Here is a 54,541-nt window from a genome sequence, read left to right on the forward strand (position 1 = left end):
GTAGTACCAGACAAGGCCGTTCTGAAGTTCTCGTGTAACCGGACGCGTGCCGTAGACATCCTCGTAGTAGCAGTGGAGGAAGCCACGAAAGAGGTCTGCTGGCTCGTGAACTCGTGTTCGCCCCCGGCAAGCGGGGGCGAACACGTCGTACTCCAGCAGAAAATCGAACTCAAGATACTCGAACAACGGTACTGTCTCGGTAGCCGCCGCATTCAAGAAGTCGTCTACCGAAGCTACGTCTTGCAGGGCGTTGGTACTGCTGGACACAGTTTCCAAACCCTGCGGCCTCCCTTGGGAGGCTTTCTATGACACGCTCTGTAGTATACTGTGAGAACAGTCACGTAGCAGGGACGGAGAAGCATCCAACGCAGACACATCGATAGACGTGTGTCGAACACAGGCTTGTACGGTGGAGATAGGTGGTTCCGAGTGACGGACGGACTCACCGAGTTTCGGTGGCAAGTCAACCCGCAACTTGCCGACTCAACACGGGTTCGTCCTTACCGTCTTCGGCTTCTTGGCAGACGGTCGTGGTGGGTAGGTCGGACGTGAGTTGATGGATCTGACGTAGGTGTACACTGTCGGTCTAGTTTCTCCTTTAAGTATGACATACACATTACAGAAGATAGTGAAGAGGTTGACAATATGACTACTAGAGATACACGAATCGCGGTTTCGACTGACGAACTTAACGAACTGAAATCGGTGAAAGAAGAACTGTACGGAGAGAACGCGGCAGACGACGTTTCCCATGCTGCCGCGATTCTCGATCTGATTGAAAACTACCGAGACTAATCTATGAGCGACACGAACAACACAGGCGAGTTTGAGGAACCCCGTGGAATCGATTACGATTACGTCGCTACGCATGAAATCGAACGCACTTCGAGTGCAAAGCGTGACTGGCTTGAACGGCAGTCACAGGTGACTGACGGAGGACAGGCACGTGAAGACCAAGGTGCGTTCATCCACCACGAATATCAGCAAGGCTCACACTCGTATGCTGATACGGAGATAGACCAGAACGAGCAGGTGCATACTCACGCAGGCCAGCAGTCTGCCGTCGCTGGCTCAACTTTCTACGCGGATGACGCCTCTCCCGACCGTCAAAGCGACTACGAACGCCTCTGGCAGTACAATGCTGGCACGGATTCGCATGTCGCCAATGGGAATGTGCGTCAGGGCGACTCGCTGAAGGTTGATTCTAATAAGAAATTCGTACACGAGCGAGTCGAAACCTTGTGTACCCAAGCAGGTGCGACGAGTCAGCAGACGCATGCCGTTTGTAGCCGTCTCAGAGGTGTAGACAAGAGAAAGTTCAATTATCTCTTGTCGGCAGGAGTTTTCGACCCCGAAGAGCACGAGCGTATCAAGGCCGACGACGATCTAAAATCCCCCACGACCGAAATTGTGGCGGTCGGTGTACTCGGGTGTATTTTGGCCTACTATTGTGACAACCCGCTTGAACACCCGACTCTCCACGATGCAGCAGAGATAGTCGGTATAACGGACGTGCATACGCTCTGTTACGAGATTTGCGAGAAGATGGAGTTCGATTGGTGTGACCCGTCTGATTTCGAGGGGACAGACGTGTAATGGCACGTCGCTGCACCAAGCCGATTAAGATATCTGAGCAGACGAAACGCGAGTTGAAGCAGGTTCGTGATAGAGACGATTCACCTGACGGACGAACCTATTCAGAGGCAATCGCATGGCTCTGTGGTAGATACGTACAGGCACCTCTGAGACGGCAGTATAACGAGATTGGGCCTACGGAAACCACCGTGGCCGTCACACCTGCCTGTTATACCGTTCTCACGGATATGAAGAAAGCAGGCGAGTCGTTCGAGGAGCTGTTTCGGAGACTACTGACGACGGTATAACGAGTCTCGTTATACTGGTTTTCTCGTTATACTACTGCATCGGTATAGGGAATCTGTGAGCACAGGTACGTTGTTGATGTGCCTGTCGTTATACTGCTGATAGCCGTGGCTACGTCGTGGAAATCCGTCGGGAGTGAGGAAACCAATCTCCCCGACGGGCGAACTGTGAAACGTGTCGACCGACAATGCGGACAGATACGAACGGAGCAACACAGACGAACTTGGTGGACGGGGGTCCCACCCGTCCATACCCTCGTACACAAATTGGCCCCCAAATCAATCGACAGACAACACCTGCGTTAGACCCGCCGAGACATGTACCGCCTGCACCCCCATCCACTCGACCAGAGACGGGACTCGGAGCGTTGCCGAACCCGTGTTGAGTCGGCAAGTCGCGGGTTGACTTGCCAGCGAAACTCGGTGAGGCAACCTGAATCCCCACTCACTTCTCCACCGTACAAGCGTCTGTTCGAGACACCTGTATCGATGTGTCTGCGTTAGACGCTTCTACTCTCTCCTAGGTGACTATCTCCACTACATACTACACAGAATGGCCCCCCGTTACCGATCTATCTCGAATGGACCCAATTCGTGTACAATATATTGCATGAAAGTGAGTAAAATTCCTATTTCGGACGGAGAACTGTGCCATTTTCCAAAGCAGTTCTACGATGCAGAGATTTCTGAGGATAGCACGAATCAAATGATTCTGACGGTGCTCGCACCCGAAGATACGAAATTCAAACTCCGACGGATTGAGCTTGAGCACGTCAGTAATATCGGGCAATTCGATACTGACGGATACGCCTACGTCGGAACGCATACCCACACGGATAGTGGGACGTGGACGGTGATGCTTCGATGAAGTGCATCAACAGGCACGTCTCTGCGGGAGACACCGTAGAAGTAGGTGAGATCGAGGGGGCTAATCTCGAACAACAGAACGGGAACCTAGTCTTTCAAGCCGTTTACTCGGGGGACCCCTCGGAGCACGTTGTACTGAAGACCCGTTTCGACCATGGTGACGATATTCAAACAAGGGGGGAAGTTCTCACCGTCGTAAGCGGAAGTGGCTATGGAAATCCAGTCTGTTACATGCTCGTTCCGATGGACGAATACGGCGGGGGTGATGGCGATGAATCTTAGCAACAGAGCTGTAGCAGAGTATGACGGAGAAGCCGACGACGACCGTGACGAGAAAGTCGAACTGGCCCTTACCCACGACGTGAAACTCGGTTGGCGAGAGGGGGAACCGCTTGTGTACGACGGCGAGGGGATACCACTCGATGAAGCTGTGAACGATGCTTACGAGGGGTATTACCGAAACGAGGATATCCTCGTGCCTGAAGCTGGTTCGTTCCTTTCCCGACTCGCGGAACACCCTCTCGTCACGTCGGTCGAGGATGTCGCTACGGAGCTTGGCATGGACCAAGGGATGAAAACAAGTTCAAAGCGGGAGAAGATTCGCAAAGCCCTCGAAATCCACGGGATTGAGATTACCGACTCTGACGACGATGTAGACCGTGACGAGACTGACGATGTGATTACCTTACCCAACGGCGAGTCGTGGGACGTAGATAACCTACGGAAACCCGTGTACGAGGATAGCCGCTTGCTGACGCAGCTTGGTCCGATGAATGGGTTTTCTGTCGAAGAAGTGGCTATCTACATAAGCAATGAGATTGGTGAACGGGTAGACGAGAGCGACGTACAGCAGGGTATGGTGAACGGTGGTATCCTCGAAGGCACCCGTGATATCGAAAATGAGAGTAGCAGTAACCAGCCTGTCGCACATCACAGTCGGGTGCATAAAGCATGACTGACGACGGTTCCCCTGAACCACACGACCCGTGGGACGATTCTGACGACGACGAAGACGACGAGACTCCCAACCCCAATGACCCTTGGGAGTAGTCGTCTTCCATTTTTGATCGAGTTGCCCCCCGTTCCTCTGCCATAATTCTGTTCTCTATTTTCCCATAGAAATCGGGGTTCGACCGTCGTCTATTATGACGATTTTGACGGGGTGTACTGAGAAATTAGTACGCAGGCAGAGGGCAGTTTGTTCCACCACTATATGCGAGTAACACACCAGTCCATATCTACTAATTTTGACGGTGAGGCTACTGTACTCCCCGATAGTGCCGTTTGACCCTCTGGCAGATCGTTCTGTAGGGCCAGATATACAGACTTCTCTTATTATCAACCTGCGTGGTACCAGATTTGGCCCCAAAATCACTTATTACAGATAGTAAAGTCTGGAATTTGGAAATCTTCTCCGACAGTCTGATAGTTATTCGTCTCTCAACGTAGCTGACTGGTTCACGCAGTCCCCTCCCCGACCGACCCACATCGTACCTGTGACTGTCGAACAGACGGACCTACTTGATTACTACCAGACATAATTATTGCATATTCTACGTACGCCTGCGTCTAATTGAAAATTCTGGCCGTTTCAGATGCTTTCAGAGCCGATAGAGAGTTATAGGCCAACAGACAGGAACCCATTCTAAGCCTGCTCAGGCACTTCACAATCGACGTGAGTAGGATGCAATCGATACCACTCACAATCTGCTCAAGACCGTCAGAAACGAATCTGTGGCTTCTCAGAGATTTTCGGGCGGGGATGACACCTATTCTGAGCTAGATATTCCTACTAGCACCAGAAAACAGATCTACATCTTCATACCAAAGTGTGATTTTCTAAGTAGTATCGAACTATAGGTTTCTACTCTCGTAAGATATGACAGGTTCTTTTACAGAACGTAAGTTCAGAAGGATTTGGATTTTGACTACTAAGGTAGGGCGTTTTGCTCAGAGGGGAGGGGGTGTGATACCCGAGGTAATAAAAATACTGTTTCGATGCACAAAGGGTAAGTACGTGCACTTTGCACTTACGATTGGGATAGGACGGGTGTCCCGACCGTAGAAAGTCGGGTCCCGTACCTTACTGCAACATCACGAGGAGCGACACGCTTAGGAACAAGACTTCAAGCACCAGCTTTACCATCTTGATCCGACTCGTGATGGACTCGTCTCGGTCGTTTCCAGAGGCGTTGCTCATGGATGGTTCTCCCCGTGCAGTCCCTCGGAGAACCGTTTGGGATAGGACGGGTGTCCCGACGGACTGCAATAGGGTTGACGAATGCCTGCACTAAAAAAACACCCTTTCACTCGACCCCCATCAGGCCAAGGGTCAACTCTTCAGAGGTACAATTAAATTGTCTCAGGCAATTGTCAAAGGTATGCAGCAAGAAGATCTTTCAATCGAAGATGCACCGAATGGGATTATCAAAGCAGTTCTGAGGGAGATGGATGGGACTCGGGACCGTGATGACCAGCCAATCATTTCTTTTGGTGGTCATCACGTCGAGGTATCTTGGAACTGTCCCGAGGGTCGTGATTGCAAGGATTATGACCCGAGAAATGAGGATCTCGATAGAGTCGAGAGGGCAGGGTCAGACGAGAAGATGTGCTACATTGAGGCAGACAAGGATGAGGTTAGAAAAGAGGCAGAGGAGCGGAACAGAATAGAATTCGAGAGGGACGAATAGGCCCGTTCTCTGGTTGGTACCGACCTTTGCGGATGAAACCACCCCATCCACCGAAAAACCTAGGTTCCCCCGCGTAGATGGTTCTCACAGATGCCCATACGGGAGTGACGTGCGTTACGTCACCGAACGGTCGTGGAACCACACCCGTAGAAAATCCATATAAAGAATCGGTGAATCGGACTCACGTCTGCCGATTCCAGAACATGCGGTGAAAGAACGGACCCGACGGGATTTGAACCCGCGACATCTTGGTCCGGAACCAAGCACTCTGTCCACTGAGCTACGGGCCCTCAGGTACGCATTGCCCACCCGATGCTATAACGGTTGTGAACCGCTCACTCCTCGCCGCCGGTCGGTGACGGCGACTCCCCGGGGCCCTTCTCGATGTAGGCGTCCTTCCACGTCCCCCGGGTGAACCAGAGGGCGGCGGCGACGCCGCCGACGATGTTGCCGAGCGCCATGCCGATCCAGAAGCCGTCGGGGCCGAGCCCGTAGCCGGTGAACTCGGTGAACGGGACGGTGCCGACGAGCGGGATGGGGTCGAAGGCGAGGATGCCGACGGTGGCGACGCGGCCGATCCAGAGCGCAAGCAGGGAGAACACGAGCGCGGTCTTCGTGTTGCCCGCGCCGCGGTAGGCGCCGAGGACGACCTGGAGGACACCGATGAAGGCGAACTCGAAGGCGCGGACCCGGATGTAGTCGGAGCTGAAGTCGATGGTGGCCCGGGCGTTGTCGATGTCCTCACTGACGAACGCCTCGACGAGCGGGTCGGGGAAGGCGTAGACGAGCACGGCGACGACGAGGAGGATGCCGGCGGCCGCTCCGGCGGCGAGGAGGACGGCGCGCTCGGCGCGCGCCGGTTTGTCGGCGCCGAGGTTCTGTCCGACCATGGTGTTGGTGGCGCGGCCGAGGCCCATGGCGGGGAGGAAGATGAGCGATGCGATGCGGTTGCCGAGGCCGTAGGCGGCGACGACCGGCGGCGCGAACAGGACGATCATCGCGGTCAGCGTGACCATGGCGAACGCGCTGGCGGACTGTTCGAGCGCCGTGGGGACTCCGAGGCGGACGATGTCGCGGATGACCCCGAAGTCCGGCTTGAGGTGCGAGACGTCGACGTCGGGGCCGGCGTCGGTGAAGAAGAGGATGTAGACGCCGAGGATGGAGCCGAGCCCGCGGGAGGCGACGGTGGCGATGGCCGCGCCCTGGATGCCGAGTTCGGGGACGGGGCCGACGCCGAAGATGAGGATGGGGTCGATGACGACGTTGACGGCGACGCTGACGAGCATCACCCGCATCGGGGTCTTGGTGTCGCCGTAGCCGCGCATGAGCGCCGAGAAGACGAAGAAGCCGAACATGAAGACGATGCCGAGGAAGAACACCTCCATGTAGTCGGCGGCGAGCGGGATGACGGCCTCCTTGGTCTCCTGCTGACTGGGCAGTGCGGCGAGCATGTCCTCGGTGAGGACGTAGCCGACGATGCCGAGTCCGATGGCGAGCACGGAGACGAACGAGAGGGTCTGGCCGGCGACGCGGCCGGCCGAGGTGTCGCTGTCGGCCCCGGTGTACTGCGCGACGAGGATGCTCCCTGCGGCGGTGAACCCGCCCGCGAGCGAGATGAGCAGGAAGATGAGGGGGAACGCGAGGCTGATGGCGGCCAGCGCGTCGGTGTCGAACTGGCCGAGCCAGAACGTGTCCGCGATGTTGTACGTGACCTGGAGGAGCTGGAGGGCGACGATGGGCCAGGCGAGCCGGAACATCGGTCGCACCAGTCCGCCCTCCGTGATGCTGTCGGACGGCTGAGTGCTCACTGTACTTCGAAACGAAACACTCGGTTTTGAATCTGTTGAAACGCCGTCGAGGGCGGTCAGGGCCCGGTTTCAGGGCGACACGGTGGTCGCCGCACGGACGAACCGGTAGGCCGTCCGCACGTCCGGTGCCTCGTGGCCGACAGTGCGGCTGTCCGCGCCGCGCTCGACGCCGGGCCAGAGCGTCGCCTGGTCCGCGAGTATCGCGTTCACGAAGTCGACGGCGACCCGTATCGGTGGCTCGACGGGCACCGGCGCGTCGGGGTCGGCGGTTGGTCGGTCGCGGCCGCACGCGCTGCCGCCTCGATGTCGTCTCGAACCGCCTCGGGCGGACGGCAGACCACCGCGCCGGCCCCGCGAGCGGTCTTGGTGGTGACGTAGCTCGCGGCGGGGAGGCGGTCGGCGTCCTCGGATGGGTCGGTGTAGCCACTCACACCCTCGATGTCTGCGCTGAGAAACACCTCGAACTCGCTCATGCCGGCACGTCACGCGCCGGCGACAAAGATGCGGGGGTCTACGGCGTCTCGTTGGTCTCGAGCGTGAACTCGCCGCGCGGGTAGGCGACGCAGGTCAGCACGTAGCCGTCCTCGAGCTCGGGGTCGTCGAGCATCTCCTGGTTGTCGTGCTCGACGTAGTCCCTGGAGTCACCGCCGTCGGCGACGTGTCCCGCACAGGAGACACACTGGCCCTGTCGGCAGGCGTAGGGCAGGTCCCAGCCCTCTTCCTCGCCGGCCTCGAGCAGCGTCTCGTTGTTGGCGACGGAGATGGTCTCGCCCTCCTTCGTGTACTCGATGTCGAAGTGCTCGATTTCGTCCTCCGGGATGTCGGCGGGGCTCGTCGACTCCTCTTCTTCGGCGCCCTCCTCGAGCTCCGCGCCTGCGTCGCCGGCGCCGACCGCACCGACCGCGCCGCCGCCACCGATGGAGCGGTTCATCGGCTCGGGGAACTCGGTCTCCGGGACGGTGCTCGCCCGATGTTCGAGGACGTCCTGCGAGATGTCCTCGTTGGGCTTCCAGGACGTGCCGCGCACGAGATGGAGCGTGACGGCGATGACCGTCAGGGAGAGCCCGACAGCGATTCCCAGTTCGTTAGCCATATGCGAGACGGTTAGGAGTACGGGTTTAATTCAGTTGTGATTGCTCGCGCCCTCTGCGACGGTATCGGGGGCTCTCACTCCCGGTCGGGGCGAGCGACGTCGTACTGATGACAGTACAGTTCGAGCAGTTCCTCCAGCAGGAGGGCGTCGCGCGAACTCGTCGGGTAGTGGTGGTCGATGAAGTCCTCGGCGTCGTTCGGGTTGCCGCGGACGACGAACCGCCGGACGGTCGCGACCGACTCGAAGAAGGGGAGTCCGGACTCGCGGTCCTCGGCGGATTCGATGACCTGGTCCTGCGGGAACACGTCCGCCTTGATATCGTCGAAGTCGACGGTCGAGGGCTCGTAGCTGTCCGAGAGCTGCTCGAGGATGTACTCCGAGGCGAAGCGGTAGAACTCGGACTTGCTCTCGAAGACGCCCTCCTCGACGAGGGACTCGATCTCCTCGACGGTCGACTCCGAGAACCGGACCGTGCTCTTTACCATACCCACGCATGTTAGCGAAGGGGTAATAAATCGACCGACCGTCCAGCTCCGTTTTCACCCCGCTCCGGCGCTGCTGTGCCCGTTTCGTGGCCGACCGTCTGACGTACGTCGGACGTTCGGCGCGGCAACCGCGTCCACCGAGAGTATCTGGGAGAGATCCCGATAGAGAAGGACAGGTACAGAGGAGCTGTACCGCGATTGCGACGGCCACGACCCGCGGTCGTCACCGACCCCTTTGCGTGAATCGCTGGCATACTGCACGGCGGGCGCTCGTTCCTCGAGAATCCTGGCAGCCGAGGGCTACCAACCCTGCCCCCCGGCTACTCACTCCTTCCGTGCGACCCCGTGCCGCCCGACCATCTTTTCCATCGTCGGGTGCCGTCGCTTCGCTCCGGCACCGCTCCTCGAAAAACATGGGTGAAAACGGCCGCGGCTCACTCCGTTCGCCGCGGTGAAACGCCGGCCGCAGGCCGGCGTACGTCTACGGCACCGCGACGGCACAGCCCCGGGCCCGTCTCACTGCTCCCGCGCGACCTCGTGCCGGCCGAAGCCGTAGCGGAGCCGGTTCGCGAGCCGGCGGGAGAACCGCCCCGATTCGGGGGCCCGGGAGCCGAACCGCTCGGCGAGCGACTGGTAGATGAGCGGGACGGGTACCTCCTGTTCGAGGGCCTCCTGTACGGTCCAGGTGCCCGTCGAGCCGCCCGCGACGTGGTCCGCAACGTCACCCAGCTCGTCCGCCTCGGTCCCTTCCTCGCGGAAGGCCTCCTCGCAGAGTTCGAGCAGCCACGAGCGGATGACTGCACCGTTGTTCCAGGTGCGCGCGACCGATTCGAGGTCGAGGTCGTACCGGCCGTTCGCGAGCAGTTCGAACCCCTCGCCGTAGGTCTGCATGAGGGCGTACTCGACGCCGTTGTGGACCATCTTCACGTAGTGGCCGGAGCCGGCGGGCCCCATGCGGTCGTGGCCCTCGGGGCCGGTCGCGACGGCGTCGAAGACCGGCGAGAGCTCGTCGTAGGCCCACTGCGGGCCGCCGACCATCAGCGAGAAGCCCAGCTCCGCGCCGGCGGGACCGCCCGAGGTGCCACAGTCGAGATACGCCGCGTCGGTCTCCTCGGCGCGGCGCACCGAGTCCTCGAAGTGGGAGTTACCGCCGTCGACGACGATGTCGTCGCCGTCGAGTCGGGGTTCCAGGTCCGCGAGCGCGGCGTCGACCGGCTCGCCCGCCGGGACCATCAGCCAGATGCGCTTCTCGTCGCCGAGCTCGGCCGCGAGTTCGGCGACGGAGTCGACCGGCGTCGCGCCCGCGTCGGCCGCCGCCGCGACGGCGTCGTCGTCGAGGTCGAACGCGACCACGTCGTGTCCGGCGTCGAGTGTTCGGTCGACCACGATGCGACCCATCCGCCCGAGGCCGAGTACGCCCAGTTGCATGGCTGGGGCTGCTCGGGGAGACACCGTAGGGGTTGTGATTGCCGACCGCGGTCGGGAGTCACTCGTACACGCCGACGGCAAAGCGGGAGAGGATGTAGCCGAGCACCGCGAGCGAGGCCGCGAAGATGGCGAGGTCGACCGGTGATTCCCCCGCGAAGACGGCGAGGGGTTCGGTCGGCCGCCGAACGAGACCGACGATAGCGTCACGGACGCCGTACGTGGCAATCCAGAGGGCCCCGGGCAGACCCCACCGATGACGGTGCAACACCCCCCAGGCGATGGCGAGGAACAGCGGCACCCAGCCGAAGATGAAGATGGCGTTGAGCGTGTCGACGCCGCCCCCGCCGACGCGGAGCAGCGCCTGGTACAGCGGTGAGGCGGAGACGGTGACGAGGTAGCCGGCGACCAGTTTGTTGCCGAGCGGTGCGGCGACCGCGTCGTCGCTCAATGGGAGGGTCACGCTGTCGGTCGGTACAGCGAACCCGAACAAAATTCTTCCGACAGGAACCGGGTGAGAGATACGTGCCGGCGGCTCGACCGGGGGAGCGCATCGGGAGTGAATCTGTGACGCGGGCAGAACGAACCGCGAGCGTGGTGCTACGGATGGACGACGACCCGCGCCGGGGACGGTACCGAACGGCGTGTGGGACGCGAACGGATCCGTCGCGACATCACACTGCCTCCTCGACTGAGACGGCCACGGAGGACTGGATCCACGCCGTGGAGCGGCCTTCGTCGAACAGCAGGATTTCGCCGTCGCCGACATCGATGGCGACGTACGGCCCGAAGTCGACGGCGTCGACTCCGACCGTGTCGTGTCCCCGGTCTCGGTTCGGTGCAGCTGCCATGGTGTTCCTCGGCCGCTACGTTGGTCCCCGAGCACGATAAATGTTAGCACGTCACAAGTTTTCGCGAGGTGACCGCACGACCGCGACACACTGAAGACACGTTCCCGGTCGTTGGCAAAACGGTATGCCCGATGCGTCGCAACGGGTGTGCATGACAGTCAACGCGATCTTCGATGCGATGCCGTACGCGAAGCATCTCGGCATCGAGTTGGAGGAGGCCGAGGACGGCTTCGCCCGGGGTCGCCTCGAACTCGCCGAGGAGCACTCCTCGGTCCCCGGGAAGGTGATCGCCCACGGCGGCGTCGTCCACTCCTTCGCCGACCACGTCGCGGGTGCGGCGGTCATCTCGCTGAACTTCACCCCGACGCCGACCATCGACATCCGCATCGACCACCTCGCCCCGGCGACGGAGGACCTCGTCGCGGAGGCCGAGGTCGTCAAGGACGGCGCGGACATCGCCACCGTCGACTGCGACGTGACCGACGTGACCGGCACCCGCGTCGCCACCGCCCGCGGCGTGTTCAAGACCGCCGGGGGCGACGGCGGCTCGGCCTGGGTCGACGACGCGACGGCGTTCGACGTCGACTGAGCCCGAACGAGCCGGCGGTCCCACCCGCTTTCGTCGGGGTTTTTCTCGCTGGAGATACGAGTACCGGTATGCTCGGCTCCCCGAAGCTCCGGAAAGCGATCGCCGCCGCAACCGCCGCACAGGGCCTTCTCAGCCTCCTCTTCCCGAAGCGCATGGCCAAGCTCGGCTCGCGCCTCCTGCTCGGTATGAGCTACGAGAACACCGGCGAACTCGAGCCCCGCGACTGGTACGTCGACTCGACCCGCGCCTCCGGCCTCGGGATGCTCGTCGGCGGCCTGTTCGGCTACATCCTCGCCGACCGCGCCGGTGACAGCGCCGCCGCGGCAGCCGTCGAGGAGAGCGAGGACGCCGCCGAGGATGCAGCGAGCGACGAGGAAGACGACGACGACGACGGCCCCGTGATGGTCGACATCGACGAGTAAGTGCGCCCCGGCGCAGTCGGTGCCGGACTCGGCACACTGCTTTTGCCGGCTCGGACCGTACGCTAGCGTATTATGTCGACACTCAGCGAGAGCCGCGGGATGGGCCCGAACGCACCGATGAGCGCCATCGGCTACATCATCGCCGGGCTGCTGGCGCTCGTCCTGCTGCCCCTCGCGCCCATCATCCTGGTCGCGTGGCTCGCCCTCAAGATCGCCGAGGCGGCCGGCGGCGAGACCGAGGAGGACGACAGACGCCCCGGTGCAGCGTAGCTACGTCACGCCGCCGCTCTCGGGTTCGTACTCCTCGTAGAGCGACTGCGCCGCGATCTCGACGAGGTCGTCGACCACGGACCACACCTCCTCGAAGGTGACGTAGTACGGCGAGGGCGCGACCCGGACCACGTTCGGGGGTCGGTAGTCCACGACGATGCCGCGGTCGCGCAGCGCCTCGCTGATGCGATAGCCCTCGGCATGTTCGAGCGCGACGTGGCCGCCTCGCCGGTCGGGGTCCCGCGGCGTTCCCACGGCGAACCCGTGCTCGGCGAGGCGCGCGTCGGTCAGGGAGACGAGGTACTCCGTCAGCGCGACCGACTTCTCCCGCAACGCGTCGATGCCGGCATCCTCGACCACGTCCAGCGCGCCGTCGAGCGGTGCCGCGGCGAGCAGCGGCGGCGTGCCGATCTGCCACGCCCCGGCGTCCGGTGCCTGGTCGTAGGTGGTGCGCATCTCGAACATCGTCGACTTGTCGTTGCCCCACCAGCCCGCCAGCGCGGGTGGTGCGTCGAAGTGCTCTTCGTTCATGTACAGCCCCGCGACCGCGCCGGGACCGCCGTTGAGGTACTTGTACGAGCACCAGACCGCGAAGTCGACACCGTTCGCGTCGAACTCGTGTGGCACCGCGCCGACGCTGTGGGCCGCATCGACGCCGAACAGCGCGCCGTGCTCGCGGGCCAGCTCGGCGATGGCTTCCACGTCGAGCAGCTGTCCCGACCGGTACAGCACCGTCGGGAGGAAGACGACGTCCACGTCGTTGGTCTCCAGTGCCCGCTCGACGTCCGCCACGGTCACGGTGCGGCCGTCGCTGCTCTCGGCGACGACGAGGTGGTCGTCGGGGTCGAGCCCGCGCTGGCGGAGCTGAGCCCGGATGGCGTAGTGGTCCGTCGGGAAGTCCAGGTCGTCCACGAGGATGGTCTCCGCGCCGTAGGCGTCGAGCATCGTCCCGATCACCGTGTGGATGTTGACCGTCGTCGAGTTGCCGACGACGACCTCGGACTCCCGTGCACCGACGAGCGACGCGAGCCGGTCGCCCAGTCGCTCGGGGTAGTGGAACCAGTCCGGGTCAGCCTCGCCCCAGCCCCGGATGGCCAGGTCGCGCCACTCGTCGACGACGTGCGCTAGCGCCGCCTCCGCGTCCTTCGACATGAGCCCCAGCGAGTTCCCGTCCATGTAGCGGTCGCCCTCCGGGATGTAGAATCGGTTCCGTAACGCCGCGAGCGGGTCCCGGTCGTCGAGTTCAATGGCGAAGGCACGGTCCGTCGGTGGGTCCTCTGGGAGTTCGGGCGTCGGCATGCTGGCCAGTCGTTCGCGTGGCACCGTCAACAATCTTGGGACGGGACCGTTCCGAGCGCAGTGGGCGTGTCAGAAAAATATAATGACCTCCTGTAGAGTTGGACGGTGGATTCAGTCACAGAACTAACTCACCTCCGGTTTTTGAGTACGTACCAACAGAAATCTGGGGCAGAGTTGGGAGCTAGTCGGGAAAACGTGGTAGTTCGTCCCAGTCGAACGCGGCGGTGGTGTTCCGATGACCACAGACAGACGCGCCGTGCTTCGGTCGCTCGCCGCTGGAACCGCACTGCTCGCCGGCGGGGCCGGCACCGCCGCTGCAGGCCCACCGCGCGACGGAGACACGATCGTCGACGTGGCTGTCTCGGCCGACGGGTTCGACACGCTGGTCGCAGCCGTCGCCGAGGCCGGGCTCGTCGGGGCACTCGACGGCAACCGCCAGCTGACCGTGTTCGCACCGACCGACGAGGCGTTCGCTGCCGTCGGCATCACGCCCGACAACGTCGGCGACGTCGACGACGAGTTCCTGCTGAGAACGCTGGCCTAGCACGTCGTCCCCGGCCGTCGCCGGGCGCGTTCCGTCGTCGACACCGCGGGCGTCCCCACGCTGAACGATGCCCGGGTCGCCGTCGACGGCACCAGCCTCAACGGCGACCAGGCCGACATCGTCGCGACTGGCATCGAGGCGTCGAACGCGTTCGTCCACGTCATCGACGGCGTTCTCCTGCCGTAGTCCCCCACGGCACTCCACCGCCGAGCGACGTGTCAGTAGCCCGCCGAGGCGACCGCGAACGTCCCGACCACGAGCGCGACGGCCACGGCGGACGCCTGCAGAAACGCCACGTCCGCGGGCACCCGCAGCAGCAGCCCCGTCCCGGCGGTAACTCCGAAGGCGACGACGGCGGTGGCGAGCGCGCGGATGAGCCGGTTCGGGTCGCCTGCCATACCTCCCGCTCCTCGCGGCGGTGGCTAAAGGCCTTCGGCAGGGGCGGCAACAGACGGGCGCGGTCCCACGTCGAACCCGCAGGGTTTTACTCCGTCTCCCGACCAGTACACGCCATGACAGAGGCGACGGGTATCGTCGGGGAGTTCCTGGGGCTGAAGGCGGAGACCGACGCCGACGTGCTCGCGATGCAGTGCGGCGACTTCTACGAGTTCTTCGCGGACGACGCCGAGCTCGTCGCCGACGAGCTGGACCTGAAGGTGAGCCAGAAGTCGAGCCACGGCTCGTCGTACCCGATGGCCGGCGTACCGGTCGACGACCTCACGCCGTACCTGAAGGCGCTCGTCGAGCGCGGCTACACGGTCGCCGTCGCGGAGCAACACGAGGACGGCGGCGACATCCACCGCGAGATAGAGCGCGTGGTGACGCCCGGCACGCTGCTCGACGTCGCCAGGGTCGACGCGCAGTATCTCGCCGCGGTCGTGCGAGCGGGCGACGGCGGCACGGGCGGCGACGCGGACGACACGACCTACGGCCTCGCGTTCGCCGACGTGACGACGGGCCGGTTCCACGTGACGACGGTCGAGGGCACCGCCGCCGCGCTCACGGAGCTGTACCGGTTCAGTCCCGTCGAGGTGCTTCCCGGCCCCGGAATCCGGGACGACGGCGCGCTCTGTGACCGCATCGAGGAGCGGACCGGCGCGCGGCTCTCGCTGCCCGACGCGTCGTCGTTCGCGCCGGGACAGGCGGGCCACGTCGCCCGCGACCACTTCGGCGACGACACGTTCGAGACCCTCGGCGTAGGCGACCTCGGCGTCCGCGCCGCGGGTGCAGTCCTCGCCTACGTCGACGAGACCGGCACGGGCGTGCTCGCGTCGATGACCCGGGTCCAGCCCTACCACGGCGGCGAGCACGTCGAGCTCGACGCGACGACCCAGCGCAACCTCGAACTGACCGAGACGATGCACGGCGACCGCGCGGGCAGCCTGTTCGCGACGGTCGACCACACCGTCACCAGCCCGGGCGGTCGCCTGCTGAAGGAGTGGCTCCAGCGGCCCCGACGCGACCGCGACACGCTCGACGAACGCCAGGCGAGCGTCGCCGCCTTCACCGCCGGCGCGCTCGGTCGCGAGGAGGTCCGGGACACCCTCGACGCGGCGTACGACCTCGAACGGCTCGCGTCCCGGGCGGTGGGTGGGAGCGCCGACGCGACGGACCTGCTCCGGGTGCGGGACACGCTGGGCGTGCTCCCCGAACTCGTCGAGGCCATCGAGGCGTCGCCCCAGCTGGCGGACTCGCCGCTGTCTGGCATCCTCTCGCGGCCGGACCGGGAGGCGGCCGCCGCACTCCGGGACGAACTCGCCGACGCGCTCGTCGAGGACCCCCCGAAGACGACGACCCAGGGCGGGCTGTTCAAACCGGGCTACGACGACGAGCTCGACGAGCTCCGGGAGCGCCACGAGGCCGCCCAGGCGTACTTCGACGAGCTGGCCGACCGGGTGAAACGCGAGCACGGACTCAGCCACGTCACCGTCGACCGGAACAAGACCGACGGCTACTACGTGCAGGTCGGCAAGTCCGCCGCCGACGGCGTGCCCGAACACTTCGAGCACGTGAAGACGCTCAAGAACTCGAAGCGCTTCCGGACCGACGAGCTCGCCGAGAAGGAGCGCGAGCTGTTCCGGCTGGAGGAGCAGCGGGGCGAGCTCGAAGCGCGGCTGTTCGACGAGTTGCGCGACCGCGTCGCCGCACGGGCCGAACTGCTGCAGGACGTGGGGCGGACCGTCGCCGAGGTGGACGTGCTCGCGAGCCTCGCGACCCACGCCGTCTCGAACGACTGGAACCGCCCCGAACTGACCGACGAGCGCGCCCTCGACGTGACGGCGGGCCGCCACCCCGTCGTCGAGCAGACCGTCGAGTTCGTCCCGAACGACTGCCACCTGGACGACGAGCGCACGTTCACCGTCGTCACCGGTCCCAACATGTCGGGGAAGTCGACGTACATGCGCCAGACCGCGCTCATCGTGCTCCTCGCCCAGGTCGGCAGCTTCGTGCCCGCCCGCGAGGCCACCGTCGGACTGGTCGACGGCATCTACACCCGGGTCGGTGCGCTGGACGAGCTCGCCCAGGGCCGCTCGACGTTCATGGTGGAGATGCAGGAGCTCTCGAACATCCTCCACTCCGCCACCGAGGACTCCCTGGTCATCCTGGACGAGGTCGGCCGCGGCACCGCCACCTACGACGGCATCTCCATCGCCTGGGCCGCCGTCGAGTACCTGCACAACGAGATCCGCGCGAAGACCCTGTTCGCGACGCACTACCACGAGCTGACCGGGCTCGCCGAGCACCTCGAACGCGTCCAGAACGTCCACGTCGCGGCCGACGAGCGCGACGGCGACGTGACGTTCCTCCGCACCGTTCGGGAGGGACCGACGGACCGCTCCTACGGCATCCACGTCGCCGACCTCGCCGGGGTTCCCGAGCCGGTCGTCGACCGCGCCCGCGACGTGCTCGACCGGCTCCGCCAGGAGAAGGCCATCGAGGCCCGGGGGAGCAGCGGCGGCGACGGCGGCGGGGGCCAGCAGGTCGTCTTCGACCTCGACAGCGGCACCATGGCGACGGCTGACGGGGGGCGAGAGACGGAGCACGAACCGGCCATCGACCCCGAGACAGAGGCCATCCTCGACGAACTGGACGAGGTCGACGTGGACCGGACCTCGCCCGTCGAGCTGATGCAGCGCGTGCAGGAGTGGCAGGAGCGGCTGGACCGGGAGTGAACGGCGACCATATTTTCCGACCAACCGGATGGCGCGCGGCTGGCGAGACGCGCGACCGAGAGGGAGCGTGTCTCGCCGCACTCGTGCGAGGGATGAGCGACGCGAGAGCTTCGCTCTCGCGAGTCTGAGCGCGTAGCGCTCAGGCACCGCAGGGAGCACTAGAGGCTGGGGGGCATGCGGTGCGGTGCGGTCGCTGTCGGGTGTCCCCGTGAGCGAGCCTGCGAGCGAACGGGGGCTCGTCGGACCGTCGGTCCGACGGTGGGACTGAAAGGGGCGACGTGCTCGGCGTCTCCACGAGCGAAGCGAGTGGAGGCTCGGCAGACGGAGTCTGCCGGCGAACCCCGCCAAAGGAAGGACCGTGGTTCGAGAGAGCGAAGCTCTCTCGTCATCACGAAAGAGCGCGGAGCGCTCTTTCGAACGACAGCGTAGCGAGGACCGCAGCGAGGCCCGGGAGCCGAGCACGTCGGGGCTTTCTGGCTGTTCGCGGTCCCGGATGTGCTCACCGACGAAGGGGCTTTCTGGCTGTTCGAGTCCGGGCGTGTTCGTGTCACGGTTTCGGCGTTCGACTCCCACAGGCGGCCGAGACCGACGTTCCAGAGCCAGCCAGAGACCGATGACGCAAAGGGCCGCAGATTTATGCCCTCGGCCGGGAAACCCACGCCCATGTTCGACACCGTCGTCATCGCCACCGACGGCTCCGAGAGCGTCAAACGAGCGGTCGCGGTCGCTCTCGACCTGGCAGAGCGCTTCGACGCGACGGTCCACGCGCTGTACGTGATCGACGCGAGCGAGGTGGAGTCCTCCCCCGAGTCGGTCCGGGACCAGTTCCGCGATGCCCTCGAAGAGAGCGCCGAGGAGGCGCTGGCGGAGGTCACCGCGGACACCGACCTGCCGGTCGAGACCGCCATCCGCGAAGGCCGGCCGGCCGCGGAGATCTGCGCGTTCGCCCGCGAGGTCGACGCCGACGTGGTCGCCACCGGGACGCGGGGCCGTCACGGCGAGAACCGCTTCCTCATCGGCAGCGTCGCCGAGCGCGTCGTCCGCACCTGCGAGGCACCCGTGCTGACGGTGCGGCAGCTGCAGGAAGCGTAGCGGAGACCGATGCGTCGCGTGCCGTGGTCCCGACTGCTGGTCGCGTGTCTGTTGGTGACGGCGGGCTGTTTCACGCCGGACCGCGAGCGCCCGCGGGAGCCGTCGGACTACCGGGTCGCGGCCAACTCGGATGTCGACGTGCCAGCGAACGCGACGGTCGTCCCGCCCGACGTGACGAACAGCTACGGGAACGGGACCGCCGAGAACGTGGCCATCGTTCGGTTCAACGAGACGGCGCTGGCCGAGAACGAGACCGTCCGGCGGACTATCGAGGGCACGAGTCGGCACGACACCAACACGACGTGGATTCCGGCGGCGAGCTACAGGACGCTCTGGGACGTGTTCGAGCGACTGCCACATCGCACGTGGAACAGCAGCGCCATGACCGAGCCGAAGATAGTCGTCTACGTCCGGTACGGCGGCGAGGTGGTTAGGCTGGAGCTCGAGCCGATGGTGGCTGGGTAAGCACGACCGGCTCTCACACCCGGTACAGGAACGCCCGGAGCTCCGCCCACGCGGCGTCGTGCTCGTCCCAGAAGACGTGATGGCCGGCGTCGGGGATATGGACGAGTCGGCCGTCGGGGAGCGAATCTGCAATCTCGAGATCGTCCGCGCGCTCCTCGGGGTCGGCATCCCGCTTCAGGACCAGCGTCGGGGCCGCGATGTCGGGGAACGCGTCGGGTGTCGGCTCGAAGCCAGCGGCCGCGAAGCCCGCGATGTTCGGGTCGCACTCCCTGTTCGCCACGGCGACCCGTCGTGCCCGCTCGTCGGCCAGTTCCCCGTGCTCGGCGGCGATCTCCGCGACCGACTGCTCGGCCAGCCCTTCGACGCGCTCGCGGACGAACGTGGCCATCTCCTCGGGGGGCATGTCGGGTTCGCCGCGCCAGGCGTCGGGGTCCTCCAGCACGACTGCTCGGGGGAGTTCCGGATACCGGGCGGCGGCCCAGGCGACCGTCGAGCCGCCCGCGGAGTGCCCGAACAGGATTGGGTCGTCGAGGTCGAGGCCCGCCACGAGTCCGACGAGGTCGGCCACGCGGTCGTCGATGCCGTAGCCCCAGTCCGGGCCGTCGGAGCCACCGTGGCCGCGGGCGTCGTAGGCGACCACGTCGAAGTCCTCCGCAAGGTCCTCGACGAGCGGGAGTCGACAGCGCGCGTTCTCGTAGAAACCGTGGGCGAGGACGAGCGGTGGCCCCTCACCGGTCCGGTGGTACTGGAGGTCGATGTCGTTGGCGTGCACGGTGTCGGTCGTCCAGCCGTCGGGGACGTTCATATCATTGTGCGGAGAACATTGCCTGAAAATGTACCGGTATTGATTTCGACGATTTGATCTTGCATGAGTTTTTGAATAGATTCGGCCATAGTGACCAAAATCGACAGATACACCCACATTGTTTAAACTTCTGCTTTCCAGTTCTTTTCCCCCGATGCCAAATGGCAGAAAATGTAAAATATTTAATTCCGTTATTTTTATTACTCTCTGTATCTATTGGTGATTTGCATGAGGCCTAACCGTAGGAACTTCATGAAGCTATAGTAGTCGTTAGATATATTTGCAAAGCATTTCTTGTGGTAGCTAGTGGAGCACCTCGACGAAATCTCCGTCGAAGAGCTGCAAGATGCTCTCGACAACGTGGAGGGAAAGAAGCCAACAGAGCGATTGTTAGCAGCTATCGCGTACAAGAACGGTGTCTCGCAAGAAGAGCTAGCCGAGTGGTACGACGTTCACCGAAAAACGATCTACAACTGGCTCAAGCGACTCGACGCCGACGAGTCGCTTGAGCATGCCGTCGCTAACACTCACCGTTCTGGAAGAAATCGAAAGCTCTCAGAGACACAGCAACAAGAGTTCGAAGAAACTGTCCACGACCCACCTGAAGCGGTCGGGATCGACGCGCCGGCGTGGACGCCGGCGCTCGTCCAGCAGTTTCTCGAAGAAACGTACGGCGTCGAGTACTCCTATCCGAGTTGCCGACGATTGCTGAAAGAAGCAGGCCTCAGCTATCAGAAACCACGCCGTTCAGCCGCTGAAGCTGATGAAGACGAGCAAGAGGAGTTTCACGAGGAGTTCAAAAAAAGCAGCGGGAGATGGACGCCACCGTAGTCTGCATCAACCAGACCAAGAAATCGGTGCAGGTCGAGCCGCGTGCCGCGTGGTTTCCGCGTGGCACGCGCCCGAGCGTCGAACTTTCTGGACAGCGCGACTGGACGTGTCTGTTGGGCGCGATCACCGAGGACGGTGATCGCTTCTTCTCCCGATTCGAGGAGTACGTCACCGCCGATCACGCGAAACATTTCATCTTAGCACTATGTGAAGAGTTTGAGGATGACCTGCTCGTGGTGCTGGATGGCGCGCCGTATTTCCAGGCGTCGGCCGTCACGGACCTGGCGGCCCGTGACGACCTCGCCTTCGTGACGTTGCCGGCGTATTCGCCGGAGCTCAACCCGGTTGAGGAATGCTGGCGACAGCTACAACAGGCGCTCAGCAACCGGTTCTTCGACTCACTCGACGAGTTAACAACGGCGATCGGCACCGCTCTCGACCAACTCTCTGTCCCAAAAGTAAGCAATTACTTCTAACGCCTACTATAGTAGGTGCTAGTAGTTTGACTACGCTCATTTCCCATAGCGTCTCAGCGTACACTAACCCACAAACTAGTGTTCGAATCCGCCGAGACAGAGCCAATGGACTTAGCGAAACTGAGCTGCGAAATCACCGGAGGGCGGCGATACAGAACTGGTCCGATCGGGATAGTTCGGATTATTCTTTCGCAGTTTCGGAATTTGAAACTGAAGACGGCGAAACTATCATCGCATATAACTTCGATATAATCAACGGGTCACCAGTCGAGTTCATCGGAACCGTTGTTGAAGCCAGACCTCCCGAAGGACGAACTCAACAAAGGGTTGGAATCACTGCCGAACAAGTAACGGATATTCACAACAAAGCCGACGAAAAGGCTTCAGAGATTCAGAATGCAGGAGTCTCATCAAATTATTCTTCCTCATCGCCGGACGATTGGAGTGACTGGAACACACTGAACCAAACTGACTGGTACACCACTGACGGAGCCGACAACACATTCGGTGTAACGATAAACTATCGAGAAAACCCCGCAGATCTCGATACTCACGCAGTTGAGACGGAGGTTGATCTCATAGCGGCTGGCGTTGACAACGGTGATGAAAACGATAGCTACTGGCAAAACCATACGGCGAGTCTCAAACACGATTGGAAAGATGGAACTGGTATCGATGCAGAACTAGTGAATCGTGCACCGGGTAACACCGTAGGACAGACAACTTCAGGCTGGGAATTAGCAGCTTCTGCCGGTTACCCAAGTGGGGGCACATTTACTCTGGGATACTCTGAGTCAAATCAGTCGCCCGAGATCGACATCGACGACAAAAGTCAACCGTACACTGATAAGTACGTAAAACACGAAGCCGATATAAGCGGGGATGTCAGATATAATGCAGTCAATCTAAACACCGCGAGCGTTGCACAGTCCCAGTATGTCTCCAACCCATATGTTTACAACCCAACATCAGTCGAGATTAACCTAGAAGCAATTTACAAGCGAAACCCGATCTACTCGCCACCACTGACGACAAGTATCGATAAGAACGTCAGCTATTCACTGAACGATAACGTTAGCGACTAAGCCCGCCTCATCGGTATAACGAATAAGGTGGAAAACAAACTTTTCGAATTAAAATGAAACGAAGACAGGTCCTCGCTGCGATAGGTGTTAGTACATTGTCAGGCTGTGCGGCCCTGACACAAGGGACTAGCAATAAGAACTCACCAACTACCCTCCGAGATAAACCCGGTGAATGTGCAAATTCCCCCCAGTGGGAATCGCTGCAAGGCAATCCACAGAGAACCGGCACCTATACCGAAACCAGCCCAGCGTTCACCGAAACAACTTCCGAAGTAGTGTTTGGTAGAACAGTCGAAGGCACAACGCCAGTCGTCGGAGAGTACCACATCTACGTGACCGGAACGGACGGACTCTACGCCCTAAGTCGTGATTCAAAATCAACGGTCTGGAGCAAGACGATTTCCGATTTCCAGTCCTTGTCACCCCTCGTCGTCTGTGACCTCGTTGTCTTCCAGACCGGGAACCAGATTAGCGCGTTCGACACTGACGACGGCACGCTCAGATGGGATCGGGACTTTGTGACTGGGCTTGGCGAAGCAAGCCCGCTCGCCACGTCTGATGCCATCTACGCCGCTGAGCAGTCGAGTGTCTCGTCACTTACCTTCTCAGGCGAGCGGAACTGGGAGGCGCTCAATGGTGACCACGCCATCCACGGGATCGCCGCTTCGGACGATAGACTCTTCGTCACCGCATCGGTTCCAGACGACGGAGGCGGAGCCGTCCACGCGCTCACGCTCGACGACGGCGAACACGAGTGGCGTACGGAAGGCATCGAAAGCCACGGCGAACCGGTTGTCGGACCGGACGCAGTGTACGTACTCGAACGAGATGGACCAGTTCACGCACTGGACAGAGGTTCCGGCGAACGACGATGGCAGGTCGATGTCGAGTCCTCGGCAAACGAGGCACCGCCAACGCTGGACATAGCCAGTAATACTCTGTTCACTCCGACGAACAGCGAAGTCATTGCCATCGATACCGAGAGTCGAGACGTGCAGTGGCGTACCGACGTCGGCGGTTCGGATAGCGGAATCGCCAAATGTGGTGACCGGCTCTACGTGCCCGGTCGAAACGTCACGGAGCTCGATGCGACGACGGGCGAAGTCCTCTGGGAATCCACGGAGTACGCCGGAACCGGCCCCGCAGCCGTCACCTCCAACGCGCTTTGGGTGAACGCGGGACAGGAACTGGTCACGTTCGCACCATAGAACCGGCGACTTCTTCCCGCTCCCGCCACTCTCCCGGGGTATGAACGAGGAACTCATCGCTGACGAGGACATGCCGCTGGCGCGGAAGTCCATCCTGCCGGGCACCGGCTTCTTCGTGCCGGACGAGGTCGACGAGGAGCGACGCGAGCGAGAGGCCCGCGAGGCCCTGGACGGCAAGTCCGTGGCCGTCGTGGCCGACCCCGACGCCGACGGGCTGGCCTGCGTCGCGCTGCTGCGGGAGGCCTTCGGCGAGGCCGGGCTGGTCCCGGCCGGCCCGCACGACCTGGAAGAGGGTATAGAGCTCGTCGCCGAGTTCGGCGAGCCCGGACTGGACGTGTTCGTCTGCGACCTCTGCCCGGACAAGTTCGAGTACGTCGAGGACGAGCTCGACATGCTGCTGGAGACGGCCGACAGCGTGCGCTGGTTCGACCACCACCAGTGGGACCCCGAGGTCGAGCAGGCCGTCCGCGACGCGGGCGTCGACCTCGTCATCGGCGACGGCGAGGCGGAGTGCACCGCCGACGTGGCCGTGCGCTCGCTCGACCACGAGTTCGACGAGCGGTGGGTCGACCTCGCCGCGGTCACCCGCGACCACGACCTCTGGCTGCGCGAGGACGAGCGTTCCGACGACCTCGCGGACCTCGCGTACTGGCTCGACCCCGACGAGTACGTCGACATCATCAGCGAGGGCGGCGCGGACCTCCCGCCCGAAACCCAAGAACTGCTCGCCGAACGCCGCGTCGAGAAGGAGGCGCTCATCGAGAAGGCCGTCGACCGCGGCGAGCTGAAGGAAGTGAACGGCTGGACCGTCGGCGTCACCTACGGCCGCTGCTCCCAGAACGAGGTCGCCGAGGCGTTCCGCGAGCAGGGCGCGGTCGCCAGCGTGGTCGTGAAACCCGCCGGCTCCGCCTCAATCCGCGGCACCGACGCGTTCGAGCGCTGCCACGAGGTCGCCGCGCAGGTCAACGGCGGCGGCCACCCCAAGGCGGCCGGCTGCAAGCCCGACATCTACGACGACATGCTCGACATGGCCCACCACTGGACGACCCGCGGCGCGACCGCGAAGCAGGTCATCCTCGACGGCTTCCGGAACTTAGAGCCCGAGGACAGCGAGGGCGTCGAGACGGAGCGGTAAGGGTCACGACTTCTTTCCTGGAACAAGACACTTATCCCGTTAGTGGGAACTACCACCATGGACCGCCGTCGGCTCCTCACCAGTCTCGGACTGGTCGCTCTCCCGGGGTGTTCCGCACTGGATGGTCCGGAGACAGAAGCCGAGATGACGAGTGACACGACCACAACGCCCCCCGAGACGACGGCAACGCCGACGGCGACACCGACCGCGGAACCGACGGCGACCGTCGAACCGCCGGACTCCATCGCCGACGCGAACATCTCCTTCCACGTCGAGACGCTGCGCGAGGCGACTTCGGAGCACCCGGCGGAGATAGAGATCGGCGTCACGAACGAGGGGCGACCCCGGGACCTGAACTTCGTCGGCTCCGCGCCGCTGTCCTCGGAGTTCGTCGGCGACGGACCCGAACCGGAAGGGCTACTCCTGGCACCACACGAGCGTCACGATGCGGCCATCATCGACGAGAACGGGGACCACGAGTTCACCGTGGTCCCAGGCTCCCGACGAGGGGAGTGCTGGAACCGAATCGACATCCCGTACAGCCCGCCGAACAGCGGCTTCAAGATCATTCTGGGCCGAGAGGAGACGTTCACCAACACGTACTCGGTGCTCGTCAACAGTCCCCGTGGCTGTATCCCTGCGGGCGAGTACACCTTCGAGAGCGAGTTTCAGATACCGGACGATGGCCTCGTCGAGTTCGCCTGGGAGTTCTCGCTGACGTATCCGGTGACGGTGTAGGCCGTCGCCGACGAACTACGGACGGGGGACAGTCCGAGAGATCGCGAGAGTACGGGTGGCGAACGACTTCGACGAGTTCTGTGACTGGCTGGACCGGAACACGTAGCACTCGTTCACACCGACACCGAGTCGTTGAGCTCCAAGGCGACACCGAGCAGTCCGAGGAGGAAGCTGGCCATCATCGCTCCCTCGGCGATTCCGACGAGAGACAGGTTCGCCGCCGTGACCGCGACGAGTCCGAGTACCATTGCGAACTTGAGGAGGGTATCACCGAACGCGGAGTCCATACCCGCCTTTGTTCTATTTTCTTATAATTAAGTTGTGGTTGGAGCTGGAACCAGAAGACTATCACCGAACCGGCGTTCAGAAAAGTTCGAGCGACCTCGCAGTGAAGACGGCCCCCGCGATTCCGCACGTGACGACGATGGCCGCGTTCAGCGGATCTGGGTCAGTGTATCGGTAGTGGTAGTATTGAGTTCCCATCGTAAAGAACATGATTATTTGTCCGATCGTGTATCCGACTCTATCAGAGTCCACACACCCGATTGGACCGATATTCAGATAAAATTTTCCGTTCCCCCGATACTAAATTCTAGGTTGGCAGATATCTGTGGCTGGCACTCAGTTCGACAGTTCGGACATCCATCTCGGAGACGCCGGAGCCGAACGTCGACGACGGAATACAGAACCGGCTACAGTCGCTCCACGACCACGTCCCTGGACGGCAACCCACCGCGCGCACCTTCACCAAGACAGTTCTCTGCCGCCACCGCCGCCGCGAACCGCCCTGCCTCACCGGTAGGTTTCCCGTCGAGAATCCACGCATCCACCAGCCCGGCCGAGAACGCGTCGCCGGCACCGGTCGTATCGACCGCGTCGACCTCGAACGCAGGCACCTCCACGATGTTGCTCCCATCCAGCAACAGCGCGCCGTCCTCGCCACGCGTCAGCGCGGCCCGCGTGACCCCGCGCTCGCGCAGTTCCGCGGCCGCGTCGCGCCCGTCGCAGCCGAGATAGGAGCGCAGGGGCACCTCGCTCGACACGAAACAGTCCACTACCGGAAGGAGGCCGTCGATGGTCTCGGGCTCGGTCCCGCGGTCCGCCAGCTCTTCGAGCGGCCCGGCGAGGTCGAAGACGATGGGCGGGAAGCCGTCGTCCGCGCGGGCCGCCGCGACGAGCCGCGAGACGACCTGGTCGGGGGCGTACGCGCTGGTGAACACCACGTCCGCGTCGCGGCAGTAGTCCAGGGCGTCGTCGTCCAGCCGCAGCTTCGGGATGCTCTCGCCGCCGGCGATTATCATCCGGCGACCGTCGTCGTCCCGGAGGATCATCGCGTAGCTAGAGCGTTCGTCGCCGCGGGAGACGTGGCTGGCGTCGATGCCCTCGGCAGCAAGCGAATCGAGAATCCGGTCGCCGTCGTCGTCCCGGCCGACGCGGCTGACGACGCCGGCGTCACGCCCGAGCCGGGCGCAGGCGGTGGCGACGTTCGCGGCGACACCACCTGCTGCGAGTCGTTCGTCGCGGGCGAACGCGCCGCCGTCGGGTTCCGGCAGGTTCGTCACCGGGTAGATGCGGTCGGGGACGGCGCTGCCGACGGCGACGACGGTGGGCATCTACCGGGAGCCGGCGACCCACTTGTGGCTGTACGCCGCGCCGCAGTCACAGCGGGCGTAGGCGTGGATGACGTCGCCCTCCTCGTAGAGGCCGCCGACCTCCTCGTTCTGCTCCTCGGCGAAGGCGAAGACGTACTCGACGGTGCCGTCGTCACAGTCGGGACAGTCGCCGGCGGTGAGGTTCGGCGCGATGGTGCCCTCGGTGCCCATCGCCTCCTTCGCGAAGTTCATCGCGTCGGCGCCGGTCGCGGCCGTGAACGCGTCCCGGCCGCTGTCGCCGTCGACGACGACGACGATGCCGTCGGCGACGCGCTCGCCGTACTTCTCCAGCCGGCCGAGGTCGTCGACGAAGCTGTCGGCCAGGTAGAGTGCGATGTCCTCGGGCAGCTCGCCCGCCAGAAAGGTCTCGCGGCGTGAGTCGCTCATGGTCGGGATACCGTCTCGACCGATAAAAAGCACGCGAGTCGCCCCGAGTGGGAAGGTCGGGGCGTGCTCGCAATCGGAATCGCGGTTGCCTCGGGTGTGGGATACACCACGTGGGGTGACCCCGGCGGCGACGTGCCGCCAGCGTCGGAATCGCGTTGCCTGGATCGATGCGTCGGGACGACGCCTCATATCCGTTCGTTGGGATGGTTAGCGTGCTGTGCCGTTCCGGGCGAGTCTACGAGCGCATCCCGTGAGGGACGCGTCGAGCGGTCCTCGTCTCCGGTCGATGTCACCGGCGCATCCCCGGTCCAGTGTGAGACCGGAGGGGATGCGCCCGCAGACGGTACTCGGAGCCGACGAAGCTGAGGTGGGAAGGCTCAGCGTCGCCGGTTAGACCGCCACGTAGTCCTGGTCGCTGGAGATCGTGTCCGGCACGTTGACTCCGTAGATGGTTGTCGCACCGGACTGGTCGACGAAGCGGACCGTCGCTTCCTCGCCCTCCTCGAGTTCGTCGCCGAGTGCGGAGCTACCCATGTAGATACCGATGACCTTTCGTTCGGACGTCTCGCTGAGCACGACGTCAGACGTGTTGGCGAGATACGCGCTGGTTTCGTCAGTGTTGGCAACCGTGAAGTTCCCATTCCCGTATCCAGCAGCGGCCGTATCGAAGGTCAACGTCTCCGATATCTCGTCCGTCGTGACCTCCACGGTCGCGTCCTCCAAGTCGAGGTCGTCCGAACCGGCGGACTTCTTCACGGTGAAGTTGAGGTACTGGACAGTCTGGCTGCCACTGACGTTACCGCTGGCGGAGACTACTTCGATCTGATTGGAGACCTGTGCCTGCGAGTCCTGGCCCGTGTCGGAGGCCGTGGACTCGAGCAGCCCAGCCGTGTTGATGAGCACGCCCGCGGCGACCGCCGCGACGAGCACCATCGCGATGAAGATGATCAGCGTGCCGATACCGACCTGACCGCGGTCGCCGTCGTTCTCGGTGATGTCTGCGAACATGGATTAGACCTCCACGAACGTCTCACCGGAGATGCTGTCGGGCACGTTGACCCCGTAGATGGTCGTCGCGCCGGACTGATCCACGAAGCGAACCGTCGCTTCCGAGCCCTCAACGAGGGCACTGTCAACGTCGGTCACGTTGATACGGATGCTGACACGCTCGCTCGTATCGTCGAGGACCGCGTCATCGTCGCCCTTCAGCGAGGTCTCGTTGAAGTGCGTACTGTTCGCAACTGCACCGTACGAGAGCGTCTGCTGTGCGGTGTCCGACTGGTAGTCGATGGTCGCGTCCTCCAAGTCGATGTTGTCGGAGCCTGCGGACTTCTTGACCGTGAAGTTCAGTATCTCGACTGCGTCGTCGCCGTCGGTGTTCTCACCGACAGCCGTGACCACGTCGATCTGATTGGAAACCTGTGCCTGCGAGTCCTGGCCCGTGTCGGAGGCCGTGGACTCGAGCAGCCCGGCCGTGTTGATGAGCACGCCGGCCGCCACTGCGGCGACGAGCACCATGGCAATGAAGATTATCAGGGTGCCGATGCCCACCTGACCGCGTTCGTCGTTGTCTGTTACGTCCACTATCATTGGTTTACGTGGGGATGCGCCCCGAATAGGGCAACGGCACCTACTACTATCAAGGCCTGTATGGTTTCGAGAGCCGTTTCGATGCTCGACTCACGACTCGATACGGTGCAGGAAATGAATCGGAGTCGTACTGCTGTCTGTCGAAGTAAGAGTAGTCAGTGTCACGACAGTATCGCTACGGACCGGAGAACAGCATCGCAGAACTACCAGCTGTTCGACTATACTTCCAGCGGCGACGCGTCCAGCAGTATCCGGAGCGTCTCCTCGGCCTCCATCTCGTCGTCGAGCTCGTCGGCGTACCACGTCAGCAGCGACGTGAACACCTCGCGCACGTCGTCCGAGCGGATCTCCGTCTGTGCGACGCCGTCGTCGGTCTTCACCGCGATGTCGACGCCGTATCGTTCGTTCGCGTTCGCCAGCGCGTCGGCGGACGCGGGAGCCCCCGATGGGTCCCCGGACCCGTCGGCCGCCAGCCCGGCCAGCGCCGGGTCGACGTCCGGAAGACGGGTGCCGCCGTGTTGTTCCGCAGACGGACCATCGCTCGCCGAGACGACGAACCGACCGTCGCCGAGGTCCTCGCAGTGGTCCTCGCTCGGGGTCAGCTCCTCTGGCGAGAGGATGCCGTCGGCGCGTTCGTCCGTGTGCTTCGTGCGTTCGTTCATTGGTTGATGTGTGCCCCCGTGAGGCACGGTTTCCCCGCATCAGACGACGACGTACTCCTCGTCGGATATCGACTGCGGGACGTTGACGCCGTAGAGCGTCTTCGCGCCCGACTGGTCGACGATCTGGAGCATCGCCTCTTCGCCCTCAGCGAGGTGCGTTCCTTCGACTTGTGGACTCGTGACGTTGATGGAGACGCGGATGCGGTCGGATCGGTCGTTCAGCGTCGTGTTCGAGTCACCGCTCATGTTGATGAGCGAGACTGCGGAGTCGTCGTGCGACAGCGTGACTGCTGCCGAGTCCGACACCCACTCGAACGACGCCTTACTCAGGTCTATGTCGCCGGCACCGGCTGCCTGCATCAAGGTGAGATTTACCCTGTTGACGCCGGTGCCGTCGGCGTTCACCTCGCCGGTCGCGCTGACAGCGACGATGTGATTCGAGACCTGTGACTGTGCGTCGGTACTCGTGTCCGACGCCTTCGCTTCCAGCATGCCTGCCGTGTTGATGAGCACGCCAGCTGCGACAGCCGCGACCAGGACCATCGCGATAAAGATGATCAAGGTCCCGATGCCGACCTGCCCGCGGTCACCATCTTGTGGTTCCGTTACGTTCATCGGTAATTCACCCCGTGCGAGCAGCTCACTCGCGCCCTCGTGGACACGACCAGCTACGCGTGGCCCAGCAGGGCCAACCGGGAGTCGGCGAGACGCGATCCAGAGAGAGGCGTCTGCTGCCGACCGCCGCCAACGTCGTTCCCCGTCGTGGGGTGAGCCGATTCCTCGCATCACAGCGTGGGGGGTTTCCCCGTCGATGACGACGACGGACACGACCATCAACTCCGGTATGCGCTCAGCGTCTGTTTCGACCGTCGACTCAGTCCTCGATACGCGGGCCGAGTCGGCGTGCGAAGGCGTCCGTACCAATATACCGACATCCGTTCTACGAGGTAGCAGTGACTGCTGGGAGTACAGCGACCGTCGGCGCACCCGTCCCCGAGACCGGGAGCGACCGCGCCGAGCGTGCACGGGTCTACATCGAGAGGGACAGCAATGGGGCTTCGAGACGTACTCGCTGATTTCCTCAGCTCGGAGGGACCCCAGGGAGGGGACCCCACCGGGGCGGAGACCGACGAGGGCGACGACGACGAGGAGATGTCGCCCGAACCGGGCTACGACGTCCCGCTCGATGACCTCGACCAGGAGGAACAGGTCGAGAATCTCGAACACCGCATCGACTCGATGCAGGAGGACCTGGAGCGCAGCAACTCCCAGATAGAGTCGATCCAGAGCTCCCAGGAGGAGGTAGCCGAGCGCGTCGAGGACGTCAACGGGACGGTGCGACAGTTGCTCGGCATCTACGACCAGCTGACCGCCGGCGCGAACCCGTTCGTCGAGGGCGGAAGCCAGACCCAGATGAACGACGACGTCGACGGGTTCGGCCTGGGCGGCGAGCCCGACCTCGACGGCGCGACCGGCGAGATGCCGCCGGCCGACGCGGTCGAGAACGAGACCGAGACGGAAGCCGACGCAGAAGACGAGGAGCCCGCGGACGAGGACCTCGCGGACAACGAGGTCGTCGTCGAAGCGACCGAGCCGGGCGACGAGAACGCGGTCTCCTTCGACGACCTGAAGTCGGAGGTCGAGGCGGGCGAGGACGACTTCGAGACGGTCGAGGCCGGCGACGACGGCCAGCAGGCGATACAGGAGGACACCAATGCAGACGACACCCAACTGGAGGTCGAACCACTCTCCGACGAGGCAGCACAGATGAGCGAAGCAGCCGAGGAGTCGCGCTCGCACGAGCGGGCGTCGAATGGCTCGCGGACCGGGGCAGTCGAGTCACGGTCGGACGCCACCCTCCCGGCCCTCGCTGACACGTACGCGACTGACATTCTCGTGTTCGAGTGGCTGACCGACCTCGTGACGAGTGCGGGCCCGGCGGCGACGCTGCGGGCCATCGCGTACTACGAGGAGATCGGGTGGATCTCGCCCGAGGTGAAGGCGTCCCTCGAGGACGCCCTCTCCGGGCCGGACCTCGACATGACCGTCGACCCGAGCCGGGACCCGAACGAACTGAACGCGGAGGACCACGCGGAGAGCTACGAGTACATCATGAAACTGGACGCCATCCAGGAGACGATGGACGACACGGGACTGTAACCATGGGATTCAGCACGAGTGGCTCGGTCGCCATCCTGTTCGTCGGCGCGCTCGTCTGCCTGAGCACCGTCTACCCGGTGGTGGAGACAGCGAACGAACGGGTGACCGAGGCGACCGAGGCCCGCGACGACCGCGCGCTCGCAGAGGCGAACACCGCCGTGAACGTGACCGACGTCAGCTACAACGCCTCGACCGACACGCTCGTCGTGAACGTCACCAACACGGGGTCGACGACGCTGTCGGTCGACGGGACCGACCTGCTGTTGGACGGGACATACGTGAGCGGCGCGACGACCCGCGTCGAGGGCGATTCGGGGAGAACTATCTGGGTGCCGGGCGAGCAGCTCCAGTTCGAGCTGGCCGGCGTCACCAGCGAGCCGGGACGGGTCAAGCTCGTGACCGAGAACGGCATCGCCGAGACGGAGGTGCTGTGAGATGGCGAGTACGTCGGTGTCGAGCATGATCCTGTTCATCGCCGCGATGCTCGTCGCGGCGAGCGTCGCGGGCACGCTCGTCACGAGCGTCGGCGACGTGAGCGGCTCGATAGACGCCAGGAGCGCCGACGCCGCCCAGACCATCGACACGGAGGTCGACATCATCTCGGACCCGGGAAGCGAGGCGGTGTACGACGACAGCACGACCACGGTGACGCTGCTCGTGAAGAACACCGGGAACGGCCGGCTGCCGGCGGACGCCTCGAAGCCCGACGTGCTGGTCGACGGACAGTACGTCGGCGCGGCCGACCGGACGCTGACCGTCGTCAGCGGCTCGGAGTGGCGGTCGGGCAACGTGGTCCGCCTCGAACTGACCGCCGACCTCGACCCCGGTGAGCACCGCGTCGTCCTCATCGTCAACGGCGACAGGGAGGTGTTCGAGTTCTACGTATGAACGACTACTACTCGCTCGGCCTGACGGACTCGGACCGCGTCAACCACGCCTTCGGCGGCGGTATCCCCGAAGGCAGCGTCGTCCTCATCGAGGGCGTCGACGGCGCGGGCAAGTCGGTCATGAGCCAGCGCATGGCCTACGGTATCGCAAGCGAGGACGCCTACGTCTCGTACATCTCGTCCGAGCTGAACGCCGGCGAGTTCATCACGCAGATGCACTCGCTGTCGTACGACGTGGTCGAGCACCTGCTCGGCGGCCAGCTTCTGTTCCTCAGCGCGGACGTCGACACCCACCGGAACGGCTCCCAGCGCGAGCTGCTCGCGCGGCTCACCGAGCCGAGCCTGCTCTGGCAGGGCGACGTCGTGGTCGTCGACGCGTTCAGCGCGTTCCTCCGGAACGACCCGCGGTACGACGCAATCACCGGCGTCGGCGACGAGGACCACGCCATGGAGTCCGTGCTGACGTTCTTCGAGAGCATGACCCGCAAGGGGAAGACGGTCATCCTGACCGCGGACCCCGAGGCAGTCACCGAGCGGGGGCTCATGCCCATCCGGAGCGTCGCGGACGTGTTCCTCCAGATCGAGACGGAGACGGTCGGCCAGGACATCCGACGGACGGCCCGTGTCCGGCGGTTCACCAACATGAAACAGCCCGTCGACGACGGCATCGGCTTCAACGTCCAGCAGGGGCGTGGCATCACCATCGTGAACCGGACGGTGGCCTGAGATGGCGGAGTACGGCACCACCCGGATGACGACCGAACTCCGGGAGGCGAGCGAGGAGCACTCGCACCTCGCGGACCACCTCGCGGAGTTCAACGCGGAGTTCGGCGAGTACCCGTCGCTCGTACCGGACCCGGGCGACTACGAGTCCGACCGGCCGAACGTCTGCTACCAGGTGACCGACGAGGTGTTCGTCCACGTCTTCGGCGACATGGGCATCGACACGACGTACTACTGCATCGAGCCACAGCTCGACGAGGAGCAGCGCGAGGTGTACGCGCAGGTGCGCCAGCGCATCCTCGACCGCTCGGTCACGCGGCCCGCCCCCTCGGACGACGACGAGTTCGAGAACCACATCGACACGCTGCTGAGCGAGGTCGTCAGCGTCGGCGGGGCCATCAGCTCCTCCATCGGCGGCCTGTTCGGCGGCTCCATCACGGTCGACTCGGGCACCTACGAGTCGCTGCGCTACCACCTGCAGCGCGACATCGTCGGCCTCGGCCCGCTCGACCCGGTGATGCAGGACCCGGAGAACGAGGACATCCACGTCATCGGCCCGCACCAGTGCTACACCGACCACGGCACGTACGGGATGGTGGAGACGAACGTCGACTTCGGCGGGCTGGAGTCGTTCCAGAACTGGATCCGCAACATGGGCGAGCGGATGGACACGCCCATCAGCGACTCCCACCCCATCATCGACTCGACGCTGCCCGACGGCTCGCGTATCAACATCATCTACTCCGACGACGTCTCCGTGCAGGGGCCGTCGCTCACCATCCGCCAGGGCGAGGACATCCCGCTCTCCATCTTCCAGATCACGAAGTGGGGGACGCTCTCGCCGGAGCTGGGCGCGTACCTCTGGCTCTGTCTGGAGAACGAGCAGACGGTGTTCGTCGTCGGCGAGACGGCGTCGGGGAAGACGACGACGCTCAACGCCTCGCTGTCGTTCATCCCGAACGACTCGAAGATATACACCGCCGAGGACACCGCCGAGGTCAAGCCGCCACAGGAGACGTGGCAGCAGCTGCTCACCCGCGAGGGGTCGGGTGACGGCGACTCCGACGTCGACATGTTCGACCTGGTCGCGGCCGCGCTGCGCTCGCGCCCCGACTACATCATCGTCGGCGAGGTGCGCGGTGCGGAGGGGCAGATGGCGTTCCAGGCCGCCCAGACCGGCCACCCGGTGATGCTCACCTTCCACGCGAGCGACATCGTCTCGATGATCCAGCGGTTCACCGGCGCACCCATCAACGTCCCCGAGACGTTCATGGACAACTGCGACGTGGCGCTGTTCCAGAACCGCGTCAAGCAGGGCGACGACGTGCTCCGCCGGGTCACCTCGGTCCAGGAGATCGAGGGCTACTCAGACTACGAGGACGGCGTCATCACGCGGCAGGCGTTCAACTGGGACCCCCGCGAGGACGAGGTCGAGTTCACCGGACGGAACAACTCCTACGTCCTCGAGGAGCAGATCGCGACGCTGCTCGGCTACACGGACACCCGGCTCATCTACGACGAGCTGGACAAGCGCGCCGAGCTCATCCGGCGTGCCATCGACGCCGACATCCTCGGCTACCACGAGGTCAACGACTTCATCGCCGACTACCAGCGCGACGGCATGGAGGGGATCTCCATCGACACCGGCGGCCTCGGCCAGACCATCTGAGATGTCCACCGCGAACCCCTCGGGCGATATCAACGCCCGCACGATGCTCTCCTCGGTCCGGGAGGCGTACCGCCGCATGGAGATGTCCGCCCGGCGGTACGTCCTGCTCATCGTGCTCCCGTCGGTGCTGTTCATGGTCGGTAGCCTCGTCGCCGTCGTCGTGGTCGGCCTCCCGCTGGTCATCGGCGCCCCGATCGTGCTGCTCGGGGTGTTCGCGGTGTTCGCCGCGCTGGTCTACCCGAAGGCGGTCCAGGACAGACAGCGCAAGCAGATCCGCCAGCGCTTTCACCTCTTCCTGACCCACATCACGGTCCTCTCGATGACGAACATCAACCGCATCGAGATCTTCCGCACCCTCGCTGAGGAGGAGGAGTACCAGGCGCTCGCCGAGGAGATGGGCTTCCTGGTCGCGCTCGTGGACACGTGGAACCAGAGCCTCGACGACGCCGCCCGGATGCGGGCGCGGCAGGTGAACTCGCCGCTCCTGTCGGACTTCCTGGAGCGCCTCGCCTACACCGTCGGTGGCGGCCAGCAGATCAGCGAGTTCCTCATCGACGAGCAGGACTCCATCATCCAGCAGTACGTCATCCGCTACGAGGCTGACCTGAACAAACTCGACGTGATGAAGGAGCTCTACCTGTCGATGATGCTCTCGACGGCGTTCGTGCTGGTGTTCGCCATCGTCCTGCCCGTGCTCGTCGGCATCAACCCGACGGTGGCGGTCGGGGGCGTCGTCTTCATGTTCGTCGTGGTGCAGGCGGGCTTCGTCTACGCCATCCACGCCGTCTCGCCGTACGACCCGGTCTGGTACATCCAGCAGACCGCGGGCGAGTACCCCCTCGAGCGCGCCAGGCCCGCACTCGTCGCGGGCGGTGTGCTCTCGCTCGTCGCGTTCGTCATCGTCGGCGGTATCCTGCTCGGCTACCTGCCCGTGAAGAGCGACGTGCTGCCGCTGCCGGTGATGGCGGCCATCCCGGTGACCCCCCTGCTCATCCCGGGGTGGCTGGTGCGCCACGAGGAGAAGAAGGTGAAGGAGCGCGACAGCGAGTTCCCGAGCTTCATCCGCGCGCTCGGTGCGGTCGAGTCGGTCAAGCAGACCTCGACGGGCAACGTGCTGGAGTCGCTGCGGCGCAAGGACTTCGGCGCGCTCACGCACAACATCGACAACCTGTACAAGCGGCTGGCGATGCGGGTCGACTCCTCGCGCTCGTGGTCGCTCTTCGCGGCCGAGGCCGGCTCCTACCTCATCCAGAAGTTCGGGGACATGTACGTCGAGGGCCGCCGGATGGGTGGCGACCCGAAGATGCTGGGCCAGGTCATCTCGCGCAACCAGAGCGAGGTCCTCAAGCTGCGCGAGCAGCGCCAGCAGGCCACGACGACGCTCATCGGCGTGCTGTACGGGCTGACCGCCGCGTCGGTGTTCTCCTTCTTCGTCGGGCTGGAGGTCGTCGAGATGCTGATGACCATCGTCAGCGACATGGACCTGCAGGCGAGCCAGATGAGCTTCCTGCTGTCGACCGAGCAGTACGACGTCCAGACCATCGAGTACCTGCTCATCCTCACCATCGTCTTCAACGCGATGCTGTCCTCGATCATGGTCCGGGTGGCCGACCGCGGCCACATCCTCTCGGGCTACGTCCACTTCGTCGCGCTGACGTGGACGGGCGCGCTGACCGCCGTCATCACGAAGGTCGCCGTCGACGCGCTCATCTCGGTCTGAGACCCGGGGACCGTCCGCACCGAGACGAGGCACAGTTTCGGACTCGGAAAATCTCCCTCGTCGTATACGTCTGCGCAGGGCCTCGTTCCATCCATGACCGAGACCCTCAACCGCGACCGGCAGGACGCCTGGACGTACGCCCTCGTCGGCGGCTTCGTCGCCGCAGTGCTCGTCGTCGCCAACAACCTGTATACCGGGCTCGACACCGAGTTCTCGCTGAACGGCGTCCTGATAGGCGGTTTCGTCACCGGCTTCCTGGTCGCTCGAGCGTCGGCCGGCACCGACGTCGGCCGTGCCGCCATTGGTGCGGGCCTGCTCGGTGGCTCGCCGGCACTCGCCTGGTTTCTCCCGCCACTCGTCGACTTCGTGTTCTCGGGCGACGGGGCGTGGTCGTACTCCCTCCTCGAGGCCGGCTTCGTGCTCCTGTTCGTCGGGATACACCTCGTCTTCACAGCCCTCATCGGACTGCTCGGTGGTGTAGTTGGTCGCTGGGTGTTCGAACACCAGTCGGTGCTCGGTGAAACCCACAGCTGACCGTCGGTCGACGGACCCACGGGAGAGAACCGGGATCGTGGCCGACGCGCTCGTCGCCGTCTGAGAGTGGGCGGCGGTGAACGACCGGCCACGGTTTCCGACCCAGAAACTCTCGTCATCAGTATATGTCTCCGTGGGCCGACCTCTCGCCCATGAGCAAGTCCCTCCACCGCCGGCAGGACGCCTGGACGTACGCCATCGTCGGCGGCCTCGTCGCCGCACCGCTCGTCGTCGTGCACAACCTCTACACCGGGCTCGGGAGCGAGTTCTCCCTGAACGGGGTGTTCGTCGGCGGCCTCGTCGCCGGCTTCCTCGCCACCCGTGGGTCTGGCGATGCGGACCGCGCTGCCGCCGGTGCGGGCGTACTCGGTGGCGTCCCGGCGCTCGCCTGGATGCTCCCCGACCTGTTCGTGGTCGCCCTCGGTGGCGACGGGTCGTGGTGGTTCACGGTCGCCGAGGCGGCCGTCGCGGTCGTGTTCGTCGGGTTCGTCCTCATCATCGCCGTGGTCGCCGGCGTGCTCGGCGGCGTGGTCGGCAAGTGGCTCGCCTCGGTCGTCCGTCGGCGGACTGCCACCCACGGCTGACGGGCGCACCGAGCACCCAGCTCGAGAAGACCGCGGTCGACGCGGTCGTATCGGTCCGGAACGGCACGATGACGGTCTGCTTCCGTGGGAGGGCAGTTTCCGACCTGGAAAGACTCCCCCATCTTATACGTCGTCGGGGTTCCTCACCACGTCCGTGAGACCGTCCCTCCACCACCGACGGGGCGCCTGGACGTACGCCATCGTCGGCGGCCTCGTCGCCGCACCGCTCGTCGTCGTCCACAACCGCACCGCCGGGCTCGGGGGCGAACTCTCGCTGCTTCCCGGTCTCGGAACCGGCCTCCCGTTGACCGCGGTGTTCGTCGGCGGTCTCGTCGCCGGCGTCCTCGCGGGACGCACGTCAGCCGATGCCGACACTGCCGCGGCCGGAGCCGGCCTGTTCGGCAGCGTCCCGGCGCTCGGCTGGGCACTCGCCTACCCGGCCGAGCTCGCGCTCGAAACCGGCGGCGCCTGGTGGTTCGACCTCGTCGAGGTCGTCCTGCTGGTCGTGTTCGCCGGTCTCGTCCTCACCCTCGGGGCCGTCGGGGGGCTGCTCGGTGGGCTCGTCGGCAGGTGGCTCGCCTCGCAGGTCGGCTGAGGAGCGGTCGCTCACGGGGGGTCGTCGGGGGACGAGCGTGACCCGCAGACGGAGCCGACCTCGGGCGTCGACTCACACCTCGAAACGGCGAGCACCTTTATACGGATACCGTCCGTCGCTATGGACAAGCGGATGTCATTGCACGCCGAGAAACCGTACCTGCGCTCGCTCTCGCAGGGCACCGAGGGGATGGAGGCCACGATGGAGTGGGCTCGCTACCTCGGCGAGACGTTCGGCACCAGCGGCGCACTGAACTGTCTCGCCTACTACGAGCGACTCGGCTGGATCTCCGAGGACGTCTGTCGCTCCATGACGACGTACATCCGGGGGCTCTCCCTGCAGGAGATCCACAACAAGAAGTACGACGAGCCGGCGACGCTCGAGTACCCGCTGGAGACCCTCTCCGGGACGCCCTTCGGCACCCACGCGCGGTCGCTGAAGTACATCGCGGCCATCGCGGGCGACGACCTCGAGGAGCATCTGATGCTCGCCCGGCTCGCCGAGCGCCGCGTCGAGAAACAGATCGGCGACCCGTCCGTCCGCGACGAGGTCGTCGAGGCCATCGGCGACGACTGAAAGGAGTGAACGTTTTCTGATAAGTGTCGTCGAGAGCCATCAGTTCGTCGCCCGTTTTCGAATCTGGGATTCCCCGTCTAGAGACACCATTAAAACGCTTTTCGGCCATTTCCCGAACCGTCGAAAACATCGCTCCGAGCCGGCCTAATATTTTGTCACAAAACACGGGTTGGCCGATTGACTTATTAGCCATGCTTCCATGGAATTGAACAGTACCCGAACGGACCCGACGACCGTTGGTGGCGGTCGGTGTGGGGGCCGAATCGGAGAAAGCCAGAAGGTGACGACTGACCGATGCGAAACAACAAGGAACCAAGTTCGGTGTTCAGCGACCTCACGGCCGCTGCCACCGACGACGATAGTGGCACCGACCAGTACGAGCTGACCATCGGGTCGGCGGAGAAAGTGGCCGACCAGTCCGTCGAGCGCGAGCTCGACGAGATGCTCGAATCCGTCGAGAACGCGCTCCCGACCGACGAGGCGGAGTTCGACGAGGAGATCATCAAGGAGAACCTGGACGAGGTGCTCCTCATGCTCATCTCGCTGCGCGGCGAGACCCACGGCAAGGAGCTCATCTCCGACCTCACCCGACTCTTCGACGCACAGCTCAGCCCGGGGACGGTCTACCCCGGCCTGCACAGTCTCGAGGAGGACGACGTGCTCCACATGCACAAGAAGGTCCGCACGAAGGAGTACTCCATCGAGGACGAACGCGAGGTCCGCATGAGCGTCGAGCGGACGATGCTCCAGCACCTCGCCTTCGGCTACCTGCTCTACTCCTTCCTCCCTCGACTCTAATCCTCGAGCTCCGAGGCGATAGAGGCGAGACTCCCGTCGGGTTGCTCCAGTGCGTCGTACACCGCACGGCCTCCCGGGGCCCGCAACCCGTACTGGAACCCGTCTTCGATGACATCGACAAGCACCGACCCACCAGCGTCGCGGCCGTTCGCCTCGCACCAGCCCGTGAAGTGGTTCTCGCCCTCGCCGGGGTTCCGCGCCGCCGACGGCGTCTCGAACGCACCCGCGATGAGGAGCTCGTCGCCAGTCAACGCCGACTCGATCCGCGCGAAGTACTGGTCGCCGTCGAGCACCAGCCGAACGACCTCGTCGACCGGGAACCGGTCGGTCTCGTCCCCCGGCAGCTCCAGCTTCAGTCGCCCGGTCGCCCCGTGTTTCGCGAGCGTCGCCCGTACCGTCGGCACCGCATCAGAAGAAACCCGATCAGCCATGGCCGTTACTCGTTCACCACGCCAGATGTACCTGTCGCTCGCGGCGTGATGGGCGCAGGAAGTGTGTCGCTGTCACCGCCGCGCGCCGAGGGTGTGCCCCTCAGGAAACCTACGACGCGGCCGTGACGGGACCCGTTCGGATTACTCCTCGTCGTCTTCGTCTGCGTCCTCCTCGACCAGGCCGAGGAGGGACTCGACGGACTCGTCGCCGCGACCGACGATCTTCGCGTTGATCTGGCTGGTCTCGTCGGAGACCTGGCGACCACGGATGGTCAGCCGCTTGCGCTCGCCCGGCCGTGCCGGGTTGTAGCCGACGCCCTGCTCGCGCATCAGGACCTCCTCCACGCTCGAGCCCTCGATGTCCTCGCGCATCGGCCGCCCGGCCTCGTCCGAGCCGCCAGTGAGCAGGAGCGTGTAGCCGTCGAGGCCGACGGCACCGCCGTCGACCTCCTCGCCGAGCTCCTTGCCCATGAATCGGTTCGCGTCCTGTTCTGCTGCCTCGAGCTGGTACGATGCGCCCGAGTCCGGGTCCGCAACGACGACGTTGAAACTCGCCATAGTGGATACGAATCGTCGGTGGGCGTTCAAAACTCCGTCGAAACGGGGGCGGACCGTCGGGGGCGGTTCGCCGGCGTCAGCCCATCCGGGCGACGTCGACGACGAGGGACTCGTCGACCAGTATCCACTCGGTGGCGGTGGGGCGGCCGTCGGAGCCGCGTGCCATGAACGTGACCGTCTCGGCGTCGGGGTCGGTCGCGACCCCGATGCGGGAGCCGATGGCTCCGTCGACAGCCTCGCACGGCTGGCCATCGGTTCGAGCGGTTCGTCGCTCCCGGTCGCTGGTATCAGTCATCTACCAGGTGGTAGGGCTCCCAGGTACATAGGGTAGTGACAGCGGTTTCACGTTTTGAAACCGCCCGAGTCCGACGCACGGCTGACGGACGACAGACCGGCCACCCGAAGACCGAAAGCGCCCGGGTGCGAACGCCCTCGCATGAAGCCCGGTCGACTGGAGCTCAGGCTCGAACGGGAGTTCGGCGGCGAGGGGCACGTCGTCGTACGGGAGGCGCTCGACCTGCGTGACTCCGGTCGGTACCACGACGACACCGACCACGACCTCACGGCCGACGTCATCGTGGACAACCTGCGCGACGCGCCGCGGGGTGACGTGGTCGACCGCTGGAACTGGTGGCTCGGCTCGCTGGCGCTGGCCTACGGCCCCGAGTACAACCAGTTCACCGTCCGTCGGAGCCCCCGGGACCGGGAGAACGGCACGTTCTGAACAGCTGAACAAGCCCAGCGTCCACGTGACGAGTTCGGTGCGCCGTGAACACCGTACCCGCCAGCTGGGAGCGCACGCGCCCATCACGGCCAGCCCGGCGACCGACGCGACAATGATGCCGAGCTGGACGAGAGTGGATACCAGCTATCCTGCCGGGAGTAGCTCACGACACGGCGATGAGCGTTGGGAACGGGGCAACCGGTCGCTGTCGTCCACCCGTGTGCGGCCGGGGGATCCGAACACGGCGCCACCCCGTCTGCGGTCGCCCCCGCTGCAGTTGCCCCGAGGGCGAAGCCGACGGACCCAAACCGCTCGCCCGCTTACGGGACCGCAATCGAATGGAGATACGGTTCCTCGGAGGCGCACGCGAGATCGGGCGGAGCGCCATCCTCGTCGACGACTCGCTGCTGCTGGACTACGGGATGGCCTCGGGCAACCCGCCGCAGTATCCGGTGGACCAACCCGAGCCCGACGCCGTCGTCGTCTCCCACGGTCACCTCGACCACGTCGGCGCGGTCCCCTCCCTCCTGTCCGGCGACGAGCGCCCGCCCATCCACTGGACGCCGCCGACCGCCGAGCTGGCGCGGGTGCTCGCGCGGGACACGCTCAAGCTCCACGGCGGGAGCTACGACTGCCCGTTCACCGAGGCGGAGCTCAAGCGGCTGACCGAGGTGTCCCACACCCACGGCTACCGGCAGCCGTTCGAGGCCGCGGGCTACGAGGTGACGTTCTTCGACGCCGGGCACATCCCCGGCAGCGCACACGTCCTCGTCGACAGCGCGGGACGAAGTCCCGCGGGCGATCGGACGCAGTCCGATGACGACGGGGACACCCGACTACTGTACACTGCGGACTTCCACACCGAGGACCAGCGGCTCCTCGGCGCCTCCCGCGCCCGGCCCGACGCCGACGTCGTCGTCGTGGAGTCGACGTACTCGGACACCGAACGCGAGTCCCGCCCGGCCATCGAGCACCGGTTCGTCGAGAGCGTCACGTCGACGGTCTGGGAGGGCGGCACCGTCGTCGTCCCCGCGTTCGGCATCGGCCGCACGCAGGAGATGCTCTGCATCCTCGGCGCGCACGACGTGGACTGCTACGTCGACGGGATGGGCAAGGACGTGACCCGGCTGTTCCAGCGCCACGACGGCTTCGTCCGGGACGCCGAGACGCTCCGGCGCGGCGCGTCGAACGCCCGCTTCGTCACGGGCAAGCCCGGGCAGCGCGAGCGCATCGCGCAGAAGAACACCGTCATCGTCACCACGTCGGGGATGCTCCACGGCGGGCCCGCGATGGCGTACGTCCCCGAGATACGGTCGAGCCCGACGAACAAGGTCGCGTTCACCGGCTTCCAGGTGCCCGGGACGCCGGGCCACGAACTGCTCGAACGGGGCCGGGCCGAGTTCGACGGGCGCATCCTCCCCGTCGCGGCCCAGACCGAACAGCACGACTTCTCCGCCCACGCCGACAGCGACGGCCTCTGGGAGTTCCTGGGGTCCTACCGCGACGCACAGGTGCTGGTGAACCACGGCGACAACTGCGAGGACTTCGCGGCCGAGCTCGTCGCCGGCGGTTTCGACGCGGCGGCACCGCGGCTGGACGAGACGGTCGAGGTCTGAGGGGGCGACCGGGTCGAGAGCGACCGCTCAGGGCTTGACGAGCAGGTCGAACAGGTACCAGTCGCCGTCGTAGGACGCGACGGCGTTTCGGAACGCGGCGGGCTCGTCGTAGCTGTCGAGCGACCGCAGGTCGTCGGCGACGCCGAGCTCGTCGAGGACCGTCGAGAGCCCGTCCGAGAGCGGTGGCTCCTCGTGGTAGCGGCTGCCGGGCTCGCTGTCGACCGCCGAGTCGAGGACATCGCGGGCGGCGTCGGAGAGCGCGTCGCGGTCGAGCCGGGCGTCGGGCACAGTCTCCTCGGCGTACGAGTCGAGCGCGTCCCGCGACGGCGCGACCTGCTCGACGGCGAACGTGCGCTCGGGCACCGTCACGGTCCGCTGCTCGACCACGACGCGGTAGGTGCTGCCGGAGTAGTCGACGTAGTCGAACGGCGGTTCCGGCACGAGGTCGCTCGCCTCGGCGTCCATGTCGCAGTGGTACTGGACGGGGCGGAGGCCGTCGATGTCTGGCTCCCCGAGGAAGCCGTCGTTGTCCGCGTAGACGGCGTCGAGGGCGGCCTCGAGGACGTCGCGGTCGCGCCACGAGAGGTCGAACGGTTCGCTCGCGACGGTGGCGTCGCTCGGGGGCTCCTCGTCGGTGCGCTGGACCGCGAACAGCCAGCGCTCGCGCTCGACGTCCCGCGTCGTCTCGGTCGTCACCTCGTGGTAGGCCCCGTCGTGCTGGAGGAACGTCGGCCGGGGACGCGTCTCGGTCCCCCAGTCGTCGGGGTGGACCAACGGCCACTGGACCGCGGTGACGCTGCCGGTCTCGAACAGCTCGGCGAGCCAGTCGCGCTTCGTCTCGGTGTCGTAGTCGACGCGGGTCTCGGCACGAGTTTCGACCGGCTCCGCGACGAGGAACTCGTCGGCGAGGGTTCCGTCGACGTCGTGGGGGACGAGCCGGTAGCCGCTCTCGCGGCCGACGCTCAGGCAGCCGGCGCCGACGGTCGCTGCGAGGCCGGCGACGGTGCCGGCACGCTGGAGGAGGGAACGACGGGAACAGGGCATGAATCGTGTCAGAAGATGGATAACCACCGAGTAAATCTCTTGTGTTCGCGCCGCCGCCAACGCGACGACCAGGGGCGTGAGCCACCGGACGGGACCTACCCGTCGCCGAGTGCGACCACCCGTCCCCCGTAGCCCGAGAGCAACATCGCGTTCGGCGTGACGACCGCACGACCGGTCCCGTCGGGGGAGCGCGTCCAGCGTTCCTCACCGGTGTCCCGCGAGAGCCCGACGAGGGAGTCCCGGCCGCGGACGACGACGCTGTCGCCGACGACCGTCGGCGTCCCGACCCGCTGCTCTGCCGACTCGTACGTCCAGACTGTCTCTCCGCGTCGGTCGACCGCGGAAATTCGGGGTGAGAGCCGGTCGCGAGTGGCGACGTACACGTGCTGGTCGTCGACGGCAACCGGCAGGACGTCCCCGTCGGCGACGCCGAACGACCATCGGTGCGTGCCGTCGAGGTCGAACGCGACTACGGCGTGTCGGGTCCGGACGACGACGCGGTCGCCGTGGACCACCGGGCCCCCCATCACGGGAGCGGTGGACAGCTGCCAGCGCACCGCGCCGGTGGCGGCGTCGAGCGCCGTCACGCCGGTCCTCCCCGAACTGGACCCGACGTAGAGCACGCCGTCGTGGACGGCGACCGCCTCCGAGAACGACGGGGCGTGGTCGTCGTCGTCGCCGAGCCGTCGCGACCACCGGACGGCACCGTCGAACACAGACAGGGCGTGGACCCACCCGTCCGAGTCGGGGACGTAGGCGACGGCCCCGGCGATGGTCGGCGGGGCGGTGAGCCTGGCGTCGACGTCGTAGAGCCAGTGCTCGTCGCCGTACCGACTGTCGAAGCAGACGACGCGGCCGCGCTCGACCGACCGGCGTGCGGTCACGACGACGTGGTTGCCGCGGACCGCGGGCGGGCCGTTCGGGTTCGCGCGGAGCGGGACCTGCCAGCGTTCCTCGCCGGTCGCGGCCTCGAGCGCGTGAATCCGGTGCCGGTATCGGCTGCTGTCGGAGGCGGCGTCGACCGGGACGTACATGTCGCCGCGGACGACCGCCGGCGTCCCGGTGGCCCGCGCACCGTCCAGTTCTGTCAGCCAGACCGTCTCCGGGTCGGCCGGGCCGTCGGGGACCCGGCGGGTGTGGCCGCCGTTCCGTCCGGCCATCCGCCACGAGCCGTCGACCGTGCCGAGGTCGCCAGAGGGAGTGGCGTCTCCACCGGAGAGACAGCCCGTCAGAACCGTGCTCGCCGCACCGACGGCGGCGAGGAACCGACGACGTGAGTGGGAGGGCATCGTCGGGAGTTCTCGGGACGGACGGATGAATCCCACGCCGCGGACCGGCTCACGTCGCCAGGAACTCGACGACTGGGTCGAGCTGTTCGGGCACGTTCAGCCCGGGTGGATGGCCGCAGTCGAGTTCGAGCAGCTCGGTCTCCGGCCGCCGGGCGAGCATCTCCTCGACCGTCGGCTCGGTCAGCACGTCCGACTCGCGACCCCAGAGGACGAACACGGGGAGGTCGAGCGACTCCCAGTAGCCCCAGGCCGTCTCGGGGTCGGCGTTGCTCGAAAGCAGGGCGGCGACGATGCGCTCGTCGTAGTCGCGGGTGACACGGCCGTCGTCGCGCCGTCGCGCGCTCGTGACGGTGAACCGCCGCCACTCGGCGTCGGTCTGTTCGTTCATCGTCGCGTAGGTCTCCCGGTACCACGACTCGAGTTGGGTGTAGGTGTCGAAGGCGGGCGGGTCGGTGAGGTAGTCGACGATGCGCTCGATGCCCTCCTCGGCGTGGACGAACACCGGCCCGATGTCGTTGCAGACGAGGTGGGAGAGGGAGACGGCGTCGTCGTCGTTCGCGAGCAGCATCCCGAGCAGGCCGCCCATCGAGGTGCCGACGTAGCGGACCTCCTCGCGGTCGAACGTGTCGCAGAACGCGCTGAGGGTGGCGAGCAGCCCCTCCCAGGAGTACTCGGTCTCGGGGTCGTCGGCCCACTCGCTCCGGCCGCGGCCCGGCATGTCGGGGCAGACGACGCGGTAGCCCTCGCTCACGAGTCGGCGTGCGAGCGGGTCGAAGTCCCGCCCGTTGCGCGAGAGCCCGTGGACGCAGACGACGAGTGGGGCGTCTGAATCGCCCCAGTCCGTGTAGTGGACTTCGGTGCCGGCGACGGTGACGAAGGCGTCTGTTCGGGTCATGTGAGCATGCACCGCGTAATCGAGTATAAACGGTGACGTTAACGGACGCCGTCGCAGGTCGGTGGTCGGCCGGGGAGTCCGGCTTAACTGGTCTATAATGAAGCGGCTGGCGGGTGACCGTTCGAATCTAGATGTTCACATCGACGTTCCCGCCGACGACGCTTGGTACCCTCGGTGACGCGAGCGCAGCACTCGTCGGCGTCCCCCTGCAGTCCGGCAGTCTGCTTGGGCTCGCCATCGTGTTCTTCGCTCTCGCACTCGCCGCCGCCGTGGTCGGGGCCCGTGGTATCGCGGGGATGAACATGGAGATCGCGCGGATACTCGTCCTCGTGTTCCTCGTGCTCGCCATCCTCTCGCTGCTGCTGTGACAACCGCTCTCAGTCCGTCTCCTCGACCGCGACCGGCTCCTCGAACGCGTAGGTGACGCCCGTCAGCTCCGTGGAGACCTCCCAGAGGCGCTCCGCGCTCGCCTCGTCGTGCGAGCGGTCGCTGGAGGCCTGCACCTCGGGGGCACCGCGCATGTTCATGAGGCCGCCCGGGCCGACGTACTCGCCGCCCTCGATGCTCGGGTGGGTCGCCGCGTACACCATCGGGAGCGACCCGACGCGCGGCGACTGCCCCACGACGGCGTTGGCGACGCGCATCATCGCGAGCCGGAGCCACGAGCCGCTCTCCTCGGGGCCGCGGTACTGGAGGTTCGTCGACGAGTAGCCGGGGTGACAGCCGACGCTGGTCACGTCGTCGATGCCGGCCGCGTCGAGCCGCCTGTCGAGCTCGTAGGCGAAGAGGAGGTTCGCGAGCTTGGACTGTGCGTAGGCGTCCCACTCGTCGTACTCGCGCTCGCCGTGGAGGTCGTCGAAGTCCATCTCGCCGCGCTCGTGGAGGCCGCTGGACTGGCTGACGACGCGGGCCTCGCCCTCGCTCGTCCGGAGCGCGCCGAGCAGATGCCCGGTCAGCGCGAAGTGGCCGAGGTGGTTCACGCCGAACTGCGTCTCGAAGCCGTCCGCGGTCTCCGAGCGCGGGATGGCCATCACGCCGGCGTTGTTGCAGAGCACGTCGACGCTGCCGTACTCCTCGTCGACGCCCGCGGCGAACGACGCCACCGAGTCGAGATCCGCGAGGTCGCACTCGCGCACGTCGATGTCGGCGTCGGGCACGGTCCGGCGCACCGCCGCGGCGGCCGCCTCGCCCTTGTCGGTGCTCCGGCAGGCCATCACGACGGTCGCGCCGGCGTCGGCGAAGTGCTTCGTCCCTTCGAGGCCGAGGCCGCTGTTGGCCCCGGTCACGACGACCGTTCGTCCGGACTGGTCCGGCACGTCGTCCGCGGTCCAGTTGCTCATCGTGGGAACTGGTTGGGACGGCAGGCAGTCAAGGGTGTCGGCGGCGGCCGGAGACAACCGAACGGGCTTTGTATCGCCGGACTGGACGGCGCTGTATGGACTCGGAGGTGGTTATCGCGCTCGTCGTCGGTGTCCTCCAGGGCATCTTCGAGTGGCTGCCCGTCTCCAGCGAGGGGAACGTCACCGTCGTCCTGACGGCGCTCGGGAGCGAGCCGGAGGCCGCCCTGCAGTACTCGCTGTTCCTCCACGTCGGCACCGCGCTCGCCGCGACGGTCTACTACCGCGACACGCTCGCCGAGGTCGGCTGGACGCTGCCCGAGCTGCGCCCCGACGACCCCTTCCGCGACGACACGGCCCAGCTCTCCTTCCTCGTGCTGGCGACGCTCGCCTCGGGCGTCGTCGGCATCGCGGCCTACCTCGCCATCGAGGAGGTCGTCTCGGAGCTGACGGGCGGGACGGCCGTCGCGCTCATCGGCGTGTTGCTCGTCGCGACCGGCGTGCTCCAGCGCACCGCGGGGACGGGCGACGCCGAGCGCGAGAGCTCACCGACACCCGCCGGCGGGCCCGGTGGGCACCGCGAGACGCCGACCGCGGTCGACGCCGTCCTCGTCGGCGCGCTCCAGGGACTGGCCATCCTCCCCGGCGTCTCCCGCTCGGGCACGACCGTCAGCGCGCTGCTGTTGCGCGGCTACGAGGGCGAGGCGTCGTTCCGGCTCTCCTTCCTGCTGAGCGTCCCCGCCGCGCTCGGTGCGGGCGTGCTCGCCGTCCTCGACGGCGGGGGCCTGCCGACGCTGAACCCGGCCGCCGCCGGCCTCGCGCTCGCGACCGCCGCCCTCGTCGGCTACCTGACCATCGACGCGCTGATGCGGGTCGTCAAGCGGGTGGCGTTCTGGGGCGTCTGCGTCGGGCTCGGGACGCTGGCTATCGTCGGCGGGGGGCTGGCGATTCTGCTGGCGTAGCGCCTTAGTCCCTGCCGCGAGTCACCGCCGACCATGCTGCCCTCTGGGGCGGACTACGTGCTGGTCCGGTTCGTCTTCCAGCGCGGACTGGCGGTCATCTACCTGTTCGCGTTCCTCGTCGCGGCCCGGCAGTTCCGGCCGCTCGCCGGCGAGGACGGCCTCCTGCCGCTCTCGGAGTACGCCGAGAACGCGTCGTTCCGCGAGCGCCCGAGCCTGTTCTACTTCTATCCCGACGACCGGGTCGTCGGCCTCACGGCGTGGACCGGCGTCGCGCTCTCGGTCGTCGCGCTGCTCGCGGGGCCGTACTGGCTCCCCGAGCCGTACGCGCTCCCGGCGTCGATGCTGCTGTGGCTGGCGCTGTGGGGGCTGTACCAGTCGTTCGTCAACGCCGGCCGGGTGTTCTACGGCTACGGCTGGGAGTCGATGCTGCTGGAGACGGGCTTTCTCGCCGTGTTCCTCGGCGCCGGGGCGAGCCACCCGCCAGTCGTCGTCATCTGGCTGCTGAAGTGGCTGCTCTTCCGCAACATGTTCGGCGCTGGGCTCATCAAGATCCGCGGCGACGACTGCTGGCGCGACCTGACGTGCCTCGACCACCACTACGAGACGCAGCCGATGCCCAACCCCGTGAGCTGGTTCGCCCACCACCTCCCGGAGCGGTTCCACCGCCTCGAGGTGGTGGGGAACCACGTCGTCGAGCTCGCGATTCCGTTCTGCTACTTCGCCCCGCAGCCGTTCGCCACCGCCGCGGGCGTCGCGACCATCGGCTTCCAGGCGTGGCTCCTGTTCACCGGGAACTTCTCGTGGCTGAACGCGCTCACCGTCGTCCAGGCGGTCGCGACGTTCAGCGACGGCGTCCTCACCGCGGTCGCGCCGGTCGCCGCGCCCGCCGCCACGGCGCCGCCGCTCGCGCTGACCGTGCTCGCGCTCCTGCTGGCCGTGCTCGTCGTCGCCATGAGCGTTCGCCCGGCGCTGAACATGCTCTCGCCGACGCAGGTGATGAACACCTCGTTCGACCCGCTCAACCTCGTCAACACCTACGGCGCGTTCGGCTCCATCACCCGGGACCGGTACCAGCTCGTCATCGAGGGCACCGACGCCGCGGACCCCGACGAGGACGACTGGGAGGCCTACGACTGCAGGGGCCAGCCCGTCCGCACCGACGAGCGCCCGCCCCAGTGGGCCCCGTACCACCTCCGGCTGGACTGGCAGCTCTGGTTCGCCGCGATGCGCCCCCGGCCGGGGCGTCGCCAGCGGTGGCTGCTCGAACTGCTGGAGGCGCTGCTGGAGGGCGACGCGGGCGCGCGCTCGCTGCTGGCGTCGGACCCGTTCCCCGACGGCCCCGAGCGGATTCGGGTGCTGCGCTACCGCTACCGGTTCACCACGCCCGAGGAACGCGCCGAGACGGGCGACTGGTGGGCACGCGAGCGCGTCGGCACCTACGTCGCCCCCATGTCGCGCGAGGAGCTCCAGCGCGGCGGGCTCGGCCGGCGAACCGTCGTGCGATGACGGCGACGAGTCCGGTCCGATGGGCGGTAGGCTGACCTGGCTCCGCGTGGAACGTACCCCCGATGGAGCCACGCAGCTGGGTGCGCCGCCCGCTCGACCGGGTCCGGGCCGTGGAGCCGTTCATCCGGCGAATCGTCGCCGGCGGCCTCGCGCTCGTCGCCGGGCTCTGGCTCGTGAGGCTCACAGTCCGGTGGACGGCTCCGTGGGCGGCCGGGGTCGTGCTCGCGCTGGTCGGCGTCGCCGGGCTCGCCGTCGGGGTCGAGCGCCAGCTCGAGTACTGACGGAAGCGGGGAGCGTTGGGCCGCGGAATCGGGCTGCCCGTCGGGCGGACGGACCGGTGGCCCCTTCCGCCGTCGCTGCGAATCCGGTACTGGCCAAGGGATGTGTCGCGAACGCCCTCCAAGCGGCTCCGTCTCCCTCGTATCGTTCCCCGGACGAGCGGGCGCGAGAACGCCCGGAACGACGACCGGCTCCCCCGGGAGGTGCACACGGTGAACCGCAGGTCGGTACTCGCCTCCCTCGGAACCGCGCTCGGCGTCGGGACTGCCGGGTGTTCGCTGCTGGATACGCCCGACGAGTTCCGGCTCGCGTTCGTCCGTGTGTTCAACGGCAGCGTGACCGCAGTCTCCGGCACGGTCCGGGTCCACAGCGACGACGACGTGGTGTACACCGGTCAGTTCGAGGACCTGCCCAGCTTTCAGGACGTCGGTGACGAACCCCGGGAGAACCGCTTCGCGGGCCTACCGAACGCCAAGGTGTTCGACTCGACCTGGCCCGACGAGTCCGGGGTGTTCGAAGTCAGCTACAGGCTGTCCGACCAGGCGTCGTGGCAGCGCGCCGCCGTCGAAACGGTCGATGCCCCGCTGGTGGCGTTCGACCTGTCCGTTCTCGGTGGCGGCATGAACGCCGTCTCCATCAATCACAGACTCCTCGAATTCCAGTCCGAGGACGCTGTTCAGCGACTCCTCGGGACGAACGAAACCGAGGACGCGACCGAACGGCCGTAGCACCGTGGGATGCGAGGCATCCAGCAGCCCCCCCATACAGCCGAGTGCGTCTCGGGTTCGGAGTAGTACTCGTCGGGGTCGCCGAGGTCGCCGTCGGAAGCGAGCGCCAACTCGAGTACTGAGGACGAGGAGGGTCCCCGGTCGGGCGTACCGTTTTGGCGCTGGCCCGCCTCGGTCCTCGCATGGGCGACCGCGCCTGCTACCGCGAGTACTGTCCCGACTGCGACGCGCAGGTGACCATCGTCGACGAGGCGTGTCCCGACTGTGGGCGCTCGCTCGACGTCGAGTGAGCACGCCGGTGCCCACACACGCCGTCGCTAGGCTGTTGCCGGGTCCGGTCCGTCACGGTCGACGAGGTCGATGTCGACCTCCAGCCCGTCGTACGGGAAGATCGGTTTCTTCGCCTCGCCGGGTTGTGCGTCGCCCCAGTCGATGACGCCGAGTTCGGCCAGTTCCCTCAGCTGTCGGTGAACTGTCTTGTAATCCCGGTCGACGAGGTTCGCCGTCGCGCTGATGCTCTCCGGTTCGTTGGTGGCGATGGCTTCGAGCAGTTCGACCCGCTGCTCGCTCAGCACGTCGAACAGTTCGCCGTAGGACCCGAAACGTAACTCGAGTTGCACCGCGTCGAGTTCGTCGGCATCGCTCCCCGGCTCGATAGCTGCGAGGCGGTCCCGTGTCCGTTCGGCCAGCCCGTCGATACTGCCGACCGTGATTCTGAGTTTGGTCATTTCTTCCTCCGTTCGATGGCACCCCACCGTCACCGCGGAAGCTCCTCGAGATCCGCCCGAACCGTGTCGAGGAATCGCTCGTACAGCGTCGTCATCCCGGGGAAGTCTCTTTGGTAACGGTGTGTCACCGTGACGAGCGCGGTCATCAGACAGAGTCTGATGGGCAGCCAGATCGCACGCGATCTGGCGACGGCTCCCCGACTGCACCCAACCTCTGGAACGACGAAGGCAAGACGGTTCGGCAACTCCGTGAGACGTATTTCACGGCGACTCGACGCCTTCAGCAACGCGGAAGCGAACGAATCGCTGAATCCTTTGGGGACGAGCTGTGGCGACAGATCGACCACATCGTTCACACGGTCACGTCGGAGGTCGTCGCCTACGCCGACGGATTCGAGAACCCCGTACTGGTGCTGGAAGACTTGACCCACATCCGTGAGAACATGGACTACGGCGCGTTCATGAACCGTCGCCTTCACGGATGGGGCTTTGCGAAGATGCACGGCCAGATTCGCTACAAGGCGGCTGAGAGGGGAATTCGTGTGAAGACGGTGAATCCCGCCTACACCTCGAAGACGTGCCACTGTTGCGGAGAAGAGGGCTCCCGTCCGACGCAGGTGACGTTCAACTGTTCGAACTCGGCGTGTTGGGTTTCGGAGTACCAAGCAGACGTGAACGCCGCGCTCAACATTGCAGATCGCTACCGCAGCGGAGAGAGCCATTCAAGAGAACACACGAGTGGCGATGACTCGGCTGCGGAAGGGGGACGTTTGACCGTCCCACAAGACAGCCACGCCGATGCTGACACCCAGCAGACGACGCTTGGAATGAATGCGTCTTGAAACCTTAGGGCCACGCTCGGCCTGAAATCCCATGGTGGGATTCCCGCGACTTTAGGTGCGGGAGGAGGTCAATTCTCGCTCCACTACCACGAGGACCACGATGAGGGAACGTTCGACCATCGGTGGGACTGACACCCGTCCGACCACAATGCACGTGACCACGTTCATCCGGGACCGGACGCGCCAACACCCGGCGAGGACGTGTCGCATCCGGCCGACTGGCGCGATGTGCTCTCGATGGTACTCGCCGAGATCGGGGACCGACAACGGGCGTTCTGGTCCAATTGAAGCGAGCGACTGCCGTGCATTCTGCTGGTCACCGACACCTGACGACTGCTTTCGATTTCCCGGCGACAAGAAGATATATTACTGACGGGAGGGGTCCATACGCCAATGAGTATTACTGCGGCCGTGGTCCTCGCCGCAGGGGAGGGTGAACGGTTACGGCCGTTGACGCGGAACCGGCCGAAGCCGATGCTCCCCGCCGCGAACCGACCGATCATCGAGTACGTCTTCGACGCGCTCGTCGACGCCGGCATCGAGGAGCTGCACGTCGTCGTCGGCTACAAGCGCGACCGCGTGCAGGGCCACATCGGCTCGACGTACCGCGGTGTCCCGGTCACCTACCACGCACAGGAGCGACAGCTCGGGAGCGCCCACGCCACCCTCCAGGCGCGCGACGCGCTCGACGAGGACTTCCTCGTGGTCAACGGCGACCAGATCGCCCAGGGCGACCTCGTGGCCGACGTGATGGCCGCCCACGACGCGGAGAGTGCGGTGACCCTCGCCGTCATCGAGAGCGACGAGGCCTCCATGTACGGGGCCGTCGAGACGGACGGCGAACGCGTCACCCGGATCGTCGAGCGACCGGGTGGCGACGAGTACCGGCTGCTCAACGCCGGCGTGTACGCCTGCGACGCGTCGCTGTTCGACGCCGTCGAGTACGCCATCGAGCAGGGCGACGAGCTGACCCTGCCCAACATCATCAGCTCCCACGTCGACTCCGGCTTCGAGGTCCGCGCCGCGCGCACCTCGGGCCTGTGGACCGACGCGACCTACCCGTGGGACCTGCTCGCGGTCGGCCAGCAGCTCCTGGACCGCGGCGACATCGACGCGACGGAGGTCCGCGAGGGCGTCTGGTGCGCCGAGCGGGTCCGCGTCCACGAGGACGCGGTACTACGGCCACCCGTCGTCGTCAGTGCTGACTCCGAGATCGGCGCGAACGCCGTCGTCGGCCCGCACGTCGCGCTCGGCCAGAACGTCACCGTGGGCTCGAACGCGACCGTCGAGCGCTCCGTGCTCGACGCCGACACCCGCGTCGGCGCTGGCTCGACGCTCGTCGACTGCGTTACGGGGCAGGGCGTCACGCTCGGCCCCGGCTGTGTCGCACCGGGCGGCCCGGCAGACGTCGCAATCGGGACGACCGTCCACGAGGACCGCCGCCTCGGCGCGCTGGTCGCCGACCGCGCGACCGCCCGGGGCGGGGTGACCTTCGCCCCCGGCACGCTCGTCGGCCCGAACGCCGAACTCGATGCGGGGACGACGGTTTCCGGCGTGATACCGGAGAACGGACGGGTGATGCGCTGATGTGCGGCATCGTCGGCTGCGTCGGTCGCCCCGACGAGACCCTGGACGTGCTGATGACCGGGCTGTCGAACCTCGAGTACCGCGGCTACGACTCCGCGGGCGTCGCGCTCTCGAACGAGTCGCTGTCGGTCGAGAAGCGCGCGGGCGAGCTCGAGGCGCTCGAGGACGCGGTCCGCACCACCGAACTCCACGGCACCGTCGGCATCGGCCACACGCGCTGGAGCACCCACGGCGCGCCCACCGACGC

The 54,541-nt window shown here is 65.5% G+C and carries 62 protein-coding genes, 1 tRNA gene and 4 pseudogenes (1 of these 67 cut by a window edge); 38 read left to right on the top strand and 29 right to left on the bottom strand.

The window, feature by feature from the left end:
- A pseudogene (locus tag BLT27_RS14745) lies at window positions 1–267 on the bottom strand (IS5/IS1182 family transposase); the annotation flags it as partial.
- A 531-nt stretch (window positions 268–798) separates the two neighbouring features.
- Here BLT27_RS14745 and BLT27_RS14750 point away from each other — a divergent pair.
- From BLT27_RS14750 to BLT27_RS19275, 4 genes are all read left to right on the top strand, one after another.
- Window positions 799–1,596: a hypothetical protein gene (locus BLT27_RS14750; RefSeq protein WP_089735237.1), complete on the top strand. Its 798-nt coding sequence runs from the start codon at window positions 799–801 to the stop codon at window positions 1,594–1,596.
- Between the two features lie 1,148 nt (window positions 1,597–2,744).
- The gene (locus tag BLT27_RS19270) at window positions 2,745–3,029 is read left to right on the top strand and encodes a hypothetical protein (RefSeq protein WP_139172353.1); all 285 of its coding nucleotides are present in this window, start codon (window positions 2,745–2,747) and stop codon (window positions 3,027–3,029) included.
- Complete coding sequence (locus BLT27_RS14755; RefSeq protein WP_139172354.1) at window positions 3,019–3,702, top strand: hypothetical protein; 684 nt, start codon at window positions 3,019–3,021, stop codon at window positions 3,700–3,702. The genes BLT27_RS19270 and BLT27_RS14755 overlap by 11 nt, the downstream gene beginning before the upstream one ends.
- 1,426 nt (window positions 3,703–5,128) lie before the next feature.
- Complete coding sequence (locus tag BLT27_RS19275) at window positions 5,129–5,437, top strand: hypothetical protein (RefSeq protein ID WP_139172355.1); 309 nt, start codon at window positions 5,129–5,131, stop codon at window positions 5,435–5,437.
- Between the two features lie 217 nt (window positions 5,438–5,654).
- On the opposite strand, the gene BLT27_RS14760 is transcribed toward BLT27_RS19275, so the two are convergent.
- The 9 genes from BLT27_RS14760 to BLT27_RS19885 all read right to left on the bottom strand — a co-directional run bounded on the left by BLT27_RS14760 (window position 5,655) and on the right by BLT27_RS19885 (window position 11,099).
- Window positions 5,655–5,727: transfer RNA gene (locus tag BLT27_RS14760), tRNA-Arg, on the bottom strand.
- A gap of 45 nt (window positions 5,728–5,772) precedes the next feature.
- A complete protein-coding gene (locus tag BLT27_RS14765) occupies window positions 5,773–7,245 on the bottom strand; it encodes an MATE family efflux transporter (protein ID WP_303645325.1) in 1,473 nt (490 codons plus the stop codon).
- A 69-nt stretch (window positions 7,246–7,314) separates the two neighbouring features.
- The gene (locus BLT27_RS19875) at window positions 7,315–7,455 is read right to left on the bottom strand and encodes a M55 family metallopeptidase (protein WP_245707786.1); all 141 of its coding nucleotides are present in this window, start codon (window positions 7,453–7,455) and stop codon (window positions 7,315–7,317) included.
- Entirely contained in the window at window positions 7,452–7,718 is a 267-nt protein-coding gene (locus BLT27_RS19880; protein ID WP_089735242.1) for a hypothetical protein, read from the bottom strand. Before BLT27_RS19880 ends, BLT27_RS19875 begins: the two co-directional genes overlap by 4 nt.
- 38 nt (window positions 7,719–7,756) lie before the next feature.
- A complete protein-coding gene (locus tag BLT27_RS14775) occupies window positions 7,757–8,338 on the bottom strand; it encodes a 2Fe-2S iron-sulfur cluster-binding protein (protein ID WP_089735244.1) in 582 nt (193 codons plus the stop codon).
- Window positions 8,339–8,412: 74 nt separating this feature from the next.
- On the bottom strand, window positions 8,413–8,823 hold the full coding sequence (locus BLT27_RS14780) for a ribbon-helix-helix domain-containing protein (protein WP_089735246.1): 411 nt from the start codon (window positions 8,821–8,823) through the stop codon (window positions 8,413–8,415).
- 516 nt (window positions 8,824–9,339) lie between these two features.
- The gene (gene gnd / locus BLT27_RS14785) at window positions 9,340–10,251 is read right to left on the bottom strand and encodes a phosphogluconate dehydrogenase (NAD(+)-dependent, decarboxylating) (protein WP_089735248.1); all 912 of its coding nucleotides are present in this window, start codon (window positions 10,249–10,251) and stop codon (window positions 9,340–9,342) included.
- 58 nt (window positions 10,252–10,309) lie between these two features.
- On the bottom strand, window positions 10,310–10,711 hold the full coding sequence (locus BLT27_RS14790) for a hypothetical protein (protein ID WP_089735250.1): 402 nt from the start codon (window positions 10,709–10,711) through the stop codon (window positions 10,310–10,312).
- Window positions 10,712–10,922: 211 nt separating this feature from the next.
- Window positions 10,923–11,099, bottom strand: a complete 177-nt coding sequence (locus BLT27_RS19885) for a hypothetical protein (RefSeq protein ID WP_175526477.1) — start codon at window positions 11,097–11,099, stop codon at window positions 10,923–10,925.
- A 151-nt stretch (window positions 11,100–11,250) separates the two neighbouring features.
- Here BLT27_RS19885 and BLT27_RS14795 point away from each other — a divergent pair, with 151 nt between their 5' ends.
- The 3 genes from BLT27_RS14795 (at window position 11,251) to BLT27_RS14805 (ending at window position 12,380) form a co-directional block, all read left to right on the top strand.
- Window positions 11,251–11,688, top strand: coding sequence for a PaaI family thioesterase (locus BLT27_RS14795; protein WP_089735253.1), 438 nt, complete (start codon window positions 11,251–11,253; stop codon window positions 11,686–11,688).
- A 68-nt stretch (window positions 11,689–11,756) separates the two neighbouring features.
- A complete protein-coding gene (locus BLT27_RS14800) occupies window positions 11,757–12,110 on the top strand; it encodes a DUF6199 family natural product biosynthesis protein (protein WP_089735256.1) in 354 nt (117 codons plus the stop codon).
- A 72-nt stretch (window positions 12,111–12,182) separates the two neighbouring features.
- Window positions 12,183–12,380, top strand: coding sequence for a DUF7535 family protein (locus BLT27_RS14805; RefSeq protein ID WP_089735258.1), 198 nt, complete (start codon window positions 12,183–12,185; stop codon window positions 12,378–12,380).
- Here the strand turns inward: BLT27_RS14805 and kynU are convergent, their stop codons facing one another.
- Window positions 12,381–13,679, bottom strand: a complete 1,299-nt coding sequence (gene kynU, locus BLT27_RS14810) for a kynureninase (protein WP_089735260.1) — start codon at window positions 13,677–13,679, stop codon at window positions 12,381–12,383.
- Between the two features lie 235 nt (window positions 13,680–13,914).
- On the opposite strand from kynU, the pseudogene BLT27_RS14815 reads away from it, so the two are divergent.
- A pseudogene (locus BLT27_RS14815) lies at window positions 13,915–14,409 on the top strand (fasciclin domain-containing protein).
- A 32-nt stretch (window positions 14,410–14,441) separates the two neighbouring features.
- Here the strand turns inward: BLT27_RS14815 and BLT27_RS14820 are convergent.
- Window positions 14,442–14,621 (bottom strand): hypothetical protein, encoded by a 180-nt coding sequence (locus BLT27_RS14820; RefSeq protein ID WP_089735262.1) that lies wholly within the window; start codon window positions 14,619–14,621, stop codon window positions 14,442–14,444.
- A gap of 114 nt (window positions 14,622–14,735) precedes the next feature.
- On the opposite strand from BLT27_RS14820, the gene mutS reads away from it, so the two are divergent.
- From mutS to BLT27_RS14835, 3 genes are all read left to right on the top strand, one after another.
- On the top strand, window positions 14,736–17,396 hold the full coding sequence (mutS, locus tag BLT27_RS14825; RefSeq protein ID WP_089735264.1) for a DNA mismatch repair protein MutS: 2,661 nt from the start codon (window positions 14,736–14,738) through the stop codon (window positions 17,394–17,396).
- A 663-nt stretch (window positions 17,397–18,059) separates the two neighbouring features.
- Window positions 18,060–18,488, top strand: coding sequence for a universal stress protein (locus tag BLT27_RS14830; protein WP_089735265.1), 429 nt, complete (start codon window positions 18,060–18,062; stop codon window positions 18,486–18,488).
- Between the two features lie 9 nt (window positions 18,489–18,497).
- Entirely contained in the window at window positions 18,498–18,953 is a 456-nt protein-coding gene (locus tag BLT27_RS14835; RefSeq protein WP_175526478.1) for a hypothetical protein, read from the top strand.
- A 13-nt stretch (window positions 18,954–18,966) separates the two neighbouring features.
- Here the strand turns inward: BLT27_RS14835 and BLT27_RS14840 are convergent, their stop codons facing one another.
- Complete coding sequence (locus BLT27_RS14840; protein WP_089735270.1) at window positions 18,967–19,758, bottom strand: alpha/beta fold hydrolase; 792 nt, start codon at window positions 19,756–19,758, stop codon at window positions 18,967–18,969.
- A 306-nt stretch (window positions 19,759–20,064) separates the two neighbouring features.
- On the opposite strand from BLT27_RS14840, the gene BLT27_RS14845 reads away from it, so the two are divergent.
- The 5 genes from BLT27_RS14845 (at window position 20,065) to BLT27_RS14860 (ending at window position 25,231) form a co-directional block, all read left to right on the top strand.
- A protein-coding gene (locus BLT27_RS14845) for an IS630 family transposase (protein ID WP_089735272.1) occupies window positions 20,065–21,065 on the top strand; the annotation gives its coding sequence in 2 pieces (ribosomal slippage) (window positions 20,065–20,554 and window positions 20,554–21,065; 1,002 coding nt in all).
- A gap of 26 nt (window positions 21,066–21,091) precedes the next feature.
- Window positions 21,092–22,150 carry a hypothetical protein gene (locus tag BLT27_RS19285; protein ID WP_139172358.1) on the top strand — a complete coding sequence of 353 codons (1,059 nt, stop codon included), beginning with the start codon at window positions 21,092–21,094 and terminating at the stop codon, window positions 22,148–22,150.
- Window positions 22,151–22,203: 53 nt separating this feature from the next.
- Entirely contained in the window at window positions 22,204–23,358 is a 1,155-nt protein-coding gene (locus BLT27_RS14850; RefSeq protein ID WP_089735275.1) for an outer membrane protein assembly factor BamB family protein, read from the top strand.
- A gap of 40 nt (window positions 23,359–23,398) precedes the next feature.
- The gene (locus BLT27_RS14855; RefSeq protein ID WP_089735277.1) at window positions 23,399–24,493 is read left to right on the top strand and encodes a DHH family phosphoesterase; all 1,095 of its coding nucleotides are present in this window, start codon (window positions 23,399–23,401) and stop codon (window positions 24,491–24,493) included.
- A gap of 57 nt (window positions 24,494–24,550) precedes the next feature.
- The gene (locus tag BLT27_RS14860; protein WP_089735279.1) at window positions 24,551–25,231 is read left to right on the top strand and encodes a hypothetical protein; all 681 of its coding nucleotides are present in this window, start codon (window positions 24,551–24,553) and stop codon (window positions 25,229–25,231) included.
- Between the two features lie 113 nt (window positions 25,232–25,344).
- Here the strand turns inward: BLT27_RS14860 and BLT27_RS19890 are convergent, their stop codons facing one another.
- The 8 genes from BLT27_RS19890 to BLT27_RS14890 form a co-directional block, all read right to left on the bottom strand.
- Window positions 25,345–25,518 (bottom strand): hypothetical protein, encoded by a 174-nt coding sequence (locus BLT27_RS19890; protein ID WP_175526480.1) that lies wholly within the window; start codon window positions 25,516–25,518, stop codon window positions 25,345–25,347.
- Window positions 25,519–25,594: 76 nt separating this feature from the next.
- A complete protein-coding gene (locus BLT27_RS19895; RefSeq protein ID WP_175526481.1) occupies window positions 25,595–25,768 on the bottom strand; it encodes a hypothetical protein in 174 nt (57 codons plus the stop codon).
- 155 nt (window positions 25,769–25,923) lie between these two features.
- Complete coding sequence (locus tag BLT27_RS14865; protein ID WP_089735281.1) at window positions 25,924–26,844, bottom strand: carbohydrate kinase family protein; 921 nt, start codon at window positions 26,842–26,844, stop codon at window positions 25,924–25,926.
- Window positions 26,845–27,270: a DUF5807 family protein gene (locus BLT27_RS14870; RefSeq protein WP_089735283.1), complete on the bottom strand. Its 426-nt coding sequence runs from the start codon at window positions 27,268–27,270 to the stop codon at window positions 26,845–26,847.
- 390 nt (window positions 27,271–27,660) lie between these two features.
- Window positions 27,661–28,278 (bottom strand): archaellin/type IV pilin N-terminal domain-containing protein, encoded by a 618-nt coding sequence (locus BLT27_RS14875; protein WP_089735286.1) that lies wholly within the window; start codon window positions 28,276–28,278, stop codon window positions 27,661–27,663.
- A gap of 3 nt (window positions 28,279–28,281) precedes the next feature.
- The gene (locus BLT27_RS14880) at window positions 28,282–28,860 is read right to left on the bottom strand and encodes an archaellin/type IV pilin N-terminal domain-containing protein (protein WP_089735287.1); all 579 of its coding nucleotides are present in this window, start codon (window positions 28,858–28,860) and stop codon (window positions 28,282–28,284) included.
- A gap of 218 nt (window positions 28,861–29,078) precedes the next feature.
- Window positions 29,079–29,522 carry a DUF7500 family protein gene (locus BLT27_RS14885; RefSeq protein WP_089735289.1) on the bottom strand — a complete coding sequence of 148 codons (444 nt, stop codon included), beginning with the start codon at window positions 29,520–29,522 and terminating at the stop codon, window positions 29,079–29,081.
- 39 nt (window positions 29,523–29,561) lie between these two features.
- Window positions 29,562–30,137, bottom strand: a complete 576-nt coding sequence (locus BLT27_RS14890) for an archaellin/type IV pilin N-terminal domain-containing protein (RefSeq protein ID WP_089735291.1) — start codon at window positions 30,135–30,137, stop codon at window positions 29,562–29,564.
- Window positions 30,138–30,572: 435 nt separating this feature from the next.
- On the opposite strand from BLT27_RS14890, the gene BLT27_RS14895 reads away from it, so the two are divergent.
- From BLT27_RS14895 to BLT27_RS14945, 11 genes are all read left to right on the top strand, one after another.
- On the top strand, window positions 30,573–31,682 hold the full coding sequence (locus BLT27_RS14895) for a FlaD/FlaE family flagellar protein (RefSeq protein ID WP_089735293.1): 1,110 nt from the start codon (window positions 30,573–30,575) through the stop codon (window positions 31,680–31,682).
- Between the two features lie 2 nt (window positions 31,683–31,684).
- On the top strand, window positions 31,685–32,116 hold the full coding sequence (locus BLT27_RS14900) for an archaellum stator protein ArlF (RefSeq protein WP_089735295.1): 432 nt from the start codon (window positions 31,685–31,687) through the stop codon (window positions 32,114–32,116).
- Window position 32,117: 1 nt separating this feature from the next.
- Entirely contained in the window at window positions 32,118–32,570 is a 453-nt protein-coding gene (locus tag BLT27_RS14905) for an archaellum stator protein ArlG (RefSeq protein WP_089735297.1), read from the top strand.
- Window positions 32,567–33,295, top strand: a complete 729-nt coding sequence (locus BLT27_RS14910) for an archaellum protein ArlH (RefSeq protein WP_089735299.1) — start codon at window positions 32,567–32,569, stop codon at window positions 33,293–33,295. Before BLT27_RS14905 ends, BLT27_RS14910 begins: the two co-directional genes overlap by 4 nt.
- 1 nt (window position 33,296) lies before the next feature.
- Window positions 33,297–34,961, top strand: coding sequence for a type II/IV secretion system ATPase subunit (locus BLT27_RS14915; protein ID WP_089735301.1), 1,665 nt, complete (start codon window positions 33,297–33,299; stop codon window positions 34,959–34,961).
- A 1-nt stretch (window position 34,962) separates the two neighbouring features.
- The gene (gene flaJ / locus BLT27_RS14920) at window positions 34,963–36,681 is read left to right on the top strand and encodes an archaellar assembly protein FlaJ (protein WP_089735303.1); all 1,719 of its coding nucleotides are present in this window, start codon (window positions 34,963–34,965) and stop codon (window positions 36,679–36,681) included.
- A 93-nt stretch (window positions 36,682–36,774) separates the two neighbouring features.
- On the top strand, window positions 36,775–37,215 hold the full coding sequence (locus BLT27_RS14925) for a DUF5518 domain-containing protein (protein ID WP_089735304.1): 441 nt from the start codon (window positions 36,775–36,777) through the stop codon (window positions 37,213–37,215).
- 152 nt (window positions 37,216–37,367) lie between these two features.
- A complete protein-coding gene (locus BLT27_RS14930) occupies window positions 37,368–37,799 on the top strand; it encodes a DUF5518 domain-containing protein (protein WP_089735306.1) in 432 nt (143 codons plus the stop codon).
- Between the two features lie 154 nt (window positions 37,800–37,953).
- On the top strand, window positions 37,954–38,394 hold the full coding sequence (locus tag BLT27_RS14935; protein WP_089735308.1) for a DUF5518 domain-containing protein: 441 nt from the start codon (window positions 37,954–37,956) through the stop codon (window positions 38,392–38,394).
- A 132-nt stretch (window positions 38,395–38,526) separates the two neighbouring features.
- Window positions 38,527–38,970 carry a FlaD/FlaE family flagellar protein gene (locus tag BLT27_RS14940; RefSeq protein WP_217639163.1) on the top strand — a complete coding sequence of 148 codons (444 nt, stop codon included), beginning with the start codon at window positions 38,527–38,529 and terminating at the stop codon, window positions 38,968–38,970.
- A 294-nt stretch (window positions 38,971–39,264) separates the two neighbouring features.
- Window positions 39,265–39,768, top strand: a complete 504-nt coding sequence (locus BLT27_RS14945) for a PadR family transcriptional regulator (RefSeq protein ID WP_089735310.1) — start codon at window positions 39,265–39,267, stop codon at window positions 39,766–39,768.
- Here the strand turns inward: BLT27_RS14945 and BLT27_RS14950 are convergent.
- The 3 genes from BLT27_RS14950 to BLT27_RS14960 all read right to left on the bottom strand — a co-directional run bounded on the left by BLT27_RS14950 (window position 39,765) and on the right by BLT27_RS14960 (window position 41,052).
- A complete protein-coding gene (locus BLT27_RS14950; protein ID WP_089735312.1) occupies window positions 39,765–40,199 on the bottom strand; it encodes a DUF7112 family protein in 435 nt (144 codons plus the stop codon). The two genes, BLT27_RS14945 and BLT27_RS14950, sit on opposite strands and share 4 nt — an antisense overlap.
- Before the next feature lie 141 nt (window positions 40,200–40,340).
- A complete protein-coding gene (locus BLT27_RS14955) occupies window positions 40,341–40,757 on the bottom strand; it encodes a 30S ribosomal protein S6e (RefSeq protein ID WP_089735314.1) in 417 nt (138 codons plus the stop codon).
- 76 nt (window positions 40,758–40,833) lie between these two features.
- Window positions 40,834–41,052 (bottom strand): hypothetical protein, encoded by a 219-nt coding sequence (locus BLT27_RS14960; protein ID WP_089735316.1) that lies wholly within the window; start codon window positions 41,050–41,052, stop codon window positions 40,834–40,836.
- Between the two features lie 141 nt (window positions 41,053–41,193).
- Between BLT27_RS14960 and BLT27_RS14965 the strand changes: the two genes are divergently transcribed.
- A complete protein-coding gene (locus tag BLT27_RS14965) occupies window positions 41,194–41,481 on the top strand; it encodes a WNWW family protein (RefSeq protein WP_089735318.1) in 288 nt (95 codons plus the stop codon).
- Window positions 41,482–41,819: 338 nt separating this feature from the next.
- Window positions 41,820–43,097, top strand: a complete 1,278-nt coding sequence (locus BLT27_RS14970; protein WP_089735320.1) for an MBL fold metallo-hydrolase — start codon at window positions 41,820–41,822, stop codon at window positions 43,095–43,097.
- 27 nt (window positions 43,098–43,124) lie between these two features.
- Here the strand turns inward: BLT27_RS14970 and BLT27_RS14975 are convergent, their stop codons facing one another.
- The 3 genes from BLT27_RS14975 to BLT27_RS14985 form a co-directional block, all read right to left on the bottom strand.
- A complete protein-coding gene (locus BLT27_RS14975; protein ID WP_089735321.1) occupies window positions 43,125–44,141 on the bottom strand; it encodes a hypothetical protein in 1,017 nt (338 codons plus the stop codon).
- Between the two features lie 95 nt (window positions 44,142–44,236).
- Window positions 44,237–45,430, bottom strand: a complete 1,194-nt coding sequence (locus BLT27_RS14980; RefSeq protein ID WP_217639164.1) for an outer membrane protein assembly factor BamB family protein — start codon at window positions 45,428–45,430, stop codon at window positions 44,237–44,239.
- A 49-nt stretch (window positions 45,431–45,479) separates the two neighbouring features.
- On the bottom strand, window positions 45,480–46,325 hold the full coding sequence (locus BLT27_RS14985) for an alpha/beta fold hydrolase (RefSeq protein WP_089735323.1): 846 nt from the start codon (window positions 46,323–46,325) through the stop codon (window positions 45,480–45,482).
- A gap of 131 nt (window positions 46,326–46,456) precedes the next feature.
- Between BLT27_RS14985 and BLT27_RS14990 the strand changes: the two genes are divergently transcribed.
- A complete protein-coding gene (locus tag BLT27_RS14990) occupies window positions 46,457–46,693 on the top strand; it encodes a DUF1328 family protein (RefSeq protein WP_089735325.1) in 237 nt (78 codons plus the stop codon).
- Between the two features lie 9 nt (window positions 46,694–46,702).
- Here the strand turns inward: BLT27_RS14990 and BLT27_RS14995 are convergent, their stop codons facing one another.
- Window positions 46,703–47,665, bottom strand: a complete 963-nt coding sequence (locus BLT27_RS14995; protein ID WP_089735327.1) for an oxidoreductase — start codon at window positions 47,663–47,665, stop codon at window positions 46,703–46,705.
- A 95-nt stretch (window positions 47,666–47,760) separates the two neighbouring features.
- On the opposite strand from BLT27_RS14995, the gene BLT27_RS15000 reads away from it, so the two are divergent.
- From BLT27_RS15000 to BLT27_RS15015, 4 genes are all read left to right on the top strand, one after another.
- Window positions 47,761–48,624: an undecaprenyl-diphosphate phosphatase gene (locus BLT27_RS15000; protein ID WP_089735329.1), complete on the top strand. Its 864-nt coding sequence runs from the start codon at window positions 47,761–47,763 to the stop codon at window positions 48,622–48,624.
- Between the two features lie 33 nt (window positions 48,625–48,657).
- Window positions 48,658–50,130: a lipase maturation factor family protein gene (locus BLT27_RS15005; protein ID WP_217639165.1), complete on the top strand. Its 1,473-nt coding sequence runs from the start codon at window positions 48,658–48,660 to the stop codon at window positions 50,128–50,130.
- A gap of 62 nt (window positions 50,131–50,192) precedes the next feature.
- A complete protein-coding gene (locus tag BLT27_RS15010) occupies window positions 50,193–50,411 on the top strand; it encodes a hypothetical protein (protein WP_089735331.1) in 219 nt (72 codons plus the stop codon).
- A 210-nt stretch (window positions 50,412–50,621) separates the two neighbouring features.
- Entirely contained in the window at window positions 50,622–51,137 is a 516-nt protein-coding gene (locus BLT27_RS15015; protein ID WP_139172359.1) for a hypothetical protein, read from the top strand.
- A 317-nt stretch (window positions 51,138–51,454) separates the two neighbouring features.
- On the opposite strand, the gene BLT27_RS15020 is transcribed toward BLT27_RS15015, so the two are convergent.
- Window positions 51,455–51,865: an HVO_A0114 family putative DNA-binding protein gene (locus BLT27_RS15020; protein ID WP_089735334.1), complete on the bottom strand. Its 411-nt coding sequence runs from the start codon at window positions 51,863–51,865 to the stop codon at window positions 51,455–51,457.
- A 98-nt stretch (window positions 51,866–51,963) separates the two neighbouring features.
- On the opposite strand from BLT27_RS15020, the pseudogene BLT27_RS15025 reads away from it, so the two are divergent.
- The 4 genes and pseudogenes from BLT27_RS15025 to glmS all read left to right on the top strand — a co-directional run.
- Window positions 51,964–52,707, top strand: a pseudogene (locus BLT27_RS15025) (RNA-guided endonuclease TnpB family protein); the annotation flags it as partial.
- Between the two features lie 66 nt (window positions 52,708–52,773).
- Window positions 52,774–52,995 (top strand): annotated as a pseudogene (locus tag BLT27_RS20525) (hypothetical protein); the annotation flags it as partial.
- A gap of 105 nt (window positions 52,996–53,100) precedes the next feature.
- Complete coding sequence (locus tag BLT27_RS15035; protein ID WP_089735336.1) at window positions 53,101–54,294, top strand: sugar phosphate nucleotidyltransferase; 1,194 nt, start codon at window positions 53,101–53,103, stop codon at window positions 54,292–54,294.
- A protein-coding gene (glmS, locus tag BLT27_RS15040; RefSeq protein WP_089735338.1) for a glutamine--fructose-6-phosphate transaminase (isomerizing) crosses the window boundary here: on the top strand, window positions 54,294–54,541 show its start. 1,543 nt of this gene lie beyond the right edge of the window; 248 of the gene's 1,791 nt are visible here — the first part of the coding sequence; its start codon is at window positions 54,294–54,296; its stop codon lies off the right edge, out of view. Before BLT27_RS15035 ends, glmS begins: the two co-directional genes overlap by 1 nt.

Source organism: Haloarchaeobius iranensis (genome assembly GCF_900103505.1).
Classification (GTDB): Archaea; Halobacteriota; Halobacteria; order Halobacteriales; family Natrialbaceae; genus Haloarchaeobius; species Haloarchaeobius iranensis.

Coding starts and splice junctions, on each gene's coding strand:
- BLT27_RS14750 (WP_089735237.1), top strand. CDS start 799: ATGAGCGACACGAACAACACAGGCGAGTTTGAGGAACCCCGTGGAATC.
- BLT27_RS19270 (WP_139172353.1), top strand. CDS start 2,745: ATGAAGTGCATCAACAGGCACGTCTCTGCGGGAGACACCGTAGAAGTA.
- BLT27_RS14755 (WP_139172354.1), top strand. CDS start 3,019: ATGAATCTTAGCAACAGAGCTGTAGCAGAGTATGACGGAGAAGCCGAC.
- BLT27_RS19275 (WP_139172355.1), top strand. CDS start 5,129: ATGCAGCAAGAAGATCTTTCAATCGAAGATGCACCGAATGGGATTATC.
- BLT27_RS19880 (WP_089735242.1), bottom strand. CDS start 7,718: ATGAGCGAGTTCGAGGTGTTTCTCAGCGCAGACATCGAGGGTGTGAGT.
- BLT27_RS14775 (WP_089735244.1), bottom strand. CDS start 8,338: ATGGCTAACGAACTGGGAATCGCTGTCGGGCTCTCCCTGACGGTCATC.
- BLT27_RS14780 (WP_089735246.1), bottom strand. CDS start 8,823: ATGGTAAAGAGCACGGTCCGGTTCTCGGAGTCGACCGTCGAGGAGATC.
- gnd (WP_089735248.1), bottom strand. CDS start 10,251: ATGCAACTGGGCGTACTCGGCCTCGGGCGGATGGGTCGCATCGTGGTC.
- BLT27_RS19885 (WP_175526477.1), bottom strand. CDS start 11,099: ATGGCAGCTGCACCGAACCGAGACCGGGGACACGACACGGTCGGAGTC.
- BLT27_RS14795 (WP_089735253.1), top strand. CDS start 11,251: ATGACAGTCAACGCGATCTTCGATGCGATGCCGTACGCGAAGCATCTC.
- BLT27_RS14800 (WP_089735256.1), top strand. CDS start 11,757: ATGCTCGGCTCCCCGAAGCTCCGGAAAGCGATCGCCGCCGCAACCGCC.
- BLT27_RS14805 (WP_089735258.1), top strand. CDS start 12,183: ATGTCGACACTCAGCGAGAGCCGCGGGATGGGCCCGAACGCACCGATG.
- kynU (WP_089735260.1), bottom strand. CDS start 13,679: ATGCCGACGCCCGAACTCCCAGAGGACCCACCGACGGACCGTGCCTTC.
- BLT27_RS14820 (WP_089735262.1), bottom strand. CDS start 14,621: ATGGCAGGCGACCCGAACCGGCTCATCCGCGCGCTCGCCACCGCCGTC.
- mutS (WP_089735264.1), top strand. CDS start 14,736: ATGACAGAGGCGACGGGTATCGTCGGGGAGTTCCTGGGGCTGAAGGCG.
- BLT27_RS14830 (WP_089735265.1), top strand. CDS start 18,060: ATGTTCGACACCGTCGTCATCGCCACCGACGGCTCCGAGAGCGTCAAA.
- BLT27_RS14835 (WP_175526478.1), top strand. CDS start 18,498: ATGCGTCGCGTGCCGTGGTCCCGACTGCTGGTCGCGTGTCTGTTGGTG.
- BLT27_RS14840 (WP_089735270.1), bottom strand. CDS start 19,758: ATGAACGTCCCCGACGGCTGGACGACCGACACCGTGCACGCCAACGAC.
- BLT27_RS14850 (WP_089735275.1), top strand. CDS start 22,204: ATGAAACGAAGACAGGTCCTCGCTGCGATAGGTGTTAGTACATTGTCA.
- BLT27_RS14855 (WP_089735277.1), top strand. CDS start 23,399: ATGAACGAGGAACTCATCGCTGACGAGGACATGCCGCTGGCGCGGAAG.
- BLT27_RS14860 (WP_089735279.1), top strand. CDS start 24,551: ATGGACCGCCGTCGGCTCCTCACCAGTCTCGGACTGGTCGCTCTCCCG.
- BLT27_RS19890 (WP_175526480.1), bottom strand. CDS start 25,518: ATGGACTCCGCGTTCGGTGATACCCTCCTCAAGTTCGCAATGGTACTC.
- BLT27_RS14865 (WP_089735281.1), bottom strand. CDS start 26,844: ATGCCCACCGTCGTCGCCGTCGGCAGCGCCGTCCCCGACCGCATCTAC.
- BLT27_RS14870 (WP_089735283.1), bottom strand. CDS start 27,270: ATGAGCGACTCACGCCGCGAGACCTTTCTGGCGGGCGAGCTGCCCGAG.
- BLT27_RS14875 (WP_089735286.1), bottom strand. CDS start 28,278: ATGTTCGCAGACATCACCGAGAACGACGGCGACCGCGGTCAGGTCGGT.
- BLT27_RS14880 (WP_089735287.1), bottom strand. CDS start 28,860: ATGATAGTGGACGTAACAGACAACGACGAACGCGGTCAGGTGGGCATC.
- BLT27_RS14885 (WP_089735289.1), bottom strand. CDS start 29,522: ATGAACGAACGCACGAAGCACACGGACGAACGCGCCGACGGCATCCTC.
- BLT27_RS14890 (WP_089735291.1), bottom strand. CDS start 30,137: ATGAACGTAACGGAACCACAAGATGGTGACCGCGGGCAGGTCGGCATC.
- BLT27_RS14895 (WP_089735293.1), top strand. CDS start 30,573: ATGGGGCTTCGAGACGTACTCGCTGATTTCCTCAGCTCGGAGGGACCC.
- BLT27_RS14900 (WP_089735295.1), top strand. CDS start 31,685: ATGGGATTCAGCACGAGTGGCTCGGTCGCCATCCTGTTCGTCGGCGCG.
- BLT27_RS14905 (WP_089735297.1), top strand. CDS start 32,118: ATGGCGAGTACGTCGGTGTCGAGCATGATCCTGTTCATCGCCGCGATG.
- BLT27_RS14910 (WP_089735299.1), top strand. CDS start 32,567: ATGAACGACTACTACTCGCTCGGCCTGACGGACTCGGACCGCGTCAAC.
- BLT27_RS14915 (WP_089735301.1), top strand. CDS start 33,297: ATGGCGGAGTACGGCACCACCCGGATGACGACCGAACTCCGGGAGGCG.
- flaJ (WP_089735303.1), top strand. CDS start 34,963: ATGTCCACCGCGAACCCCTCGGGCGATATCAACGCCCGCACGATGCTC.
- BLT27_RS14925 (WP_089735304.1), top strand. CDS start 36,775: ATGACCGAGACCCTCAACCGCGACCGGCAGGACGCCTGGACGTACGCC.
- BLT27_RS14930 (WP_089735306.1), top strand. CDS start 37,368: ATGAGCAAGTCCCTCCACCGCCGGCAGGACGCCTGGACGTACGCCATC.
- BLT27_RS14940 (WP_217639163.1), top strand. CDS start 38,527: ATGTCATTGCACGCCGAGAAACCGTACCTGCGCTCGCTCTCGCAGGGC.
- BLT27_RS14945 (WP_089735310.1), top strand. CDS start 39,265: ATGCGAAACAACAAGGAACCAAGTTCGGTGTTCAGCGACCTCACGGCC.
- BLT27_RS14950 (WP_089735312.1), bottom strand. CDS start 40,199: ATGGCTGATCGGGTTTCTTCTGATGCGGTGCCGACGGTACGGGCGACG.
- BLT27_RS14955 (WP_089735314.1), bottom strand. CDS start 40,757: ATGGCGAGTTTCAACGTCGTCGTTGCGGACCCGGACTCGGGCGCATCG.
- BLT27_RS14960 (WP_089735316.1), bottom strand. CDS start 41,052: ATGACTGATACCAGCGACCGGGAGCGACGAACCGCTCGAACCGATGGC.
- BLT27_RS14965 (WP_089735318.1), top strand. CDS start 41,194: ATGAAGCCCGGTCGACTGGAGCTCAGGCTCGAACGGGAGTTCGGCGGC.
- BLT27_RS14970 (WP_089735320.1), top strand. CDS start 41,820: ATGGAGATACGGTTCCTCGGAGGCGCACGCGAGATCGGGCGGAGCGCC.
- BLT27_RS14975 (WP_089735321.1), bottom strand. CDS start 44,141: ATGCCCTGTTCCCGTCGTTCCCTCCTCCAGCGTGCCGGCACCGTCGCC.
- BLT27_RS14980 (WP_217639164.1), bottom strand. CDS start 45,430: ATGCCCTCCCACTCACGTCGTCGGTTCCTCGCCGCCGTCGGTGCGGCG.
- BLT27_RS14985 (WP_089735323.1), bottom strand. CDS start 46,325: ATGACCCGAACAGACGCCTTCGTCACCGTCGCCGGCACCGAAGTCCAC.
- BLT27_RS14990 (WP_089735325.1), top strand. CDS start 46,457: ATGTTCACATCGACGTTCCCGCCGACGACGCTTGGTACCCTCGGTGAC.
- BLT27_RS14995 (WP_089735327.1), bottom strand. CDS start 47,665: ATGAGCAACTGGACCGCGGACGACGTGCCGGACCAGTCCGGACGAACG.
- BLT27_RS15000 (WP_089735329.1), top strand. CDS start 47,761: ATGGACTCGGAGGTGGTTATCGCGCTCGTCGTCGGTGTCCTCCAGGGC.
- BLT27_RS15005 (WP_217639165.1), top strand. CDS start 48,658: ATGCTGCCCTCTGGGGCGGACTACGTGCTGGTCCGGTTCGTCTTCCAG.
- BLT27_RS15010 (WP_089735331.1), top strand. CDS start 50,193: ATGGAGCCACGCAGCTGGGTGCGCCGCCCGCTCGACCGGGTCCGGGCC.
- BLT27_RS15020 (WP_089735334.1), bottom strand. CDS start 51,865: ATGACCAAACTCAGAATCACGGTCGGCAGTATCGACGGGCTGGCCGAA.
- BLT27_RS15035 (WP_089735336.1), top strand. CDS start 53,101: ATGAGTATTACTGCGGCCGTGGTCCTCGCCGCAGGGGAGGGTGAACGG.